At 60.4% G+C, this 56391-nt stretch carries 55 protein-coding genes and 1 pseudogene (1 of these 56 only partly in view); 39 read left to right on the top strand and 17 right to left on the bottom strand.

The features are described 5' to 3' along the window. Both C934_RS0122325 and lpxB read left to right on the top strand, forming a co-directional pair. Positions 1 to 833, top strand: the 3' portion of a protein-coding gene (locus tag C934_RS0122325; protein WP_026372002.1) for an LpxI family protein. The gene continues 49 nt to the left of window position 1, outside the view; 833 of the gene's 882 nt are visible here — the last part of the coding sequence; its start codon lies off the left edge, out of view; the stop codon is at positions 831 to 833. Then, positions 830 to 2011: a lipid-A-disaccharide synthase gene (gene lpxB / locus C934_RS0122320; RefSeq protein WP_018858814.1), complete on the top strand. Its 1182-nt coding sequence runs from the start codon at positions 830 to 832 to the stop codon at positions 2009 to 2011. Before C934_RS0122325 ends, lpxB begins: the two co-directional genes overlap by 4 nt. Before the next feature lie 29 nt (positions 2012 to 2040). Here the strand turns inward: lpxB and gltA are convergent, their stop codons facing one another. Then, positions 2041 to 3330 (bottom strand): citrate synthase, encoded by a 1290-nt coding sequence (gene gltA / locus C934_RS0122315; protein ID WP_018858813.1) that lies wholly within the window; start codon positions 3328 to 3330, stop codon positions 2041 to 2043. Positions 3331 to 4004: 674 nt separating this feature from the next. On the opposite strand from gltA, the gene C934_RS33290 reads away from it, so the two are divergent. Beyond that, positions 4005 to 4361 (top strand): ComEC/Rec2 family competence protein, encoded by a 357-nt coding sequence (locus C934_RS33290; RefSeq protein ID WP_026372001.1) that lies wholly within the window; start codon positions 4005 to 4007, stop codon positions 4359 to 4361. After that, positions 4352 to 5032, top strand: coding sequence for a hypothetical protein (locus C934_RS33285; RefSeq protein ID WP_026372000.1), 681 nt, complete (start codon positions 4352 to 4354; stop codon positions 5030 to 5032). The genes C934_RS33290 and C934_RS33285 overlap by 10 nt, the downstream gene beginning before the upstream one ends. 34 nt (positions 5033 to 5066) lie before the next feature. Here the strand turns inward: C934_RS33285 and lexA are convergent, their stop codons facing one another. Continuing rightward, complete coding sequence (lexA, locus tag C934_RS0122300; protein WP_018858812.1) at positions 5067 to 5783, bottom strand: transcriptional repressor LexA; 717 nt, start codon at positions 5781 to 5783, stop codon at positions 5067 to 5069. 199 nt (positions 5784 to 5982) lie between these two features. Between lexA and C934_RS0122295 the strand changes: the two genes are divergently transcribed. Both C934_RS0122295 and kdsA read left to right on the top strand, forming a co-directional pair. After that, positions 5983 to 6867 carry a VOC family protein gene (locus C934_RS0122295; RefSeq protein ID WP_018858811.1) on the top strand — a complete coding sequence of 295 codons (885 nt, stop codon included), beginning with the start codon at positions 5983 to 5985 and terminating at the stop codon, positions 6865 to 6867. Further along, positions 6864 to 7709, top strand: coding sequence for a 3-deoxy-8-phosphooctulonate synthase (kdsA, locus tag C934_RS0122290; protein WP_018858810.1), 846 nt, complete (start codon positions 6864 to 6866; stop codon positions 7707 to 7709). The genes C934_RS0122295 and kdsA overlap by 4 nt, the downstream gene beginning before the upstream one ends. A gap of 20 nt (positions 7710 to 7729) precedes the next feature. On the opposite strand, the gene C934_RS0122285 is transcribed toward kdsA, so the two are convergent. Then, positions 7730 to 9574: a methyl-accepting chemotaxis protein gene (locus C934_RS0122285; RefSeq protein ID WP_018858809.1), complete on the bottom strand. Its 1845-nt coding sequence runs from the start codon at positions 9572 to 9574 to the stop codon at positions 7730 to 7732. 415 nt (positions 9575 to 9989) lie between these two features. On the opposite strand from C934_RS0122285, the gene eno reads away from it, so the two are divergent. The 12 genes from eno to C934_RS0122225 all read left to right on the top strand — a co-directional run bounded on the left by eno (position 9990) and on the right by C934_RS0122225 (position 20864). Then, positions 9990 to 11264 (top strand): phosphopyruvate hydratase, encoded by a 1275-nt coding sequence (gene eno, locus C934_RS0122280; RefSeq protein ID WP_018858808.1) that lies wholly within the window; start codon positions 9990 to 9992, stop codon positions 11262 to 11264. Positions 11265 to 11409: 145 nt separating this feature from the next. Further along, complete coding sequence (locus C934_RS0122275; protein WP_007532419.1) at positions 11410 to 11730, top strand: FtsB family cell division protein; 321 nt, start codon at positions 11410 to 11412, stop codon at positions 11728 to 11730. A gap of 146 nt (positions 11731 to 11876) precedes the next feature. After that, positions 11877 to 12923, top strand: a complete 1047-nt coding sequence (gene pdhA / locus C934_RS0122270) for a pyruvate dehydrogenase (acetyl-transferring) E1 component subunit alpha (protein WP_018858807.1) — start codon at positions 11877 to 11879, stop codon at positions 12921 to 12923. A gap of 17 nt (positions 12924 to 12940) precedes the next feature. Further along, complete coding sequence (locus C934_RS0122265) at positions 12941 to 14317, top strand: pyruvate dehydrogenase complex E1 component subunit beta (RefSeq protein ID WP_018858806.1); 1377 nt, start codon at positions 12941 to 12943, stop codon at positions 14315 to 14317. A gap of 18 nt (positions 14318 to 14335) precedes the next feature. After that, positions 14336 to 15676, top strand: coding sequence for a pyruvate dehydrogenase complex dihydrolipoamide acetyltransferase (locus C934_RS0122260; protein WP_018858805.1), 1341 nt, complete (start codon positions 14336 to 14338; stop codon positions 15674 to 15676). 19 nt (positions 15677 to 15695) lie between these two features. Beyond that, on the top strand, positions 15696 to 16337 hold the full coding sequence (locus C934_RS0122255; protein WP_018858804.1) for an SGNH/GDSL hydrolase family protein: 642 nt from the start codon (positions 15696 to 15698) through the stop codon (positions 16335 to 16337). A 2-nt stretch (positions 16338 to 16339) separates the two neighbouring features. After that, positions 16340 to 16921 carry a GNAT family N-acetyltransferase gene (locus C934_RS0122250; protein ID WP_018858803.1) on the top strand — a complete coding sequence of 194 codons (582 nt, stop codon included), beginning with the start codon at positions 16340 to 16342 and terminating at the stop codon, positions 16919 to 16921. Between the two features lie 15 nt (positions 16922 to 16936). Then, positions 16937 to 18382, top strand: a complete 1446-nt coding sequence (gene lpdA / locus C934_RS0122245; RefSeq protein WP_018858802.1) for a dihydrolipoyl dehydrogenase — start codon at positions 16937 to 16939, stop codon at positions 18380 to 18382. Positions 18383 to 18503: 121 nt separating this feature from the next. Continuing rightward, entirely contained in the window at positions 18504 to 18752 is a 249-nt protein-coding gene (locus tag C934_RS0122240) for a GlsB/YeaQ/YmgE family stress response membrane protein (protein WP_018858801.1), read from the top strand. Between the two features lie 42 nt (positions 18753 to 18794). Then, positions 18795 to 19766 (top strand): lipoyl synthase, encoded by a 972-nt coding sequence (gene lipA, locus C934_RS0122235; RefSeq protein ID WP_018858800.1) that lies wholly within the window; start codon positions 18795 to 18797, stop codon positions 19764 to 19766. Positions 19767 to 19859: 93 nt separating this feature from the next. Then, a complete protein-coding gene (locus tag C934_RS0122230; protein WP_018858799.1) occupies positions 19860 to 20411 on the top strand; it encodes an ATPase AAA in 552 nt (183 codons plus the stop codon). A 9-nt stretch (positions 20412 to 20420) separates the two neighbouring features. After that, the gene (locus C934_RS0122225) at positions 20421 to 20864 is read left to right on the top strand and encodes a type II toxin-antitoxin system RatA family toxin (RefSeq protein WP_007790436.1); all 444 of its coding nucleotides are present in this window, start codon (positions 20421 to 20423) and stop codon (positions 20862 to 20864) included. Here the strand turns inward: C934_RS0122225 and C934_RS0122220 are convergent. Both C934_RS0122220 and C934_RS0122215 read right to left on the bottom strand, forming a co-directional pair. After that, on the bottom strand, positions 20855 to 21355 hold the full coding sequence (locus C934_RS0122220) for a CinA family protein (protein ID WP_018858798.1): 501 nt from the start codon (positions 21353 to 21355) through the stop codon (positions 20855 to 20857). The genes C934_RS0122225 and C934_RS0122220 overlap by 10 nt on opposite strands. Before the next feature lies 1 nt (position 21356). After that, positions 21357 to 22568 carry a bifunctional 2-C-methyl-D-erythritol 4-phosphate cytidylyltransferase/2-C-methyl-D-erythritol 2,4-cyclodiphosphate synthase gene (locus C934_RS0122215; RefSeq protein WP_018858797.1) on the bottom strand — a complete coding sequence of 404 codons (1212 nt, stop codon included), beginning with the start codon at positions 22566 to 22568 and terminating at the stop codon, positions 21357 to 21359. Positions 22569 to 22804: 236 nt separating this feature from the next. Between C934_RS0122215 and dusB the strand changes: the two genes are divergently transcribed. The 8 genes from dusB to hflX all read left to right on the top strand — a co-directional run bounded on the left by dusB (position 22805) and on the right by hflX (position 32837). Continuing rightward, on the top strand, positions 22805 to 23731 hold the full coding sequence (dusB, locus tag C934_RS0122205; RefSeq protein ID WP_018858796.1) for a tRNA dihydrouridine synthase DusB: 927 nt from the start codon (positions 22805 to 22807) through the stop codon (positions 23729 to 23731). Beyond that, complete coding sequence (locus tag C934_RS0122200; RefSeq protein WP_018858795.1) at positions 23728 to 24882, top strand: two-component system sensor histidine kinase NtrB; 1155 nt, start codon at positions 23728 to 23730, stop codon at positions 24880 to 24882. Before dusB ends, C934_RS0122200 begins: the two co-directional genes overlap by 4 nt. Next, positions 24879 to 26330: a nitrogen regulation protein NR(I) gene (gene ntrC / locus C934_RS0122195; protein ID WP_018858794.1), complete on the top strand. Its 1452-nt coding sequence runs from the start codon at positions 24879 to 24881 to the stop codon at positions 26328 to 26330. Before C934_RS0122200 ends, ntrC begins: the two co-directional genes overlap by 4 nt. A 190-nt stretch (positions 26331 to 26520) precedes the next feature. Beyond that, positions 26521 to 28791: a sensor histidine kinase NtrY-like gene (locus C934_RS0122190; protein ID WP_018858793.1), complete on the top strand. Its 2271-nt coding sequence runs from the start codon at positions 26521 to 26523 to the stop codon at positions 28789 to 28791. Beyond that, positions 28781 to 30145 (top strand): nitrogen assimilation response regulator NtrX, encoded by a 1365-nt coding sequence (ntrX, locus tag C934_RS0122185; protein ID WP_018858792.1) that lies wholly within the window; start codon positions 28781 to 28783, stop codon positions 30143 to 30145. Before C934_RS0122190 ends, ntrX begins: the two co-directional genes overlap by 11 nt. Before the next feature lie 63 nt (positions 30146 to 30208). Further along, positions 30209 to 31072 carry a D-amino-acid transaminase gene (locus C934_RS0122180; protein WP_026371997.1) on the top strand — a complete coding sequence of 288 codons (864 nt, stop codon included), beginning with the start codon at positions 30209 to 30211 and terminating at the stop codon, positions 31070 to 31072. A 110-nt stretch (positions 31073 to 31182) separates the two neighbouring features. Next, positions 31183 to 31425 carry an RNA chaperone Hfq gene (gene hfq, locus C934_RS0122175; protein WP_003539403.1) on the top strand — a complete coding sequence of 81 codons (243 nt, stop codon included), beginning with the start codon at positions 31183 to 31185 and terminating at the stop codon, positions 31423 to 31425. A gap of 77 nt (positions 31426 to 31502) precedes the next feature. Beyond that, a complete protein-coding gene (hflX, locus tag C934_RS0122170; RefSeq protein WP_018858790.1) occupies positions 31503 to 32837 on the top strand; it encodes a GTPase HflX in 1335 nt (444 codons plus the stop codon). 64 nt (positions 32838 to 32901) lie between these two features. On the opposite strand, the gene mazG is transcribed toward hflX, so the two are convergent. Together mazG and C934_RS0122160 are read right to left on the bottom strand one after the other, a co-directional pair. Then, positions 32902 to 33735 carry a nucleoside triphosphate pyrophosphohydrolase gene (gene mazG / locus C934_RS0122165; protein ID WP_018858789.1) on the bottom strand — a complete coding sequence of 278 codons (834 nt, stop codon included), beginning with the start codon at positions 33733 to 33735 and terminating at the stop codon, positions 32902 to 32904. Positions 33736 to 33741: 6 nt separating this feature from the next. Next, positions 33742 to 34329: a nucleoside deaminase gene (locus C934_RS0122160; protein WP_018858788.1), complete on the bottom strand. Its 588-nt coding sequence runs from the start codon at positions 34327 to 34329 to the stop codon at positions 33742 to 33744. A 262-nt stretch (positions 34330 to 34591) separates the two neighbouring features. Here C934_RS0122160 and cysG point away from each other — a divergent pair, with 262 nt between their 5' ends. From cysG to C934_RS0122135, 5 genes are read left to right on the top strand one after another with little or no spacing between them, the layout of a single operon-like run. Further along, positions 34592 to 36028, top strand: a complete 1437-nt coding sequence (gene cysG / locus C934_RS0122155; RefSeq protein ID WP_026371996.1) for a siroheme synthase CysG — start codon at positions 34592 to 34594, stop codon at positions 36026 to 36028. Between the two features lie 2 nt (positions 36029 to 36030). After that, positions 36031 to 36345 (top strand): DUF2849 domain-containing protein, encoded by a 315-nt coding sequence (locus C934_RS0122150; RefSeq protein WP_018858786.1) that lies wholly within the window; start codon positions 36031 to 36033, stop codon positions 36343 to 36345. Positions 36346 to 36353: 8 nt separating this feature from the next. Next, the gene (locus C934_RS0122145) at positions 36354 to 38024 is read left to right on the top strand and encodes a nitrite/sulfite reductase (protein WP_018858785.1); all 1671 of its coding nucleotides are present in this window, start codon (positions 36354 to 36356) and stop codon (positions 38022 to 38024) included. A 10-nt stretch (positions 38025 to 38034) separates the two neighbouring features. Next, positions 38035 to 38547, top strand: coding sequence for a DUF934 domain-containing protein (locus tag C934_RS0122140; protein ID WP_018858784.1), 513 nt, complete (start codon positions 38035 to 38037; stop codon positions 38545 to 38547). Between the two features lie 38 nt (positions 38548 to 38585). Further along, positions 38586 to 39797 (top strand): UbiH/UbiF family hydroxylase, encoded by a 1212-nt coding sequence (locus tag C934_RS0122135; protein WP_018858783.1) that lies wholly within the window; start codon positions 38586 to 38588, stop codon positions 39795 to 39797. Here the strand turns inward: C934_RS0122135 and C934_RS0122130 are convergent. The 5 genes from C934_RS0122130 to C934_RS0122100 form a co-directional block, all read right to left on the bottom strand. Then, positions 39777 to 40727: an AEC family transporter gene (locus C934_RS0122130; protein WP_018858782.1), complete on the bottom strand. Its 951-nt coding sequence runs from the start codon at positions 40725 to 40727 to the stop codon at positions 39777 to 39779. The genes C934_RS0122135 and C934_RS0122130 overlap by 21 nt on opposite strands. A 40-nt stretch (positions 40728 to 40767) precedes the next feature. Further along, on the bottom strand, positions 40768 to 41517 hold the full coding sequence (locus tag C934_RS0122125; protein WP_018858781.1) for a cytochrome c biogenesis CcdA family protein: 750 nt from the start codon (positions 41515 to 41517) through the stop codon (positions 40768 to 40770). 167 nt (positions 41518 to 41684) lie between these two features. Then, positions 41685 to 41969: a hypothetical protein gene (locus C934_RS0122115; RefSeq protein ID WP_018858780.1), complete on the bottom strand. Its 285-nt coding sequence runs from the start codon at positions 41967 to 41969 to the stop codon at positions 41685 to 41687. A 217-nt stretch (positions 41970 to 42186) separates the two neighbouring features. Continuing rightward, entirely contained in the window at positions 42187 to 42414 is a 228-nt protein-coding gene (locus C934_RS0122105) for a hypothetical protein (RefSeq protein WP_018858778.1), read from the bottom strand. Between the two features lie 201 nt (positions 42415 to 42615). Continuing rightward, positions 42616 to 42771 (bottom strand): hypothetical protein, encoded by a 156-nt coding sequence (locus C934_RS0122100; protein WP_018858777.1) that lies wholly within the window; start codon positions 42769 to 42771, stop codon positions 42616 to 42618. A 501-nt stretch (positions 42772 to 43272) separates the two neighbouring features. On the opposite strand from C934_RS0122100, the gene msuE reads away from it, so the two are divergent. The 8 genes from msuE (at position 43273) to C934_RS0122060 (ending at position 49047) form a co-directional block, all read left to right on the top strand. Then, complete coding sequence (gene msuE, locus C934_RS0122095) at positions 43273 to 43836, top strand: FMN reductase (protein WP_018858776.1); 564 nt, start codon at positions 43273 to 43275, stop codon at positions 43834 to 43836. A gap of 19 nt (positions 43837 to 43855) precedes the next feature. Further along, complete coding sequence (locus C934_RS35235) at positions 43856 to 44026, top strand: hypothetical protein (RefSeq protein ID WP_018858775.1); 171 nt, start codon at positions 43856 to 43858, stop codon at positions 44024 to 44026. Positions 44027 to 44046: 20 nt separating this feature from the next. After that, positions 44047 to 44205, top strand: a complete 159-nt coding sequence (locus C934_RS34795) for a hypothetical protein (protein ID WP_018858774.1) — start codon at positions 44047 to 44049, stop codon at positions 44203 to 44205. Between the two features lie 9 nt (positions 44206 to 44214). Continuing rightward, positions 44215 to 44346, top strand: a complete 132-nt coding sequence (locus C934_RS36215) for a hypothetical protein (RefSeq protein ID WP_018858773.1) — start codon at positions 44215 to 44217, stop codon at positions 44344 to 44346. Positions 44347 to 44386: 40 nt separating this feature from the next. Beyond that, a complete protein-coding gene (locus tag C934_RS0122075; RefSeq protein ID WP_026371995.1) occupies positions 44387 to 44986 on the top strand; it encodes an RBBP9/YdeN family alpha/beta hydrolase in 600 nt (199 codons plus the stop codon). A 153-nt stretch (positions 44987 to 45139) separates the two neighbouring features. Continuing rightward, entirely contained in the window at positions 45140 to 45799 is a 660-nt protein-coding gene (locus C934_RS0122070) for a peroxiredoxin (RefSeq protein ID WP_018858771.1), read from the top strand. A gap of 37 nt (positions 45800 to 45836) precedes the next feature. Beyond that, on the top strand, positions 45837 to 47168 hold the full coding sequence (locus C934_RS0122065; protein ID WP_018858770.1) for an LLM class flavin-dependent oxidoreductase: 1332 nt from the start codon (positions 45837 to 45839) through the stop codon (positions 47166 to 47168). Positions 47169 to 47397: 229 nt separating this feature from the next. Further along, positions 47398 to 49047: a Na/Pi cotransporter family protein gene (locus tag C934_RS0122060; protein WP_018858769.1), complete on the top strand. Its 1650-nt coding sequence runs from the start codon at positions 47398 to 47400 to the stop codon at positions 49045 to 49047. Between the two features lie 82 nt (positions 49048 to 49129). On the opposite strand, the gene C934_RS0122055 is transcribed toward C934_RS0122060, so the two are convergent. The 5 genes and pseudogenes from C934_RS0122055 to C934_RS0122030 all read right to left on the bottom strand — a co-directional run. Continuing rightward, positions 49130 to 50002 carry an amino acid ABC transporter substrate-binding protein gene (locus C934_RS0122055; protein ID WP_018858768.1) on the bottom strand — a complete coding sequence of 291 codons (873 nt, stop codon included), beginning with the start codon at positions 50000 to 50002 and terminating at the stop codon, positions 49130 to 49132. A gap of 300 nt (positions 50003 to 50302) precedes the next feature. Continuing rightward, positions 50303 to 51830, bottom strand: a pseudogene (locus tag C934_RS32365) (FAD-dependent oxidoreductase). 876 nt (positions 51831 to 52706) lie between these two features. Next, on the bottom strand, positions 52707 to 54620 hold the full coding sequence (locus tag C934_RS32360) for a heavy metal translocating P-type ATPase (RefSeq protein WP_018858767.1): 1914 nt from the start codon (positions 54618 to 54620) through the stop codon (positions 52707 to 52709). An 828-nt stretch (positions 54621 to 55448) separates the two neighbouring features. Further along, the gene (locus C934_RS36210; RefSeq protein WP_018858765.1) at positions 55449 to 55577 is read right to left on the bottom strand and encodes a hypothetical protein; all 129 of its coding nucleotides are present in this window, start codon (positions 55575 to 55577) and stop codon (positions 55449 to 55451) included. A gap of 383 nt (positions 55578 to 55960) precedes the next feature. Beyond that, the coding region (locus tag C934_RS0122030; RefSeq protein ID WP_018858764.1) for a DUF2950 family protein at positions 55961 to 56391 on the bottom strand (431 nt) is incomplete at its 5' end.

The following is a 56391-nucleotide window of genomic DNA, read 5'->3' as shown; positions in this document are numbered from 1 at the left end:
GTAGCGGGCTTCTGCCGTCCTATGTCGCCACCGCGGCGCGGCAAGCAGGTGAAAATCCCTTTATTATCGCTCTGAAGGACGAGGCCGATCGCTCTTGGGAAGGCTTTGACCATGCGGTTATCGGGGTCGGAGATTTTGCCGCTCTCAGTCGGATATTCGAAGGCAACGGCATCGACCGCGTCGTGATGTCTGGTGGTGTACGCCGGCGTCCGGAATGGCGCGAAGTGCGGCCGACGCTGAGGACCCTCGTGAAATTACCGTCGACAATCCGGACGCTGCTCGCTGGTGGCGACGATACCGTGTTGCGGATGGTCATCACGCTGATCGAAGAGAATGGGCGCCGGGTCGTCGGCGCGCACGAGATCGCACCGGATCTGCTGGCATCGGTCGGTCCGCTGGGCGCTGTGCGACCAAGCCTCGATAATGCGAAGGACATCGCGCGAGCCGCAGAAGCAGCGGATGCGCTCGGCAGGCTGGACGTCGGTCAAGGGTCGGTGTCGGTCGGCGGTCGCATTGTCGCGCTCGAAGGCGTGGAAGGCACGGACAGCATGCTGGAGCGTGTCGCCGAGCTGCGGTCGGCGGGGCGAATTTCTCAGCGCCGCAGCGGCGTGCTGGTGAAACTGTGCAAACCGCAGCAGGATATCCGCGCGGACCTGCCATCGATCGGCATTTCGACGATCGAGAACCTGCAGAGAGCAGGACTTGCCGGAGTGGCTGTGGAGGCGGGCCGCTCGCTCATCCTGGAGCGCGACGCCGTCATCAAGGCTGCCGATGGAGCCGGTATCTTTGTATGCGGACTGGATAGGGGATTGCCATCCTGGGGGCTGGCGTGAGCGAAGCTTCACTGAGAGTTGCCATTGTTGTTGGAGAGGTTTCGGGCGACCTCCTGGGTGCCGACCTGATCGCCGCTCTGAAACGAAAGTTTCCTGGCGACGTGGAACTCATCGGCGTTGGCGGCGAGGGGCTGGAGGCGCAGGGTCTGCGCTCGCTTTTCGATTTCGCCGACCTTCAGGTCATGGGCATCACCCAGGTGCTTTCGAAGCTGCCGCGGCTCGTTCGGCGTATCGGTGAGACGGCGTCGGCCATCATCGCCGCAAAGCCTGATGTGCTTATTATCGTCGACAGTCCTGACTTCACGCACAGGGTCGCAAAGCGTGTTCGCACGGTGCTGCCCAGCTTGCCTGTCGTCAACTACGTTTGCCCCAGCGTATGGGCGTGGAAGGAATACCGGGCGCAGCGCATGCTCGCCTATGTCGACCATGTGCTCGCTGTGTTGCCATTCGAACCGGACGTGATGCGCAAGCTGGGCGGGCCGCCGACAACTTATGTCGGCCACCGCTTGACAGCCGATCCCAACCTGTTGGATGCACGACGCCAGCGCGCGCAGACGAAGCCGCGAAACCAGGCCGACCGCAAGACAGTCATGCTTCTGCCGGGTTCGCGCTCGTCGGAGATCGCCAAGCTGCTGCCACACTTTGGCGATGCCATTAGCGAGTTGGTAGCGCGCAACGGCGAGATGCGTATTATTTTGCCGACGATGCCACGCCGCGAAGCCATGATCCGTGAGCTCGTCAAGGATTGGACGGCCAAGCCGGAGATCGTGACGGGAGCCGAGGCGAAGTGGCGAGCGTTCACGGAGGCCGATGCCGCCATGGCTGCCTCCGGCACTGTCGTGCTTGAGCTGGCTTTGACGGGCGTTCCCTGTGTTTCGGCGTACAAGACGGACTGGATCATCAGGCTCATGACCAGCAAGATCAAAACGTGGAGTGCTGCGCTTCCGAACTTGATCGCCGATTACGCTGTTGTGCCCGAGTATATCAACGACGTGGTCCGAGGCGGCAGCTTCGCTCGCTGGATGGAGAAGCTTTCAGCGGATAGCCTGCCACGGCAGGCAATGATGCAGGGCTTCGACGTTCTCTGGCAGAGAATGCAGACCGAGAAGCCGCCGGGAGAACATGCGGCAGAGATTGTTCTCGACGTTCTCCAAAAGAAAAAGCCCGGTCATTTCTGACCGGGCTTTTTGCTGTCTGTGATCGCCGATTAGCGCTTGGAAACCGGCACGTAGTCGCGCTCCGGTTCGCCGACATAAAGCTGGCGCGGGCGACCGATACGCTGCTCCGGATCTTCGATCATCTCGTTCCACTGGGCAATCCAGCCGACCGTACGGGCCAGGGCAAACAGCACGGTGAACATAGTCGTGGGGAAGCCCAGGGCTTTCAGCGTGATGCCGGAGTAGAAGTCGATGTTCGGATAGAGCTTCTTCTCGATGAAGTATTCATCGGTTAGGGCGATGCGCTCGAGTTCCATCGCAACTTCGAGCAACGGATCGTCCTTGACGCCGAGTTCGCCGAGAACCTCATGCGTCGTCTTCTGCATGATCTTGGCGCGCGGATCGTAGTTCTTGTAGACGCGGTGACCGAAGCCCATCAGGCGGAACGGATCGTTCTTGTCCTTGGCGCGGGCGATGTATTCCGGAATGCGGTCAACAGTGCCGATCTCAGTCAGCATGTTCAGCGCTGCTTCGTTGGCGCCGCCGTGTGCCGGGCCCCAGAGGCATGCAATGCCGGCTGCGATGCAGGCAAACGGGTTTGCACCCGACGAGCCGGCGAGGCGGACGGTCGAGGTCGACGCGTTCTGCTCGTGGTCGGCGTGCAGGATGAAGATGCGGTCCATGGCGCGGGCCAGAACCGGATTGACCACATATTCCTCGCAAGGAACTGCAAAGCACATGCGCAGGAAGTTCGACGCGTAGTCGAGATCGTTCTTCGGGTAAACGAAGGGCTGGCCGATGTGATACTTGTAGGCCATGGCGGCCAGCGTTGGCATCTTGGCGATCATACGCAGGCTTGCGACCATGCGCTGATGCGGATCGGTGATGTCGGTGGAGTCGTGGTAGAACGCCGACAGCGCGCCGACGCAACCGCACATGACAGCCATCGGATGTGCATCGCGGCGGAAGCCCGTGAAGAACCGGCTCATCTGCTCATGCACCATCGTGTGATGCGTCACGCGATAGTCGAAGTCCTTCTTCTGGGCTGCGGTCGGCAGTTCTCCGTAGAGAAGCAGGTAGCAGACTTCGAGGAAGTCCCCGTGCTCGGCGAGCTGCTCGATCGGATAGCCGCGATGCAGCAGTACGCCGGCGTCACCGTCGATATAGGTGATTTTCGATTCACAGGACGCGGTCGAGGTGAAACCAGGATCGTACGTGAAGGAAGCCGTGTTCTTGTACAGGGCGCCGATATCGATGACGTCAGGACCGATGGTGCCGCTCTTGACGGCGAGATCGACTGATTTGTCACCGATTTTCAGTGTTGCGCTTTGTTCCGTCATTATGATCCTCCAAACTGGCGGTTGGCGCCATAAAAGCGCCATAGGGTTAAGCGTCGTCGATGATTGCTATATGATCGCGCGCCTAATGCCAAGTTACCGTGACGCCATTTTGTGCATCGCAGTATCAACTTTTGGGCACTTCTGCGATGACCCCTGCGCATAGCAGAAGCTGATGATTATCCTTAGCTTTTCCGGCTTCCGATTTTCCTTCAGATTTCAATCGATTATTCTTGCTTGGAAGCCCGTTAGCTTTCATTCTGGTTGTACGGGCGGCTGTTTTTGGGCGCAATGCATGCCGGGGTTGAGGCCATTGGAGGTGAGGGAAGCCACACCCGGCGCGGACGCGTTTGGGCGCGCGCCACAGCCTTCTTTTCTCGTGCCACGAGTTCCTGCGGAACCTCCGCTAACTTTCCGGACGCAATCCTTCGTGCCGTGGCCGACACGGATAAGGACTGCGTCGGATCGTTGTACCGTGTGGCTTCGTCTCGCCGTGGCAACGGAGATAGAGCATGGGCGGTTCTTCCTGGTTTCGTCCGTCTTCGCTGGGGCGGGCGCGATCCTCTGGTTCGTGCTTGGAAGTGCCCCGGCCGAGCTCCGGATGTCGTTTGCGGCGACGCTTGCCCTCGTCGCCGGTTTACGCGATCTGGTCAAGAAGGCCGCCGCACGAACATCCCTTGCTGCAGGTCGCCGCAGTAACGCCCGTCGTTTTCATCATATGCTTCTTTGGTGGCATCCTGCTGACCGCGATGATCGGCGGCTTCTCGACCGCGCTTTTCGCCGTCGAGCACTTCCACCGGCTCAACGCTTATGGTCTGCCGGCAAATCTCATGGCCATGCCGGTGGTCTCTTTCGTGGTGATGCCGATGGGCATGCTCGCTATGCTGCTGACACCTTTGGGCCTCGACGTCATTCCATGGAAAATTGCCGGTTTCGGGCTCGACATCGTGATCGCCATTGCCCAGATGGTCTCGACCTGGGCGGCAATATCGATATCGGCAGATTGCCGGGTTGGTATTTTCCTGTGGCGGTAGCAGGGTTCCTCTTACTTGCCCTTCTGCGCTCCAAGATCCGCTACCTCGGCGCTGGCATTGCGGCGCTGGCAACAGTGCTTGTTGTGGTTGCGCCGAGCGAACCGCCGCCCGACATGGTCATTGCCGAAGACGGCAATCTCGTCGCGATTGTGAGAGGACAAGTCCTTGCACCGAACCGGCCGCATCCGCCTGACTTCATTTTCGACCAATGGCGAATGGCGCTCGCCGCGGAGCGAGATCAACCACCGCAATTGTTGGAGGGTGTCAACGCTATCAGGCGGCGGGACATTCAAGGCAGATCGGAAAGGTTATCTGCCGTGGAATTGCGCAATGCCCGCGATGCGTTACGTCAGGCTGCGACGAGCGCTGAGAACCGATTTGTATGCCTGAAAGGCGTCTGGTGCACAGCCACGCACGATAGCGGCTACGTCGTGACGATCGTCGAAAATCCCGCTTACTTCGGCGCTGCCTGCGATACGGCCGATATCGTCGTGACACCCGCTCGCCTCCGCACGACGCGGTGCCGGTCGGGCGCACTTTTGTTCACCGGCGAAAACTTGCGTCGCTTTGGTGCCGCTGAGGTAAGGATCGACGATCAAGGTAGCCCCGTCGTCACGACGGCCTATACGAGGCTCGACCGCCCTTGGATCCGCCATCGGGCGTATAATTAGCGAAGCGGCACCTTTGACGGCGAGCCGCTTGCCTTCAATGATAGCGGCGAATGAGGCCGACAAGCTTGCCCTGGACCTTGACACGGTCAGGCCCGAAAATGCGCGTCTCGTAAGCCGGGTTTGCCGCCTCAAGTGCGATGGAGGCGCCTTTCCGGCGGAAGCGCTTGAGCGTCGCTTCCTCATCATCGACAAGCGCAACAACGATGTCGCCGGCATTGGCGGTGCTGCCGTTGCGGATGATTACCGTGTCGCCATCAAAGATGCCGGCCTCGATCATCGAGTCGCCCTTGACCTCAAGCGCATAGTGCTCGCCTGGGCCAAGCATGTCCGCCGGAACCGTGATGTCATGGGTATTGTTCTGAATTGCCGAAATCGGTACGCCGGCAGCAATCCGTCCCATGACCGGTACAGAGGCAGGACCGCCGTTGTCAGCCTGCGGCGCTGGCTTCGGCGCCACAACTGGCTGTGGTTTGCCGAGGCTGCCTTCGATAACGCTCGGCGAAAAACCGCGGCGGGGCTGCAGGCTCGGGTTATATGCCTCGGGCAGTTTGATGACTTCCAGAGCGCGGGCTCGATTCGGCAGTCGGCGAATGAAGCCCCGTTCCTCCAGCGCGGTAATCAGCCGGTGGATGCCTGACTTCGACGCGAGGTCCAAGGCATCCTTCATTTCATCAAAAGAAGGGGGGACACCGGACTCCTTCATTCGCTCGTGAATGAAGAGAAGAAGCTCCTGTTGCTTGCGCGTCAGCATCGAAGTTGAACCCCAGAGTCGTGAAACAAAGACAGAACAGACACTATATGTTCCATATGTGTTCCGCAAGTACCTAAATTTTCGTAAAACTTGCCTGCAACTTGCTGAGTTTTTGCGTCTCATTTGACCGAAAGCGTAGAAGGGGGTTGCATTGTCCTGTTGCCCGGCGCACATCTTCGCAAATTCCGGAGAAGTTGCCATGAGCGAAGCGCATCCGCTGGACCACATCGTGCTGCCGGTTCCAAATATCAGGCTCTCGCGCGAGCGTCTCGGAAAGCTGGGATTCACCGTCGCGCCCGACGCCCGGCACCCGTTTGGGACCGAGAATGCCTGCATATTCTTCGCCGACGAAACTTATCTGGAGCCTCTCGGGGTCGCCAATGCCGAACTGCATGAAGCTTCGGCGCAGAAAGGCAATGTCTTCACCGCGCGGGACCGTGCCTTTCGATTCCGATGTGGAGACGATGGGCTGTCTGCCGTGGTCTTTGCGACGGCGGATGCCGATCGCGACCATGCCCGGTTTCTGTCCGAAAAGATCAATGGCGGCGAGATGCTGCAGTTCGAGCGGCCGATGAAGATGCCCGATGGCTCGGAGGTGACGGCTGCATTTAAGCTCGCCTTTGCAGTTGACCTGCGCGCTCCAGATTTCTTTTTCTTCACATGCCAACGTGTCAACCCGCTGCCAGCCGACCGGAAAGCCCTGCAAGTGCATGCAAATGGGGTGGTTGGGATCGCAGAGATCGTGCTTGGGGCACCCGACCCCAAGGCGTTTGGACCATTCCTGCGCGCCGCCGCCCACAGCTTGGGAACGACCAATGAGGCCTTCGGTGTGAGTGTGACAACTCCGAATGCCAGAGTGAGTGTTCTCTCCCCGGATGGACTGGACGCCTACTTCGACATCCCTGCGCCTTCCGACGATCGCGGTCTGCGTGGTGTTGCCATCGTTTTCAAAGTAGGCGATCTCGCCGTGACAGAAGCGCAATTGGCTGCTAACGGGATGACCTATACGCGCAAGAACAATCGAATTCTGGTGAAGGCCGCGCCCGGACAGGGCGCTCTCTTCGCCTTCGAGGAGAAACGATGAGCCAGACAAATTCCGAAGTCGTGGTCGGCGAAGGCGCCGGCCGCGTCACCTTTTCGAATTCCGGCAAGCTGTCGCTGATTGCCGGGCCTTGTCAGATGGAGAGCCGCGAGCATGCCTTCATGGTCGCCGGTGTGCTGAAGGAACTCTGCGACAAGCTTGGTCTCGGCCTCGTCTACAAGTCCTCCTTTGACAAGGCGAACCGGACGTCGCTGTCAGCGCAGCGCGGTATCGGCCTCGAAACGGCGCTTGAAGTGTTCGCCGATCTCAAGAGGGAATACGGCTTTCCTGTCCTGACCGACATTCATACCGAAGAGCAGTGTGCCGAGGTGTCCACCGTCGTCGACATCCTGCAGATCCCAGCTTTCCTCAGCCGTCAGACCGACCTGCTCGTTGCCGCCGCCAAGACCGGCCGCGTCATCAACGTCAAGAAGGGGCAGTTCCTCGCGCCCTGGGACATGAAGAACGTTCTCAACAAGCTGAATTCGAGCGGAAATCCGAACATCTTGCTTTGCGAACGCGGTGCTTCCTTCGGCTACAATACGCTGGTCTCCGACATGCGATCGCTGCCTGTCATGGCGGCGATGGGCGCCCCCGTGGTCTTCGACGCCACGCATTCGGTCCAGCAGCCGGGCGGGCAGGGCGGTTCGAGCGGAGGGCAGCGCGAGTTCGTGGAGACGCTCGCGCGTGCGGCGGTCGCTGTCGGCGTCGCTGGCGTATTCGTGGAAACTCACGAGGATCCTGACAATGCGCCTTCGGATGGTCCCAACATGGTCTATCTGCGGGATATGCCGCGGCTTCTCGAAAAGCTGCTGGCCTTCGATGCGATTGCCAAGGCGGGATAAATGGATGGACGTGCACGCCGTCAACCGGCGAGCGCCAACCTCGTCTTTGTGGGACATGCCGATCCTGCCGTCCTCTCCGTGCCTTCGAGAGCGAAGCGGGAGAGCAGGTGATTGAGGTGTAGCGCCTCGTTGCCAAGCTCGCGGCAGGCTGCGCTGGTTTCCTCCGCCATCGCGGCGTTTTGTTGGGTGACGCTGTCCATGGTGTTGACGGCGGCATTGACCTCGACGAGCGCGGTCGTCTGTTCAGAGGAAGAGCGCACGATCGCCTCGATCAGCGTCGTCACCTTCAGCACCTGCTGATCGATACTGTTCAAGGCTTCGCCGGTGCGGTTCACCAAGGCAACGCCGGTTGACACCTGACTGGACGAAGTCTCGACCAACTGCTTGATTTCCTTCGCCAGCTTGGCAGAGCGGCCGGCGAGGTCGCGCACTTCTTGCGCCACGACGGCAAAACCCTTTCCGGCCTCGCCGGCACGAGCGGCCTCAACACCAGCATTGAGCGCGAGCAAGTTGGTCTGGAAGGCGATCTCGTCGATGACGTTGATGATTTCGCCGATCTGCACGGATGATGCTTCGATCTTCTCCATTGCAGCTACGGCCTCGTGCACGACAGTTGCCGAATAGCTGGCGCTTTCCTTCGTCACCGTCATCATCGCGTTTGCTTCATGGGCGCGTTCCGACGAGTTTTTGACCGTAACCGTGATCTGATCTAGCGCCGAGGCTGCCTGCTCCAGCGATGCGGCCTGATGTTTCGTTCGCCGGGCCAGATCATCCGTGCTTGTTGCGATTTCGCTAGTGCCAGTCCTGACCGTAGTGGTTGCCGTCGCGATATCCCTCATTGTGCCGGAAAGCGTGCGAACGCTCGAATTGAACTGCTCGCGTAGCCTCTCGTAGTCTGGCGCGAACGCTTCGTTGAGCTGGACGGTGAGGTCGCCGCGGGAAAGACGGTCCAGGCCGCGGCTCAGGCTCACGATGATGCGTTCGCGGCCGGCATCCTCATCAGCCTTGGAGGCGGCCAGCGCCGCATCGCGCTGGGCTTGGGCCTGGCGCTCCGCATCCTGGTGTTCGCGGATTTTGTTCCGTTCTTGCGCCGATTCGCGAAGCACGGTGACGGCGCGTGCCATTTCGCCAATTTCATCGACACGGTGGCTGAAGGGGACTTCCTTGGAATAGTCGCCGCCCGCCAGGATCGCCATGTAGTCGCGCATCGCCGAAAGTGGCACGATGGCGCGCCGGCGGAAGGCGTAGAGGCCGCCAAGAAGCAGGCAAAGCGAGACCGCCGCAGATGCAACCGTGATCGCCGAGAGAATGCTTGTCTGTTCGGCCGCGTCTTTTTCAGCCTTTGCCAGGAAGGCGTTCGCCATATCAACGAGCTCGTTGACCGCCGTTTCGTGGATATGAAAATTGGTCGCAAGCTTCTCGAAGGCTGTCGGGATGACCGCAGAGTCGTCGTTAAGGATGGCGGGCGCGAGTTCGTCCTGTATCACCTTCCAGAACGCATCGCCTTTGATGAGGACGTCGTTCAGAAGTTTTTCCTTGAGGTCTGCGCTGAGCGCGGTTGCCTGCCAATACTTGCGGCGATCCTCATAGGCGGGCTTCAGGACATTTTGAATGCGGTCGATGTTCTTTCCGGCGACCTCCGGGCGCTGCACCGCCTCGAGTGCAAGCATGTAGGATTCAACGATATAGAGGGGCGGCGGCAGAATATCGGCAACGAGATCCTTGCCGTAGACGATTTGCCGGTACATCTCGCCGTTCACGCGTAGCTTATTGAAGGCGTAGTTTTGTATGCCGATCGAAGCAATGAGCCCGGTGGCGACGACCACCGCGAAGATTGCAAGGCTTCGTGCAATATTGAGTTTCATCCTATGCCCCGTAAATAGTAAATAGTGAACGACGTCGTTTCTGAAACCATTGGAAATTTTCGAGCAGCAGCTATGGATCGTGACAGGCGGCCTGGCCGCATAAGGAAGCGCATCATGCAATAACGCCTGCCGAAGAAGGTGCTATTTCCTTTCGGCCGTTAACTATAAATATGATTGGTTACTGGTCGATAAATTTACAACCAGCTTGAAAGTCAAAATTTATATTTCCAAAACTTCAGGTTTTGAAAGTTGATAAGCGTTGTCTCTAACCAACGGCCGGGCGTGCCTTCAAAGGCCTGACATATTCACCCGTTAGGGCCGTGGCATGCCATCTGTCGTCAGTGTGGCATTGTAATTTGTGTGCCTTCGATTAAACAGGCTTCCAACGTTATCACCCACCGAGCAGGAAGAACCGATGACTGCAATTACCGACATTATCGCCCGCGAGATTCTCGACAGCCGTGGCAATCCGACCGTCGAAGTCGATGTCTATCTCGAAGACGGCAGCATGGGCCGTGCGGCGGTGCCGTCGGGCGCTTCCACCGGTGCTCACGAAGCTGTTGAAGTTCGCGATGGTGGCAATCGCTATCTCGGCAAGGGTGTTGAAAAGGCTGTCGAAGCCGCCAACACCGAAATCTTTGACGCGATCGGCGGCATTGATGCCGAAAACCAGATCCAGATCGACAACATCATGATCGAACTGGACGGCACGCCGAACAAGTCGCGCCTCGGCGCCAACGCCATCCTCGGCGTATCGCTCGCGGTTGCCAAGGCTGCTGCCCAGGCTGCCGGCCTGCCGCTCTACCGTTATGTCGGTGGCGCCAGCGCCCACCTGCTGCCGGTCCCGATGATGAACATCATCAACGGTGGCGCGCATGCCGACAACCCGATCGACTTCCAGGAGTTCATGATCCTGCCGGTCGGTGCCGATTCCATCCGCGAAGCCGTTCGCATGGGCTCGGAAGTATTCCACGTCCTCAAGAAGGAGCTGTCGGCTCAGGGCCACAACACCAACGTCGGCGATGAGGGTGGTTTCGCGCCGGGCCTGAAGAGCGCCCCTGAAGCCCTCGACTTCATCATGAAGTCGATCGAGAAAGCCGGCTACAAGCCGGGCGAAGACATCTACCTCGGCCTCGACTGCGCTGCGACCGAATTCTTCAAGGACGGCAAGTACGTTCTCGAAGGCGAAGGCCGCACGCTGGAATCGGGTGCCATGGCTGAATACCTTGCCCAGCTCGCCGCCCAGTATCCGATCGTCTCCATCGAAGACGGTATGGCTGAAGACGATTGGGACGGCTGGAAGGCACTGACGGATCTGGCCGGCAAGAAGGTCCAGCTGGTCGGTGACGATCTGTTCGTCACCAACTCGGCCCGTCTGCGTGATGGTATCCGCATGGGCGTTGCCAACTCGATCCTCGTCAAGGTCAACCAGATCGGCTCGCTGACGGAAACGCTCGACGCCGTCAACACTGCGCATAAGGCTGCCTACACCGCAGTCATGTCGCACCGTTCCGGTGAAACCGAAGATTCGACGATTGCCGATCTGGCGGTCGCCACCAACTGCGGTCAGATCAAGACCGGCTCGCTGTCGCGCTCGGATCGCCTGGCCAAGTACAACCAGCTGATCCGCATCGAAGAGGGTCTCGGCCCGCAGGCCCGCTACGCCGGCCGTTCGATCATCCGCGGCTGATCAATCGCGCCTGAATTGAGCGACTTGGACCCGCGTCTACGAAAGGCGCGGGTTTTTTCGTGCCCGATTTTTCATAGTCAACGGACAGTTAATCTCTGCCCGGTAGTCTTCAGCGCATCGAGGTAATGCGTTCGAGCGTGCGTTTATGTGGACAAAGCATCACAAGAAGAAAAAGATCGGTCGTTTCGTGGTTCCCGCGATGACGGTCGCGTTTCTCTCCTACTTCGGCTATCATTGCATTCATGGTGATTACGGTCTGCGGGCAACCGAGGGGTTCGAGCGCCAGCGGATAGCGCGCGAAAGGGAGTTGGCGGTTCTGAAAGGCAAGCGCGAGCATCTTGAAAAGCAGGTCGCGCTGCTGAGCGACGGTTCGATGGACAAGGACATGCTGGACGAGAAAGCGCGTCTTCAGCTTAATGTTTCTCGCGCCGACGAGATCGTCATATTCAATCACTATTCGAATTAACCGAAATTCAGTTAATCGAAATAAAGCGTTATTTATCAGTGATTTACTGATGAATACGAGCCATGCATTTATGGCATTGCTGTGGCTAAATTTCTTCCCTATGGTGTGCGCCACCAAAGAACCGACAAACCCATAGGGAGGGTTGAATGGCGCCGCGAAAAACCGCGACCGTTTCCAGCCGTAAAACTAGCGCAAAGCCGGCAAACAAGGCCTCGAATGGTGGTCCTGTCGCTGATTTCACGCGCGACGAGGAGCTCAAGGCCTACCGCGAAATGCTGCTGATCCGCCGCTTCGAAGAGAAGGCCGGGCAGCTCTACGGCATGGGCTTCATTGGCGGTTTCTGTCACCTCTACATCGGTCAGGAAGCTGTCGTCGTCGGCATGCAGATGGCGCAGAAAGAAGGCGATCAGGTTATCACCGCCTATCGCGATCACGGCCATATGCTGGCGACCGGCATGAGCGCGCGTGGCGTCATGGCCGAACTGACCGGCCGCCGTAGCGGTTATTCGCGCGGCAAGGGCGGCTCGATGCACATGTTCTCGAAAGAGAAGCATTTTTACGGCGGTCACGGCATCGTCGGCGCCCAGGTTTCGCTTGGAACGGGTCTCGCTTTCGCCAATCGCTACCGCGGCAACGACAGCGTTTCCGTCGCTTACTTCGGTGACGGTGCTGCGAACCAGGGCCAGGTCTACGAGAGCTTCAACATGGCTGCTCTCTGGAAGCTCCCGATCATCTACATCGTCGAAAACAACCGTTACGCCATGGGCACCTCGACTGCCCGCGCGACCGCGCAGTCGAACTACTCCCTGCGTGGCTCCGGCTTCGGCATCCCCGGCATCCAGGTCGATGGCATGGATGTCCGCGCCGTAAAGGCCGCAGCCGACGAAGCCCTCGAGCATTGCCGCTCCGGCAAGGGTCCGATCATCCTCGAGATGCTGACCTACCGCTATCGCGGTCACTCGATGTCCGACCCGGCGAAGTACCGCACGAAGGAAGAAGTGCAGAAGATGCGCTCCGAGCAGGATCCGATCGAGCAGGTGCGTGCGCGCCTCCTTGAGAAGGGTTGGGCCTCGGAAGACGATCTGAAGGCGATCGACAAGGATGTCCGCGATGTCGTTGCCGACAGCGCCGACTTCGCCCAGTCCGATCCGGAGCCGGATGCATCCGAGCTCTACACTGACATTCTGCTCTAATCGGGGAGGGACGACCCATGCCAATCGATATTCTCATGCCCGCCCTCTCTCCGACGATGGAAGAAGGCACGCTTTCCAAATGGCTCAAGCAGGAAGGCGACACCGTCAAGTCTGGTGACGTGATCGCCGAAATCGAAACCGACAAGGCAACGATGGAAGTCGAAGCCGTCGATGAAGGCGTCATCGGCAAGCTCCTGGTTCCGGCCGGCACGGAAAATGTGAAGGTCAATGCCAAGATCGCGGTCCTGCTTCAGGACGGTGAATCGGCGTCCGACATCTCTGCCGCACCTGCCGCGCAGCCCGCACCTGTCGCTGCCGCTCCGCAGGCGGAAGAAAAGCCTGCTGCTGCTCCGGTTCCGGCGGAGCCGAAGGCTGCCGTGCCGAACGATCGGGAAATTCCGGCAGGTACGGAAATGGTCTCCATGACTGTTCGCGAAGCGCTTCGCGATGCCATGGCCGAAGAAATGCGCGCCGACGACAGCGTCTTCGTCATGGGCGAAGAAGTTGCCGAATACCAGGGCGCCTACAAGGTCACCCAGGGTCTTCTGCAGGAATTCGGCGCCCGCCGCGTCATCGACACCCCGATCACCGAGCACGGCTTTGCCGGCGTCGGCGTCGGTGCTGCCATGTCCGGTCTGAAGCCGATCGTCGAGTTCATGACCTTCAACTTCGCCATGCAGGCGATCGACCAGATCATCAACTCCGCCGCCAAGACGCTCTACATGTCCGGTGGCCAGATGGGTGCTCCGATCGTCTTCCGCGGCCCGAACGGTGCAGCTGCCCGCGTCGGTGCCCAGCACAGCCAGGACTACTCGGCATGGTACAGCCAGATCCCGGGCCTCAAGGTCGTCATGCCCTACACGGCATCCGACGCAAAGGGTCTGCTCAAGGCTGCCATCCGCGATCCGAACCCTGTTGTCTTCCTCGAGAACGAAATCCTCTACGGTCAGCATTTCGATGTGCCGAAGCTCGATAATTTCGTTCTCCCGATCGGCAAGGCTCGCATCCATCGTCCGGGCAGGGACGTCACGATCGTCTCCTTCGGCATCGGCATGACCTATGCCACCAAGGCCGTCGCCGAACTCGAAAAGATCGGCATCGATGCCGAGCTGATCGATCTGCGCACGCTGCGCCCGATGGACCTTCCGACCGTGATTGAATCGGTCAAGAAGACCGGCCGTCTGGTCACCGTCGAGGAAGGCTATCCGCAGAACTCGGTCGGCACCGAAATCGCTACCCGCGTCATGCAGCAGGCCTTTGACTACCTCGATGCGCCGGTTCTCACGATCGCCGGCAAGGACGTTCCGATGCCCTACGCCGCCAATCTCGAGAAGCTCGCACTGCCGAGCGTCGCCGAGGTCGTCGATGCCGTAAAGGCCGTTTGCTACAAGTAACAAGGGGAGGGTATTTCGATGCCTATCAACATCACGATGCCTGCCCTCTCTCCGACGATGGAAGAAGGCAATCTGGCCAAGTGGCTCGTCAAGGAAGGCGACACGGTCAAGTCGGGCGACATCATTGCGGAAATCGAAACCGACAAGGCAACGATGGAAGTCGAAGCCGTCGATGAGGGCACGGTTGCCAAGATCGTCGTTCCTGCCGGTACGGAAGGCGTCAAGGTCAATGCCTTGATCGCCGTGCTTGCTGCCGATGGCGAAGATGTATCCGCTGCTGCAAGCGGTGCAGGCTCTGCCGCACCGGCGCCGAAGGCTGCTGAAGCCCGGAAGGCGGAAGCAGCGCCGGCAGCACCGGCTCCGGCTGCTGCCGCACCGGTTCCGGCAGCGGCACCTGCAGCCGCTCCCGCGGGCGGAAATCGCACCTTCTCCTCGCCGCTTGCGCGTCGACTGGCCAAGGAATCCGGTATCGATCTCTCGGCCATATCAGGCTCCGGCCCTCACGGCCGCGTTGTCAAGAGCGATGTCGAAGCGGCCGTGTCAGGTGGTGGTGCAAAGGCTGCTCCGGCTGCTGCTGCTCCACAGGCTGCCGCACCGGCTCCTGCTGCAGCCCCGAAGGGCGCATCGGACGAGAGCGTTCTCAAGCTGTTCGAACCGGGCTCTTACGAGCTCGTGCCGCATGATGGCATGCGCAAGGTCATCGCCAAGCGCCTCGTCGAGTCCAAGCAGACTGTGCCCCACTTCTACGTCACCGTCGATTGCGAGCTCGATGCACTGATGTCTCTGCGTGCCCAGCTGAACGATGCCGCTCCCCGCAAGGATGGTGTGCCGTCCTACAAGTTGTCGGTCAACGATATGGTCATCAAGGCTATGGCGCTGGCTCTGCGCGATGTTCCGGATGCGAACGTCTCCTGGACCGAAGCCAACATGGTCAAGCACAAGCACGCCGATGTCGGCGTTGCCGTCTCGATCCCTGGCGGCCTGATCACCCCGATCATCCGCAAGGCCGAGGAGAAGACCCTGTCGGCCATCTCCAACGAGATGCGTGATCTCGGCAAGCGCGCCAAGGATCGCAAGCTGAAGCCCGAAGAATACCAAGGCGGAACCAGCTCGGTCTCCAACATGGGCATGATGGGCGTCAAGCAGTTCGCAGCCGTCATCAACCCGCCGCATGCGACGATCCTCGCAGTCGGCGCAGGCGAGCAGCGCCCCGTCGTCAAGAACGGCCAGCTGGCTGTCGCAACCGTGATGACGGTCACGCTGTCGACCGACCATCGCTGCGTCGACGGCGCGCTTGGTGCGGAGTTGCTGCAGGCGTTCAAGGGCTACATCGAAAATCCGATGGGTATGCTCGTCTGAGACCGGAGCGGAGGCGGAAATGACGAAGACCGTTCTTTGCTATGGTGACTCGCTGACTTGGGGCTATGACGCCGACACGATCGGACGTCATGCCTACAAGGATCGTTGGCCAAGTGCGCTTCAGGCGGCACTCGGCAACGAAGTGCGGATCATCGCCGAAGGATTGAATGGGCGAACCACCGCCTTCGACGACCATCTCGCCGACTGCGACCGGAACGGCGCACGCATCCTTCCCACGATTCTGCAGAGCCATGCGCCGCTTGATCTTGTCATTTTGCTGCTTGGCACCAACGACATGAAGCCTGTCGTGGCGGGTTCGGCCTTTGCCGCCTGCCAGGGCATTGCCCGGCTGGTGCGTCTGATCCGCAATCATGCCTGGCCCTTCGAATTCGATGGGCCGGACATTCTGATCGTCGCGCCGCCGAAGGTGCGTGAGACGGCAAACGTGCCATTTGCGGCGTCGTTCGTCGGCGCCATCGAGGAGTCGGCGAAGCTTCCGACCCTTTATCGTGATCTCGCGGACGAACTCGGCTGCGGCTTCTTTGACGGCAATTCGGTGGCGAAGACGACACCGGTCGATGGCATTCACCTTGATGCGGACAATACCCGCGCTCTTGGGCGCGGCATGGAGTCGACTGTGCGGATGATGCTGGGGCTTTGAGCATGGGATCCTTCGCTTCGCTTCGTCCCGCGACGCGGGAGGATGCGACGGAGCTGGCTTTACTCACGGACATCGCTTCCCATGGTTTCGCCTCCTGGCTCTGGCTGGTGGAGCTTGGAAACGGTGGCGGCGATACGCCGATGGAGCGTGGACGGCAGAAGCTGCGTGGCGACCAGGGGCAAGGCAACTGGAGCGACGCCGTGATTGCCGAAGCCCATGGCGAGATCGCGGGAGCCGCGATCGGCTACGGGCTTGGCGAAGGCATACGGAATATCGAGGCGGATCGCCCGGCGCTGAAGCCGGTCATCGATCTGCAGAAAATGGTGGTGGGAAGCTGGTTTGTCGGAACGCTCGGTGTCTACAGCCATCTGCGTGGCATCGGGATCGGTCGACGGCTTCTCATGGATCAGATTGAGCGTGCGGAAAATGCGCCGGTCAGCCTGATTACCGCAGGTTACAACGAGGCGGCTCTGTCGCTTTACAAGAAGAATGGATTTTCGGAGGCGGCGCGAACGAATGCCGTGGCCTTCTTCGAAAACGGCAGGAAACACGAGTGGGTGCTTCTCACCCGCGACGCCCGATAGCAAAGGCAGGGAAACATGGCTGAGAACTACGACGTCATCATCATCGGCTCCGGACCCGGGGGCTATGTCGCCGCTGTGCGCGCCACCCAGCTCGGTCTCAAGACCGCGATCGTCGAACGCGAGCATCTGGGCGGCATTTGCCTGAACTGGGGCTGCATTCCAACCAAGGCTCTGCTCCGCTCGGCCGAAATTCTCGACCATTCCAACCACCTGAAGGACTACGGTCTCGTGCTGGAAGGCAAGGTCAGCGCCGACGTGAAGGCGGTCGTTGCCCGCTCGCGCGCCGTCTCCGCACGCCTCAACGGAGGCGTCGGCTTCCTGATGAAGAAGAACAAGGTCGACGTGATCTGGGGCGAGGCCAAGATCACCAAGCCGGGTGAGATCGTCGTCGGCAAGTCGTCGAAGCCGGTCGTCGAGCCACAGCATCCCGTGCCGAAGGGCGTCAAGGGCGAGGGCACTTACACCGCCAAGCACATCATCGTTGCAACAGGTGCGCGTCCCCGCGCCCTGCCGGGCATCGAGCCGGACGGTAAGCTGATCTGGACCTATTTCGAAGCGCTGAAGCCGGATGTACTGCCGAAGTCGTTGATCGTCATGGGCTCGGGCGCGATCGGCATCGAATTCGCAAGCTTCTATCTGTCGATGGGCGTGGACGTGACGGTGGTCGAAGTCTTGCCTACCATCATGCCGGTCGAGGATGCGGAAGTTACTGCGATCGCCCGCAAGCAGATGGAAAAGCGCGGCATGAAGATCTTCACGAGCGCCAAGGTCGCGAAGGTCGAAAAATCCGCCAACAGCATCACCGCGCATGTCGAGACGTCGGATGGCAAGATACAGCAGATCACGGCGGATCGCATGATTTCGGCTGTCGGCGTGCAGGGCAACATCGAAAACCTCGGCCTTGAGGCTGTCGGCGTCAAGACGGATCGCGGCTGCGTCGTCATCGACGGTTACGGCAAGACCAATGTTCCTGGCATTTACGCGATCGGTGACGTCGCCGGCCCGCCGATGCTCGCTCACAAGGCGGAGCACGAAGGCGTCGTCTGCGTCGAGAAGATCGCCGGCCTGCCGAACGTTCATGCGACCGACAAGGGCAAGGTCCCGGGCTGCACCTACTGCAACCCGCAGGTTGCCTCCGTCGGTCTCACGGAAGCCAAGACCAAGGAATTGGGCCGCGACATCCGTGTCGGTCGCTTCTCCTTTGCCGCCAACGGCAAGGCGATCGCGCTTGGCGAAGATCAGGGTCTCTGCAAGGTCATCTTCGACAGGAAGACCGGCGAGCTGCTCGGCGCCCACATGGTTGGCGCGGAGGTCACCGAGCTCATCCAGGGCTTTGTCGTCGCAATGAACCTAGAGACCACGGAAGAGGAACTGATGCACACGATCTTCCCGCATCCGACGGTTTCCGAAACGATGAAGGAAGCGGTTCTGGATGCTTATGGTCGTGTCCTGAACGCTTGATCGTTTCTTCCCTATTGTCGAAGGTGGAAAAAGCAAAAGTCGATCATCATGTTTATGGTGTGTCGGCGCCATCATCGTGGTTCTGATCGCAAGGGCGATATCGTAAAGAGGCGAGGGCAGGATGGAAGGCGTAGGCTGGATCGCAGCGATCATCATCGGCGGCTTTGCGGGGTGGCTCGCTGGCAAGCTGATGGAGGTTCGCTACGGAGTATTGCTCAATATCGTGCTCGGCATCGTCGGCTCGGTGGTCGCAACCGCGATTCTGGCGCAATTTCATATAGAGGTGGCCGGCGGCAGGCTCGGTTACTTCGTCACGGGTTTTCTTGGTGCCTGCTTGCTGATATTCGTCGCGCGGCTCGTCCGCCGATAGATAGGGCTTTTGCCGCATGGAGCGGCGGAGATTTGAACTGCCATGGTAACCATTCTCGATACGATCAATCCTGATACCAAGCGTGTGCGGCATCCCGAAAAGGCTCATCGGCCTGACCAGGAGGTCCTGCGCAAGCCGGATTGGATCCGCGTCAAGGCGCCAACCTCCAAGGGATACGCAGAGACGCGCTCGATCGTGAAGGAGCACAAGCTCGTCACCGTCTGCGAAGAGGCTGGTTGCCCCAATATCGGCGAGTGCTGGGACAAGAAGCACGCGACCTTCATGATCATGGGCGAGATCTGTACCCGCGCTTGCGCCTTCTGCAACGTTGCGACCGGCAAGCCGAATGCGCTTGACATGGCCGAGCCGGAGAATGTCGCCAAGGCGGTGAAGGAGATGGGGCTCTCCCACGTCGTCATCACTTCGGTCGACCGCGATGATCTCGAAGACGGCGGCGCCGAGCATTTCGAGAAGGTGATCTGGGCGATCCGTGTTGCCTCGCCGACGACGACCATCGAAATCCTGACGCCCGACTTCCTGAAGAAGCCCGGTGCCCTGGAGCGCGTCGTTGCCGCAAAGCCCGACGTCTTCAATCACAACATGGAAACGGTTGCCGGCAACTACCTGACGGTTCGTCCGGGAGCTCGTTACTTCCACTCCATCCGCCTGCTGCAGCGCGTGAAGGAACTGGACCCCACCATGTTCACCAAATCGGGCATCATGGTCGGTCTCGGCGAGGAACGAAACGAAGTGCTGCAGCTGATGGACGACTTGCGGACCGCAGAGGTCGACTTCCTGACCATCGGCCAGTACCTGCAGCCAACCCGCAAGCACCACGCGGTGATGAGCTTTGTTACGCCTGACGAATTCAAGTCCTACGAGACGGTCGCCTATACCAAGGGCTTCCTGATGGTGGCTTCGAGCCCGCTGACGCGTTCGTCGCACCATGCCGGCGACGACTTCGCACGCCTGAAGGCCGCACGCGAGAAAAAGCTGCTGATCGCAGCGGAATAATCAACGATCGCTTGCATTTTTCAAAAGCGGCGGCGATCTTCCCGCGGCTTTTTGTTTGCGGAGGCGACGAGAATACCGGCTTATATCGACGATATGCGCAAGGTTGCCGCACTGCTGCGCCAGTCCGAGCGCATCATGGTCATCGGCTGCTCCGGCGGCGGCAAGAGCACCTTGTCGCTAAAACTCAGCAGCAAGCTCGATCTTCCTTATTTTTCCATGGATAAAGAGTTCTTCTGGCTGCCGGGCTGGGTCAAGCGCCCGAAAGAGGAAGAGCGCCATCTGATCGGTAACGTCGTCGCCGGCGAACGGTGGCTCATGGACGGAACCGGCCCATCCACCTTCGATATTCGTGTCGCCCGCACGGAACTGGTCGTCTGGGTACGTATGCCGCGCTGGCTTTGTCTGTGGGGAATCTGCAAACGCGCGTTCCTCCATCTCGGAAGGACTCGGCCAGACATGGCGCCCGGATGCCTGGAGCGAGTGCCGGATCGGGAGTTTCTCACTTACATCTGGACGTTCGAGAAGCGGTTCGCGCCCCTGGTGATTGCTGCGCTCGACAAGCATGGCCCGAATGTTCCGGTTTTTCAGCTGAAAAGCCGGCGGGAGGTGAACCACCTTCTTGATCTTCTCGGCGCTCCTACTTAACTGCCGATCATGCCTCAGTTCGAAACGCATCACTCCGTCCCGCATTCCGCCGATCAGATGTTCGATCTCGTCGCCGACGTCGAGCATTATCCTCAGTTTCTTCCGCTCTGCGAGGCGCTGAGCATTCGCAGCCGCAAGGAGCGTGACGGCAAGGTTCTGCTGATCGCCGATATGACCGTCGGTTACAAGGCGATCCGCGAAACCTTCACGACGCAGGTGCTGTTGAACCGGGCCGAGCGCCTCATCGAGGTCAAGTATATTGATGGACCATTCCGCTATCTCGACAACCGCTGGCGTTTCGAGGAGACGGCAACAGGCTCCAACATCCACTTCTTCATCGACTACGAGTTCAAGAGCCGCATCCTGGGGGCGGTCATGGGGTCGATGTTCGATCGCGCCTTCCGCATGTTCTCGGAAGCCTTCGAAACGCGGGCGACGAAGATTTACGGCTGAGCCAATTCCTGGATCATACCAAGCGCGGTCCTGACCGTCGCAAGCCGCACCTCACTGCGACCGATGTCGCCGTAGAGCATCTTCCGATGAATAAGCCCGCCAGAGCGCGACTTGGCCGCGAGGTGGACGAGGCCGACCGGCTTCTCCACCGATCCGCCGCCTGGCCCGGCAACGCCCGTCACGGCGACGGCAATGGCGGCGCGGGAGCGGAAGAGGGCGCCGTGCACCATCTGCCGCGCCGTCTCCTCGGAGACCGCGCCGAAGCGGATCAGCGTTTCCTCCTGCACGCCAAGCATCTCCATTTTGGCGGTATTGGTGTAGGTGACGAAGCCTCTGTCCACGACAGAGGACGATCCTGAGATTTCCGTGAGCGCGCCAGCGACCAGTCCGCCGGTGCAGGATTCCGCGGTCGAAACCATCAGCCCAGCTGCCGTGAAATCGCGAATGATCGCTTCTGCTTGCACGATGATGTCGTTCGGGAAGGTGCTCATCTCATGTGCTCCGATAGACGACGGTTGCCGTGGCGATCGCGGCGATGCCCTCGCGCCGGCCGACAAAGCCGATCTTCTCGTTGGTCGTCGCCTTGACTGAGCAGCGGTCGATCGAGATGCCCAGGAACTCGGACAGATTGGCGCGCATCTCGTCGCGATGCGGCCCGACTTTCGGTGCTTCGGCGATCAGCGACACGTCGGCGTTCATGATGGCGCCGCCACGCTCGCGCACGATCTTTGCCGCATGTTCGATGAAGATGCGCGACGGCGCGCCCTTCCACTGCGGATCAGATGGCGGAAAATGATCGCCGATGTCGCCCGCTCCACAGGTCGCAAGCAGTGCGTCAGTCAACGCGTGGAGCGCTACGTCCGCGTCGGAGTGACCCTTGAGCTTCTGGTCATGCGGTATGAAGACGCCGCAGAGCGTTACGCCGTCGCCCGGCTCGAGCTGATGGACGTCGTAGCCGTTGCCGGTGCGCACATCGGGGAGCGCCTGTACTGAAAGTCTGCTGTCTGCCATTGCGATGTCCCGTTTGACCGTCAGTTTTACATTGTCCGCCACACCCTCGACGATCCGCACCGGAATACCGGCCCATTCGGCAATGGCGGCGTCGTCGGTGAAATCGGTGAGATTTGCCACAACCGCCTTTTCGTGGGCGGCAAGGATGGGCTCGAAGGCGAAAGACTGCGGCGTTTGCGCTGCGTAGAGATGATCGCGGGAAACGGTGTCGAGGACCGTTCCATCATGATCTGCTCGCTTCAGCGTGTCGGCGACGGGCATGGCGGGGAGAATTGCCGGCACGCCCTCCGAGAGCAGGCCAGCGATGCGATCGAGAAGCGCATGATCGAAGAAGGGCCGCACTGCGTCGTGGATCAGAACATGCGAGATATTCTTGCCGCGCAAATGGCGTAGTCCCGCTAAGACGGATTGTTGGCGCGTAGCGCCGCCGTGAGCCGCATCGATCGGCGTGCCGGACTGGACCTGCCCGGCAGCCTTAGCAAACAGCGCCTCGTCGTCGGGGTGAATGACCACGACGATGTGGCGGGCAAGCTCCCAGCTGGCGAACTTCTCCAGTGTGTGAGTGATAACAGGCCTGCCGCCAATCGCCCGATACTGCTTCGGTCCCTCTTCGGAGGCGCCCGCGCGTTCGCCGCGGCCGGCCGCGACGACGACGATACCTATTGCTGGTTGCTTTTGATGCATTTGCGGCATAAATCCTCAAAGCGCGATTTTTACACCGGTGCTTAGCGGCTTGGCGCATCGAATTCCAGCATTTGCTCGAAAAATGTCAATTCGCGCACTGCCCTCTTGGCAAGCCATTCAAACCTGTCTAAAAATAGTGCACGCATTTCGCGTGCCTGAAAGATAATCAATTGTTGAGCTTCGACCTCGCATCACCTTTGCGGATTGGACCTGTGGAAGTCAGGAACCGTGTTGTGCTGGCGCCTATGTCTGGCGTGACGGACATGCCGTTCCGGCAACTGGCGTGGCGTCATGGCGCAGGGCTTGTGGTCACCGAGATGGTAGCAAGCCGCGAACTGGTCAACAGCACTGCCGAATCATGGGCACGCCTCGAAAGCGCGGGATTTGAGCCCCACATGGTTCAGCTCGCTGGCCGTGAAGCCCATTGGATGGCGGAGGCCGCGAAGATCGCTGCCGACCATGGCGCCGACATCATCGATATCAACATGGGATGCCCCGCCAAGAAAGTGATTGGCGGTTACTCCGGCTCCGCCTTGATGCGCGATCCCGATCACGCCCTCAGCCTCATCGAGGCGACAGTCAAGGCCGTCAGCGTTCCCGTGACCCTGAAGATGCGGCTCGGTTGGGACGAGAATTCGATCAACGCGCCCGAGATCGCGCGCCGCGCCGAACAGGCTGGCGTTCAGCTTATTACGATCCATGGCCGCACGCGCATGCAGTTTTACGAGGGTCGGGCAGACTGGGATGCGATCCGCGCGGTTCGCGATGCCATTACCGTGCCCTTGGTTGCAAACGGCGATGTCGAAACCGTCGAGGATGCACATGAGATTCTGCGTCGCTCGGGAGCCGATGCCGTCATGATCGGTAGGGGCTGCCAGGGCAGGCCGTGGCACGCCGGCGTATTGGCTGGGCAACCGGCGCCCGAAGTGTGGGAAGTCCCCGACATTGCGACCGAGCACTACAGAATGATGCTCGAATTTTACGGTGAGGCAGTCGCCGTTCGCCACGCAAGGAAGCACCTTGGCTGGTATCTCGACCGTTTTGCGCCTGGTCTTGCAGCGCAGGAAAAGGCCGCGATCATGACGGCGCGGGAGCCCGACGACGTAGCTGCAAGGTTTTATAATGCATTTATGGCTGCGGCATCGAACACGCAGACCCGGGAGGCTGCATGACGAATGACGTGCCATCGTCGATCGACAACGGCGGTAGCGCAGTTGCGATCGCTGTGCTCAACGCGATCCAGAATCCGGTCGTGATGGTCAACGAGGCTGGCCTCGTCGCCTTCGCAAATTGGGAAGCGGAAGCCTTCTTCGGTGCCAGCGCAGCCCACCTCGCGCGGTACAAGATCTCGACCTTTATCCCATTTGGCAGTCCGCTGCTGGCCTTGATCGACCAGGTTCGTGAACGGCGAGCACCGATCAACGAGTATCGCGTCGACTTGAGCTCGCCGCGCCTCGGACAGGACAAGCTTGTCGACTTGTATGTTGCCCCTGTCGTCAGCGATCCAGGCTCCGTCGTGATCGTGTTCCAAGAGCGGTCGATGGCGGACAAGATCGACCGGCAGCTGACGCATCGTGCGGCGGCCCGCTCGGTCACGGGGCTTGCCTCCATGCTGGCGCATGAGATCAAGAATCCGCTTTCCGGTATTCGCGGTGCAGCGCAGCTGCTAGAGCAATCGGTCGTCGACGACGACCGCGCATTGACGCGGCTGATCTGCGACGAAACGGACCGCATCGTCTCGCTCGTGGACCGCATGGAAGTCTTCTCGGACGAACGCCCCGTTGATCGGATGCCGGTCAATATCCACTCCGTTCTCGATCACGTGAAGGCCGTGGCGAAGGCGGGATTTGCGCGGCACCTCCGGATCACCGAGAACTACGACCCGTCGTTGCCGTCTGTCTACGCGAACCGCGATCAGCTTGTTCAGGTGTTCCTCAATCTCGTAAAGAATGCCGCCGAAGCCGTCGGCGATCGCCCGGATGGCGAGATCGTTTTGACGACGGCTTACCGCTCCGGCATTCGTCTGTCGGTCGCCGGCACGCGCGAAAAGATTTCGCTGCCGCTGGAATTTTGTGTTCAGGACAACGGTCCGGGCGTGCCGGCGGACCTTCTGCCGCATCTGTTTGATCCGTTCATTACGACCAAGACGAACGGCAGCGGCCTTGGCCTCGCGCTCGTCGCTAAGATTATTGGGGACCACGGCGGCATTATTGAATGCGACAGCCAGACCAACCGCACGACATTCCGCGTCTTGATGCCGGCCTCCAAGGACGCATCGGTGGACGACGCAACGACCATAACTCCCACAGGACCTACTCGATGACAGCAACGATCCTCGTCGCGGATGATGATGCGGCAATTCGTACCGTGCTTAATCAGGCTCTGAGCCGCGCCGGCTATGACGTGCGAATTACCTCCAACGCCGCCACGCTCTGGCGTTGGGTGTCGGCAGGCGAGGGCGATCTTGTCGTAACCGATGTCGTGATGCCGGATGAAAATGCGTTCGATCTCCTGCCGCGCATCAAGAAGGCCCGCCCGGATCTCCCCGTGCTTGTCATGAGCGCCCAGAACACCTTCATGACGGCGATCAAGGCTTCCGAAAAGGGCGCCTACGATTACCTGCCAAAACCATTCGACTTGACGGAACTGATCGGCATCATCGGCCGTGCGCTGGCCGAGCCGAAGCGCAGGCCAGCCAAGCTTGACGAGGACATGCAGGACGGAATGCCGCTTGTCGGCCGTTCGGCCGCGATGCAGGAAATCTATCGCGTCCTTGCGCGCCTGATGCAGACCGATCTGACGCTGATGATCACCGGCGAGTCCGGTACCGGCAAGGAACTGGTGGCGAGGGCGCTCCATGACTACGGCAAGCGCCGCAACGGGCCGTTTGTCGCGATCAACATGGCGGCGATCCCGCGCGATCTGATCGAATCCGAGCTCTTCGGCCACGAGAAGGGTGCGTTCACCGGCGCCCAGACGCGTTCGACCGGTCGCTTCGAGCAGGCCGAAGGCGGCACGCTTTTCCTCGACGAAATTGGTGATATGCCGATGGATGCCCAGACGCGCCTCCTGCGCGTCCTGCAGCAAGGCGAGTACACCACTGTCGGCGGCCGCACACCGATCCGCACCGACGTTCGGATCGTCGCGGCGACCAACAAGGATCTGAAGCAGGCGATCAATCAGGGACTTTTCCGCGAGGATCTCTACTATCGTCTAAACGTCGTTCCGCTGCGTCTGCCGCCGTTGCGTGATCGTGCGGAGGATATCCCGGATCTTGTGCGCCACTTCGTCCAGCAGGCGGAAAAGGAAGGCCTTGGCTCCAAGCGCTTCGATCAGGAGGCGCTCGATCTGATGAAAGCCTACGCCTGGCCGGGCAACGTGCGCGAGCTCGAGAACCTCATTCGCCGGTTGATGGCACTTTATCCACAGGATGTGATCACCCGCGAAATCATCGAAGCCGAGCTTCGGTCCGATGTGCCGGACAGCCCGATCGACAAGGGGCCGATCCGTAACGGCAACATGACTATCGCCCAGGCTGTCGAAGAAAACATGCGGACATACTTCGCCGGTTTCGGCGACGGCCTGCCGCCACCCGGGCTTTACGATCGTGTATTGACGGAAATGGAGTATCCGCTGATTCTAGCCGCGCTGACGGCGACGCGCGGCAACCAGATCAAGGCGGCTGACCTTTTGGGGTTGAACCGCAATACGCTGCGCAAGAAGATCAGAGAGCTTGGCGTATCGGTGTACAGAAGCTCCCGCACTGCTTGACAATGTGACTGGCGACGTTGCATTTTCGCCACAATGCGTTGCTTAGAAGTCACGCATGGGGTTCGGGTTTTCGGAGCTGTCTAAGAGAGCAGCGGCACTTGCCGTTGCGTTGCGGAGGCAGGCTGGCGGCTTCCGCCCTGGTCCGCGGGAGCGGCGGAGGCGATTGCCTGCCGCCAGGAGAAATAAGCGAATGGAACAGGATGCAATGCCGCCTGCGGCGGAAGGCGAAGCTGTCACGGCCGTGACCGATCGCCGTGCCCTGTTTGCGCTGCCGGGCCTGATCCTTGCCGGTGGTGCGCTTCTCTGTGCCACGCTGACGCTCTTCGTTCTGCTCGGGCTGACCCCGATCGCGCCGACTTACCATGTCGTTGTCACCTCGGTTGTCGTGAACTCGTTTTTCGTGTTGGGTCTGATGGCCCTCATCGCACGTGAGGTCTCCCGCCTGCTCAAGGCGCGGAAACGCGGGCGAGCGGCGGCGCGCCTTCATATCCGCATCGTTGTGCTCTTCTCAATCGTCGCGATCACCCCCGCGATCCTTGTTGCGATTTTCGCCAGTATTACGCTGAATGCCGGCCTCGACCGGTGGTTTGCGCTCCGCACGCAATCGATCGTCAGTTCCTCCCGAAACATCGGGCAGGCCTACATGATGGAGAATGCGAGCTACCTGCAGGGCCAGACTGTCTCGATGGCGAATGACCTCGAGCGCAACAGGGCTCTGTTCAATCTCGATCGCACCGGCTTTTCCGATTTGATGACGCGGCAGGCGCGGGGCCGCGGGCTGCTCGGTGCTTTCCTTGTCCAGTCTGACGGCTCGGTGATCACCCAGGCTGATATCAAGACCGAGAAGCCGTTGCCGGCAATTCCCCAGGATGCGTTGAACAAGGCCGCGGCCGGCCAGCCGACCTTGATTCCGCCGGGCATAACCAACCTGGTGGGCGCCATCATCAAGCTCGATGCGATTGACGGCGCGTTCCTCTACACGGTCCGCGCGGTCGATCCCAAGGTCATGGGCGCAATGCGTCTCATGGAGGAGAACGCCACAGAATACAAATCCATGGAGGCAGGGCGTTTCTCGCTGCAGATCGCCTTCGCGGTTCTCTACATCGGCTTTGCCCTTATCGTTTTGCTGGCCGCCATCTGGACGGCAATTGCCGTGGCTGACCGTATCGTGCGTCCGATCCGTCTGCTGATTACGGCGGCGGACAGCGTGGCCTCCGGCAACATGGATATTGTCGTGCCTGTCCATTCCGTGGACGGCGATGTTGCCAACCTCTCGCGGACCTTCAACAAGATGATCTCGGAAATTCGCACGCAGCGCGACGAGATCCTGGAGGCCAAGGATGAGGTGGACGACCGCCGTCGTTTCATTGAAGCGGTTCTATCCGGTGTGACCGCCGCGGTCATCGGTGTCGAGCACGATCGCAGGGTCACCATCGTCAACAGTTCCGCAGAAGCGCTTATGGCATTGCCGGCGTCGGACATGCTCGGCAAGCAACTCTCCGAGATCGCGCCCGAAGTCGACCAGGTCCTGACGGAAGCCGCCTCCCGCTATCGCGGCGATTTCCGCAAGCAGATTGCCCTCGTGCGAGCTGGCACCGTGCGGACGCTGAGCGTCCAGGTGACGCGCGAGGAAGTACGCGACATGAGCGAATCCTATGTCATCACGCTCGACGACATCACCGACCTCGTTATCGCACAGCGCTCGACGGCATGGGGCGACGTCGCCCGCCGCATCGCTCATGAAATCAAGAATCCGTTGACGCCGATTCAGTTGTCGGCAGAACGCATTCAGCGCCGCTACGGCAAACAGATCAACCAGGATGACCGCAGCGTCTTCGACCAGTGCACCGAGACCATCATCCGGCAAGTGGGTGACATTGGCCGCATGGTGGATGAGTTCTCGTCGTTTGCCCGGATGCCGAAGCCGATCAAGGAGCCGAGCGATCTCCGCAAGATCCTGCATGATGCGGTGTTCCTGCGCGAGATGGGCAACAGCCACGTGAGCTTCCAGCAGGAACTGGGCGACCAGCCGCTGGAAGGGCTGTTCGACAGCCGCATGCTCGGTCAGGCATTCGGCAATCTGATCAAGAATTCCGTGGAGGCGATTGAAGCCGTGCCGAGCGGAGAGCGCGACGAGCGCAAGATCCTCGTTCGTGCCTCGCTCGATCCGGCGCGGGATCGCTTCACCGTCGATGTGATCGACAACGGTCGCGGCCTGCCGGTCGAAAACCGCCACAGCATTCTGGAACCCTATACGACGATGCGCGAGAAGGGCACCGGACTTGGCCTGGCGATCGTAAAGAAGATTATTGAGGAACATGGTGGGCAGCTCGAATTGCATGATGCGCCCGCTGATTTCGACCAGGGAAGAGGGGCCATGATCCGCGTGCATCTGCCACGTCTGGAAACTGCGCCTTCTGCTCCGGCCGCAAGTGACAAGGAAAGTGTTTATGGCCTCTGATATTCTGGTCGTCGACGACGAGCACGACATCCGCGAGATCGTCTCCGGTATCCTGTCTGACGAAGGACATGAGACCCGTACGGCACATGACAGCGACAGTGCGCTGGCTGCGATCTCCGATCGTGCGCCGCGGCTGATCTTCCTCGACATCTGGATGCAGGGCAGCAAGCTCGACGGTCTGTCGCTTCTGGACGAGATCAAGACGCGCCACCCGGACATCCCTGTCGTCATGATCTCGGGTCACGGCAACGTCGAGACGGCTGTTTCCGCCATCAAGCGGGGCGCGTTCGACTTCATCGAAAAGCCATTTAAGGCCGATCGACTGATCCTGATCGCGGAGCGCGCGCTAGAGAATTCGAAGCTGAAGCGCGAAGTATCCGAACTCAAGCGCAAGGCTGGCGATCCGGTCGAACTTATCGGTACCTCCGTTGCCGTCTCGCAGCTCCGCCAGACGATCGAGAAGGTATCGCCGACCAACAGCCGCATCATGATCTTTGGTTCGTCAGGTTCCGGCAAGGAGCTTGTGGCCCGTATGATCCACAAGAAGTCGACGCGCGCGAATGGTCCCTTCGTGGCACTGAATGCCGCCAATATCACCCCTGATCGCATGGAGATTGCGCTGTTCGGTACGGAAGGGTCGCCTGGCCAGGCGCGCAAGATCGGCGCACTGGAAGAGGCACACCGTGGCATTCTCTACCTCGACGAAGTCGGCGAAATGCCGCGCGAGACGCAGAACAAGATCCTCCGCGTTCTTGTCGATCAGCAGTTCGAGCGCGTGGGGGGCTCCAAGCGGGTGAAGGTCGATGTGCGCATCATCTCGTCGACGGCCTACAATCTCGAGACCCGCATCGCCGAGGGTTGGTTCCGCGAAGATCTCTATCATCGCCTTGCCGTGGTGCCCGTGCGCGTACCGGCACTCGCCGAACGGCGCGAAGACATTCCGTTCCTGGTCGATCAGCTGATGCGGCAGATTTCCGAACAGGCCGGCATCCGTCCCCGCCGCATTGGCGACGACGCGATGGCCGTGCTACAGGCCCATGATTGGCCGGGCAATATCCGCCAACTGCGCAACAACATCGAGCGGCTGATGATCCTTGCCCGTTCCGACGGTCCGGATGCGCCGATCACTGCCGAGATGCTGCCGACTGACCTTGGCGACATGTTGCCAAAGGTTTCGGCCAAGAACGACTATCACATCATGACGCTGCCGCTTCGCGAGGCACGAGAGATGTTCGAGAAGGACTACCTGATCGCGCAGATCAATCGCTTTGGCGGCAATATCTCGCGCACCGCGGAGTTTGTCGGCATGGAGCGCTCGGCGCTTCACCGCAAGTTGAAGTCGCTCGGCGTCTGAGACACGGGCGGCGCTGCGGCGCCGTCCTAATTCTCTCTGCTATAACTCCCGCACAGGTTCACCATGCCCAGAATAGCCTATGTGAACGGCCGCTATGTCACGCACTCGAATGCAATGGTCCATATCGAGGATAGAGGCTATCAGTTCGCGGATGGCGTCTATGAAGTCTGTGAAATCAGGCATGGCTATATCGTTGATCTTACACGCCATCTGAACAGGCTGGACCGATCGCTTGGTGAGTTGCGTATTGCCTGGCCAATGAGCCGCAACGCGCTGACCCGTGTTATTCGCGAAACGCTGCGGCGCAATCGCGTCCGCAACGGTCTCTTTTACCTGCAAATCACCCGTGGGGTTGCACGGCGCGATCATGTGTTTCCCGCAGAAGGAACGCTGCCCTCGCTGGTCATCACCGCCAAGAGCACCGATCCTTCGATCATCGCGAGGAAGAACGCGACAGGCATCAAGGCGATCACCGTGCCCGACAATCGCTGGGACCGTGTCGATATCAAGTCCGTCGGTCTCTTGCCGAACGCCATGGCGCGCCAGCACGCGAAGGAAGCCGGTGCGCAGGAGGCGATCTTTGTGGACCCCGATGGGATGGTGAAAGAGGGAGCTGCGACCAATGTCTGGATCGTCGATCGCGACGGCACTCTCATTACGCGTCCGGCTGAACACGGCATTCTGCGCGGCATTACCCGCACGACGCTGATCGATGTCGGCGCCAAGCTGGGCCTGAAGATCGAGGAGCGGAAATTCTCGGTCGCGGAGATGCTTGCGGCGCGTGAGGTGTTCATCACGGCGGCCACGAGCATCTGCTTTCCGGTTGTGTCGATCGATGGCCAGCCGATCGCAAATGGCCATCCAGGCAGCGTCTCCCAGAAAATTAGGGAGGCCTTTTTCGACGTTGCGGAAAAGATTGCGATTTGATACCAAGACTTTCTGGGCAGATGGGATGAGGGTTGTCGGCTGCCTGCAGGCGAGGTTGATTAGTATTTCACCGGCGGAATGAAGCCGGCAATAAAGAAAGAAGCGGCGCGATGGCGGAACGTTCTCAGAATCTGCAGGACTTATTTCTCAATACTGTACGCAAACAAAAGATTTCACTGACAATCTTCTTGATCAATGGCGTGAAGCTGACCGGAGTTGTCACCTCGTTCGACAATTTTTGCGTTCTGCTTCGCCGTGACGGCCATTCGCAACTCGTGTATAAACACGCAATCTCGACCATCATGCCCGGCCAGCCGATGCAGATGTTCGAAAGCGAAGAAGCTGCTTCCTAACGGGACCTGCAATTATCTCGACACGCGATACCAAAAACGATTCGATCATCCCGGAAGCAGCCAAGCACCGGGATGATATGCGCGCGACCGTCGTCGTGCCCCTGCTCAAGCAGGGGCGCGCCGGACGCAGTGCGGGCGATGCTGCGCCTGTGGTCACCCGCACGCCCGAGAGCCGCCTGGAAGAGGCGACCGGTCTTGCGCAGGCGATCGACCTCGATGTGGTGAATGGCACGATCGTCACCGTCAGCGATCCGCGACCCGCAACATTGATGGGCACGGGCAAGATCGAAGAGATCAAGGCGACGTTGGATGCGAATGATTCCGGTCTCGTGATCGTCGACCATCCGCTGACACCGGTACAGCAGCGCAATCTCGAGAAGGAATGGAACGCCAAGGTCATCGACCGCACTGGCCTCATCCTCGAGATCTTCGGCCGTCGCGCTTCCACTAAGGAAGGCACGCTGCAGGTCGATCTAGCTCATCTGAACTATCAGAAGGGCCGTCTGGTTCGCAGCTGGACCCACCTTGAGCGTCAGCGCGGCGGTGGCGGCTTCATGGGTGGTCCTGGTGAAACCCAGATCGAAGCCGACCGTCGCTTGCTGCAGGACCGCATCGTCAAGCTCGAGCGTGAGCTGGAACAGGTGGTCCGCACCCGCCAGCTGCATCGCGCCAAGCGCAAGAAGGTGCCGCATCCGATCGTGGCGCTCGTCGGCTATACCAACGCCGGCAAGTCGACACTGTTCAACCGGATCACCGGGGCAGGCGTGCTGGCCGAAGATATGCTGTTCGCAACGCTCGATCCGACGCTGCGCCGAATGAAGTTGCCACATGGCCGCACGGTGATCCTCTCCGACACCGTCGGTTTCATCTCGGACCTTCCGACCCACCTCGTCGCCGCTTTCCGCGCTACGCTGGAAGAAGTGCTGGAAGCCGACTTGATCCTTCATGTCCGCGATATGTCCGACGTCGACAATCAGGCGCAGAGTGCCGACGTGCTCCGCATCCTGAAGGACCTCGGCATCGACGAGGAAGAGGGCGACAAGCGCATCATCGAAGTCTGGAACAAGATCGATCGCCTTGAGCCGGAAGCGCACGATGCCATCGTCCAGAAGGCGAGTGGTGCCGAGAACGTCGTCGCCCTATCCGCAATCAGCGGCGAGGGTATCGATACGCTGATGGGAGAGATCAGCCGCAGACTGTCAGGCGTGCTGACCGAAGCGACTGTGCGCTTGCCTGTCGACAAGTTGGCGCTGCTGCCTTGGCTCTACGATCATGCGATCGTCGATAACCGCGAGGACAACGAGGACGGGTCGATCACGCTCGATGTACGTCTCTCGGAAACCGAAGCGGTCGAACTGGAGCGCCGCCTGGGCAACGGGCCGAAAGTCGCGAAAGAGGATTGGGAACGCTAGAGCTCCCTGCAGCGGGCTTTGCATTACGCCCGGACTGGGCCTCATGCAAGGTAAGGATGTCGGCTCAGCCCAGTTGCCGCTCGATAGCCTTCGCCGCCTGCCAGATTTCTTCCATCCGCTCCAGACTCGCCGCGTCCAAAGTTTCGCCTTCCGCGTCAAGAACGGCTTCGATATGACTGAAACGTCTACGAAATTTTGTATTCGTTCCGCGCAAGGAATCTTCCGGGTCAGCCTTTACATGCCTGCCGATATTGACCACGGCGAAGATGAGGTCGCCGAGCTCATCACTGACCTTTGCTTGATCGCCTTCCGCTAAGGCGACACGCAACTCGCCGATTTCCTCCTCGATTTTGTCGAGGATCGGTTCGGGCGCTGACCAATCGAAGCCCACCTTTGCAGCGCGTTCCTGCAGCTTCAGCGCCTCTGTCAGGGCAGGGAAGCTCCGCTGGACCGATCCGAGGAACCCCGCCTTGAAATCCTCGCTGACGCCGCGCTTGGCTCGCCGTTCGGCGCGCTCGCGCTTTTCTGCCTGCTTGATGTCGTCCCACTGCTTCTTCACCGCATCGGGCGTGTCGGCATCAGAACGGGCGAAGACATGCGGATGGCGGCGGATCATCTTGCGGGTGATTGCCTCAACGACGTCGCCAAAGGAGAATTCTCCCGCTTCCTCGGCCATGCGCGCATGAAACACGACCTGCAGCAGCAGGTCGCCCAACTCCTCGCAGAGGTCGTCCATGTCATTGCGCTCGATTGCGTCGGAGACTTCATAGGCCTCCTCGATCGTGTAGGGCTTTATCGTCTCGAACGTTTGGACGATGTCCCAGGGGCAGCCGGTTGCCGGATTGCGCAGCGCGGCCATGATCTCGATCAGGCGCGAAATGTCTTTTGAGGCTTCCATGGTCACTCAGTTCAGTGGAATATCGTTGTCGCTCTTCGACGCCTGGTAGCTTTCCGAGAGCGCATCGTACCGCGCCTTGATGCGCGCAGTCTGTGTTTTCAGTTCGGCCTTCAAATGCTCTTCTTCGGTCTCGACGAGATCGGCAATGGCAAAGCTGTTCCAGAACGCATTGCTGCGCCTGTAGCCACCCGGTTCCAGACCGAAAACCTCCTTCAGGATCTTCAGGTCGTGAGGAATGGCGAAGGCGTCGCGCGAATCCTCGTGGCTGAAGAAATAGTAGAAATTGTCGAACCCGGCCCAGGTGATCGCCGACATGCACATGGTGCAGGGTTCGTGCGTCGACAGAAAGATGAGATCCTTGGTGGCTGGCTTCTCGCCCAGTTCGTACAAGCGCTTCAGCGTGTGCACCTCGCCATGCCACAGCGGATTTTCAAGCTCGTTGTTGGTCTCGGCGATGACGAGCGAGAGGTCGGACTTGCGCAGGATCGCAGCGCCGAACACCTTGTTGCCGGCAGCGACGCCGCGTTCGGTCATCGGCAGGATGTCCTGTTCCATGACGTTGAGCAGGCGGGCGGCGATGGTCTGGTCGGACATGGCTTTCTCCTTGGTGGCCGCACTCTACCGGTAGCGGCAGGCGAGGCAAATGCCGATTTCGACGGGGAGCGGGATTTGTCACAGCCTTTCTGCTGCGCTGCGGCAGACGCAGGTGTGTCCGCTGCGCCGCACCGGTGACTTTTACTCAAATCATTGAGAGAGCGAGTAAAAGAATACGTGCGCGCGCGGGCATTGGAATTTCTGTTTCTTCATTTGCCTGGGCAGAGAGTGCATATTCCGGCAACTTCGAAATGGATTGATGATGTCTCCCAAGACTGAACAACTGTCGGTATTCCCTGCCTTCTTTCGCGTCGAGGGCAGGATCGCGGCCGTCTTCGGCAATGGCGACGAGGCTTTCGCCAAGGTTCGCTTGCTGCTGAACACGCAGGCACGGGTTGTTGCCTATACCGATCATCCTGAGGCCGATTACCACGCCTATCTGATCGCCAATCGGATTGAGACGGTGCGCGCAGTTTTTGTGGACGAGCAAGTCCGTGGGGCAACACTCGTCTTTGCTGCGACCGGAGACGCGGCGCAGGATCGCGCCATCGTTGAGGCCGCGCGCGCCGAAAAGGTGCCCGCCAACGCCGTCGATCAGTCTGACTACTGCGATTTCTTCACGCCTGCTCTTGTCAATCGCGCGCCGGTCGCTGTCGCTATCGGCACCGAAGGCGCGGGACCGGTGCTCGCACAGATGATCCGTGCACAGGTCGATCAACTTCTTGCACCATCACTTGGGCGGCTGGCCGATCTTGCCATCGGCTATCGAAAGACCGTCGAGCATCTCGTCCCGAAGGGCGCTGCGCGCCGCCTGTTCTGGCGCCGCTTCTTCTCCGGCGCGGTCGCCGATGCTGTCGCCAGCGAGAACCTGCCGCAGGCTCGCCGTGCAGCCAACGGCCTGTTTCGGTCCGCTGAGAAGGTCGAGGGGCACATCTGGCTCGTCGGCGCCGGGCCGGGTGCTGCGGACCTGCTGACGCTGCGCGCCCAGCGCGTGATGATGGAGGCCGATGTCATCGTCTATGATGCCCTCGTGCCGCAGGAAATCGTCGACATGGGCCGCCGCGACGCCGAGCGCCTGTCGGTCGGCAAGCGCAAGGGATGCCATTCGAAGTCGCAGGAAGAGATCAACGATCTGCTGGTATATCTCGGTCGCGAAGGCAAGCGCGTGGTTCGCCTGAAGTCCGGCGATCCGCTGGTCTACGGCCGGGCAGGTGAGGAAATGGCAGCGCTGCGGGCTACGGGCATTTCCTATGAAGTGGTCCCCGGCATCACCTCGGCCTTCGCCGCCGCCGCCGATTTCGAGTTGCCGCTGACGTTGCGTGGCGTGGCATCCTCGCTGGTCTTCACGACCGGCCACGATCTGACGGGTGATGTCCTGCCGGATTGGGCAAGCCTCGCCGTCTCAGGCGCAACGATCGCCGTCTATATGGGGCGCACCGTCGCCGCTTCCGTCGCCGAGCGCCTGATGCAGGCTGGCCTTCCGGCAGAAACCACTGTCGCCGTCATCGAGAATGCCAGCCGTCCCAATCGCCGGCTGTTGCATGGGATTCTGCGGGATCTTCCTGATCTGCAGCACCGTGACGAGTTGACCGGCCCGGTTATGGTCATTATCGGCGATGCTGTAGCAGGCGCCAATTTCGAACTGTCGGAACCGCTCGTGCGCGAACGCGCCCGGTCCGAGGAATTTGCAAGGAGCTGAACATGGTGGACAAGGTCCTGACTGCCAACCGACTGACGGATGGCATCGCCGTCTGGCTGAACGCCAACGGCCAATGGGTGACCTCGCTGCAGGAAGCCCTTGTTGCTCGCCATACAGAAGCCGTCGATGCGCTGGAAGCAATTGGCAAGAAGTCCTATGCCGACAATCAGGTCGTGGACGTAGCCGTCGTCGAGGTTCAGGAGAGCAACGGCGTGCTGTGGCCGCTGCGCTTGCGCGAACGCATTCGTGCCCAGGGCCCAACCATGGAATACGCGCCGGGCTACAAGCCCGCCGACCCCGCATTCATCGCAGTCTGAGGAAGCAGATGTATCGTTACGACGAATTTGACCACGCTTTTGTCGCCGAGCGCGTCGAGCAGTTCCGCGACCAGGTGCAGCGCCGCCTTTCCGGTGAGCTTGCCGAAGACGCGTTCAAGCCGCTGCGCCTGATGAACGGCGTCTATCTGCAGCTTCACGCCTACATGCTGCGTATCGCCATTCCTTACGGGACGCTGAGCTCGCGCCAGGTGCGGATGCTCGCTCATATCGCGCGCAAGTACGACCGCGGCTACGGCCACTTCACGACCCGCCAGAACCTGCAGTTCAACTGGCCGAAGCTCTCCGAAATCCCGGATGCGCTGTCCGAGCTGGCATCCGTTGAGATGCACGCTCTGCAGACGTCGGGAAATTGCATTCGCAATGTTACTGCCGACCATTTTGCAGGTGCAGCCGCCGACGAAATCGCGGATCCGCGCCCCTACGCCGAGATCCTGCGCCAGTGGTCCTCGGTGCATCCGGAATTCTCGTTCCTGCCGCGCAAGTTCAAGATTGCCGTCACCGGTGCCGAACGTGACCGCGCCGCGATCCAGGTCCACGACATCGGCCTGCATCTGAAGAAGAACGAGAAGGGTGAAATCGGCTTTGCCGTATATGTCGGTGGGGGCCAGGGCCGCACGCCGATGATCGCCAAGCTGATCCGCGACTTCCTTCCGGAAGAGGACCTGCTGTCCTATACGACAGCCATCGTGCGCGTTTACAACCTGCATGGCCGTCGCGACAACAAATACAAGGCTCGCATCAAGATCCTCGTGCACGAAACAGGCGCGGAAGAGTTGGCGCGTCAGGTCGAGGGAGAGTTCGCGGAACTCAAGGAATCCGAGCTGAAGTTGCCGGAAGCTGATGTCGAAGCCATCGCCGCCTATTTTGCGCCGCCGGCCCTGCAGGATCGCGCCGAAGGCTGGGAAAATCTCGCTCGCTGGAAGAAGGCCGATCCGGCTTTCTCTCGCTGGGTGCAGCAGAACGTGCAGCCGCACAAGCATCCCGACTACGGCATGGTGACGATCTCCCTGAAGCCGATCGGCGGCATTCCGGGCGATGCTTCGGATAGCCAGATGGATGCCATTGCCGATATCGCTGAGGAATATGCCTTCGACGAAATCCGCGTCAGCCACGAGCAGAACCTGATCCTGCCGCATGTGGCGCTCGCCGATCTCGAAGCGGTCTATCGCGGTCTCGTCGCCATCGGCCTCGCCGAGGCCAATGCCGGTCTGATCACCGATATCATTGCCTGTCCGGGGTTGGACTACTGCGCGCTCGCCAATGCGCGCTCCATTCCTGTTGCGCAGGAAATCTCCCGGCGCTTTGGCGATCCGGATCGGCAGGCTGAGATCGGCGAGCTGAAGATCAAGATCTCCGGCTGCATCAATGCCTGCGGCCATCACCATGTCGGCCATATCGGCCTGCTGGGCGTGGAGAAGAAGGGCGCTGAGCTCTACCAGATCACGCTTGGCGGTTCGGGCGACGAGCATACGTCGATCGGCGAGATCATCGGCCGCGGCTTCGAGCCCGACAAGGTGACCGACGCGATCGAAACGATCGTCAACACCTATCTGACAATCCGCAAGGAGCCGTCTGAGATCTTCCTCGAAACCTATCGCCGCGTTGGTCCTCAGCCGTTCAAGGACGCGCTGTATGGTTCGGCGGCAGAAGCGGCGTAAGGAGGGGACGATGACCAAGATCTGGAGAGAAACCGGCTTCGTAGAGAACGATCCCTGGGTGATCGAGACTGAAGAGGTGAAGGCAGGCGAGGGGCAGAAGCCCCTTCTCGGCCTGGACGAGCTGATCGCCAGGGCCGACGAGAGCAACGAGGTCGGCTTCGGCGTGCTGATCAAGCCGGCGGACGATATTCGCAAGCTCGAGCCCTACCTCTATCGGCTTGAGATCGTCGCTGTCGCCTTCCCGGCGTTCAACGATGGCCGGGCCTTCAGCCATGCATCCCTCCTGCGCGACCGCCTTGGATACACCAACGAACTGCGCGCCGTCGGCGACGTGCTGATCGACCAGATTCCGCTGATGCAGCGGGTCGGCATCGACAGCTTCGCTGTCACCAACGAGACTGCGATAAAGCGCCTCACGGAACATCGCCTGCCGGGAATTCCGCATCATTATCAACCGGCTGTGCGTGACGCGGACGCTGGCAAGGGCTATAGTTGGCGCCGTCAGGCGAAGCCGGCTGCATAAGCACCGGATCGCCGTCAAAGAATTGACGGAACGGTGCAATGAAGACTTTTGAAATCGCGGTGATCGGTGGCGGGCTTGCTGGCATGATCGCCGCCATCGCCTTGGCTCGCGGCGGACGCAACGTGGCTCTCGTTGCCCCGCCATCGCCGAGCCAGGACCGGCGCACGACCGCGCTCATGGATCAATCGATCCGTTTCCTCGACAGGTTGACGTTGTGGGAAAAGTTGCGGCCAGCGGCCGCGCCGCTTTCCACCATGCGCATCATCGACGGCACGAATCGCCTGCTGCGGGCGCCGATCACCACATTCCGTTCGGTCGAACTCGATCTTGAGGCCTTCGGCTACAATTTCCCGAACAAAGCCTTGATGGGGGTGCTGGAGGCCGCGATCGCCGGTGAGGGGAACATCACGCGCTTTACGTCGTTTGCCGGCGTGATCGATATCGGCACCGAATCGGTGACGGTCACGCTTGCCGATGGCGAAATCCTGTCGGCGACGTTCGCGGTTGGCGCTGATGGGCGCAAGTCGAAGCTGCGCGAAACCGCCGGCATCGACGTTCGCACCTGGTCTTATCGGCAGTCGGCCATGGTGCTGAACTTCGAACACTCGCTGCCGCATGAGAATATCTCGACGGAGTTCCATACGGAAAGCGGACCCTTCACTCAGGTGCCGCTGCCCGCCAATCGCTCCAGCCTCGTTTGGGTCCAGAACCCATCGGATGCCGTCGCCCGCAATGAACTCTCGCTCGTTGAACTGAGCAATGTCGTCGAGGAGCGCATGCAGTCACTGCTCGGTAAGGTGACCGTCGAGGAAGGTGTGCAGCTCTGGCCTCTATCAGGCATGATGGCCCATCGCTTCGGCAAGGGGCGGATTGCCCTCATTGGCGAGGCATCGCATGTCTTCCCGCCGATCGGCGCGCAGGGGCTGAACCTCAGCCTGCGCGATGTCATGGCGCTTCAGGACATTCTTTGCACGCGACCCGAACTGCCGATCGCGGCTGATGCCGGCGACCGTTTCGATCGGAAGCGTCGCGCCGATATCATGAGCCGCACCGCGAGCGTCGATCTTCTTAATCGCTCGCTATTGTCCGATTTCCTGCCTGTTCAGATGATGCGCGCTGCCGGCCTGCACATTCTGTCGGCACTCGCCCCACTGCGCAGCATTGTCATGCGTGAGGGCATCGAGCCTGGTCGTTCGTTCCGCGATATTCCCGGCGCGATCAACGAAAAGCTAAGCCGGAAGAAAGCCTGATTTGATCGCAATCAGGAAGAGCGAGACGGTCACGACGGAAAGCGCCGTCGTGATCAGGATCGTTGCCGAAGCGCGTTCCTTCCAGACGCCATATTGCTGCCCGATGACGAAGACGTTGGTTGCCGTCGGCAGGGCGGCAAGCAGTACCGCGGCATATATCCAGACCGGCTCGAAGCCACCGATGGCGGTCAGCGCGAGATAGACGACAATCGGGTGCACGATGAGCTTCGCCAGAACGATATAGCCGATTTCGGCCGGTATGCGCCTCACCGGCCGAAGCGCCAGCGTGACGCCCATGGCAAACAAAGCGCAGGGGGCGGCAGCTTGCGCGAGATAGTCGACGAAATGCTGGAATGCGGCCGGCTGATCGATGTGAAAGCCGGCAGCAACGAAGCCGAACGCCGTCGACAGGATAAAGGGGTGGAAGGCCACTTTCCGAGTAATGTCGATCGCCAGCCGTCCCGCGGAACGCCGGTCATCGCCTGCCGCTGCCATCAGCGCCGGCGCGACGATAAAGTGCAGCGCGTTCTCGAGGCAGACGATCAGCGCGACCGGTATGGCCGCTGCTTGGCCGAGCGCCAGCAGAGCGAGGCCAGGCCCCATATAGCCGATGTTGCCGTAGGCGCCGGCAAACGACTGGATCGTGCAGTCGGCGAGCGAATTACCCCGGATCCAGCGACCGATCGCGAACAGTGCAATGAAGATCGAATAGGTTGCCGCGAGATCGGTGGCGATGAAGTCGATCCTTGTCAGATCTTCGAAGGGCGTGCGTGAGACGAGCTTGAAGAACAACGCCGGCAGCGCTGCATAGATGATGAAGGTGTTCATCCAGCCGAGCGCGTCGGCCGGCTGCTTCGTCACCTTGCCTGCGATATAGCCAATGAGGATCAGGCCGAAGAACGGCAGGAGCAGACTGACAATATCGAACAACGGCTATTCCAAATGCAACTTTCTTCGGGGTGATTTCGGCTTAGCCGATTTTCATCAGGATTGGAAAGGTCTGCTGGAACCAGATTGCGACGTCACTGACGAAACCGAACATGAAGGCGAGGCCGGTCAGGACGAGGAATACGCCCATGACTTTCTCGACCGTTCCGAGATGCCGGCGAAAGCGCGTCAGGAAGTTCATGAAGGCGCCGGAAAAGCCAGCGGCGATCCAGAACGGGATGGCAAGGCCGAGGGAATAGACGGCCAGCAGCCCAGCACCTGAGCCAACCGTCTCCCGCGAGGCCGCAACGCCAAGGATCGCACCGAGTACCGGACCGATGCAGGGTGTCCAGCCAAAAGCGAAAGCCAGGCCCATGATATAGGCACCGGTCAGCGTCGCGGGCTTGCCGCTGCCCTGGAAGCGCACCTCGCGGGCCAGAATTCCAATCCGGAAGACTCCGAGGAAATTCAAACCCATGACGATGATGATCAGGCCGCCGATCTTTGCCAGGAGATCGAGATGCTGGCGAAGCGCCATGCCGATGCTGGATGCACCAGCGCCGAGCGCCACAAAAACGGTCGCGAAGCCGAGTGTGAAGAAAAGCGCCGAAAACAGCACGCCCCGCCGCGCGTCCGGGGCAACGGCAACGGCGCTGCCACCGCGAAACTGCTCGACGGAAATGCCGGCCATATAGCAGAGATAGGGGGGAACGAGAGGCAGGACGCAGGGCGACACGAACGACAGCGCGCCGGCAAAAAGGGCGCTCAACAAGGAAATATCGGCAATCGACACTTAGGCACTCCGGCGGCAGGCAATGATGCGCGAAGTCCTATCGCAACCTAACCATCCGGGCCAATCACCTTTTTGCGCTTTCGTTGAAAAAGGAAGGGAGGACGCAGGATGCGGAACCGGTGATCGTGCGCCGCCGGGCGCACCATCATTGCCTTCCGCACTGCATGTTAGCGATCGCGGCAGACTGTCCTGTATTTGGTGATGTAGTGGTGATGGCTCTTTTTCTGGTAGGGCTGGTCCCAGCACACCTGTCGCGCATAACGCGGGCGATAATAATCATCGCCATCATCGTCGTACGCATAGCGCGGGCCGTGCCTATAGTAGCGCGGCGGAGGCGGATCGTCATAATAGCGTGGGCCGGAGCCGAACTCGAAGTATACGCCGTCCGCGAAAGCCGGTGAGGCTACGAGCAGCGTCGCTAGTCCGGCGGCTGCAACAACTAGCTTTCTCATGATCGGTCTCCATCTGTATCTGTTAACGCAACGCCTTCGGAGCGCTGATGGTTGGGCAGATTAGATGTGGCGAATGAATGCGCACTGAAACCGGCGTTCATGTCCCAGTCATGCGGATGATCGCGCCGAATCATGATTCGGTTGAGTTTGGTCGGCGGCAGACGCAGCGAAAGCACCTGGAGTCAGCGGCGCGCCATTTCTGTCGTGCCGTCACCGCTCAGTGATCCGTATCCGAGATATGGGGAATGTGCAGTACCTGCCCATCGAGCAGGAGCAGAAAATGATCTTCATCGAGTCGATTCACGATCTCGCCTTCCTCGGTCATATAGTCGGTCTTGGGCGAAGGCGCGTTTTGGCCAGAAATCCTGATCTGCTGAATGACGACATAGGTTTTCCCTCTGTCGTCCTGACACCGAAACCGCCTTTCCTCTTTATAGTTCGACATGGCTAGGCCTCCATCGCATCCAGACGAATCTTTGCTTCGATCGATGCGATTTCAAGGCCCGCCGGCTATTTCCGTCGATTAACGCGAAGAGATTGAAACGCTCCTTTCGAACGCGCTCAGGCTGTCCACCAAAAAACGCGTCTCGGCGGTTTCAGACCGGAAGCATGCTCCCGGTTGTTGGCGGCGAAGCCATCAACGAGATTAGCGGGACGCAGCATTCGCTACACGATTGCCGGCGTTCTGGGTCGCATTGACGGTATTGGCCGTATCGCGCCCAATGCCCTTGATCGTGTTTGCGCAAGAACTCAGTGCCATGAGCATGCATAGGGCGGCGGCAACTTTGGCGGTGATCGTCATTGGGTTGTTTCCTGGTTGCTGACGATAGTTAATGCTCGAGACCGCAAGTTGTTCAAAACGAACGACAATCGAAGGAGAAAAAGCGGGGGAAGGGACCAAGAAAAGCCCGGCGGGATAGAAACCACCGGGCCTTTTTGACGAACCTACATATGCGATGCTGGTCCGGCAGCGCGGATTTCAAACGCTGCAATCAAAAAAACGAGCGGCGCGGCCAAAGGTTCCAAGAAAAACGCGTATGCCCAGACAGAAAGCTTGCGGCACGCCTTGGAACTTTTGAACGGCCGGGCCGTAGCAGGCGCACGCGATTACACGGTCTGGCCGTCGCTCTCTGCCGCCTCGTAGGTTTGCTGTTCAACAGCTTAGGAGAGTTGCAGAAGCCGCTGCGTGACGGCGCGCCCGAGGGCATCGAATTTCACGGTTCTCCTAGATAACGGAACGTCATTTCTTTTGTTCATAAAATTTATAGACAATATTCGGTCTAACAACAAAGGAGAGAGATCTATGTCGCTGCGATTGGTGGGTATTGCCGGTAGCTTTAACCGTCCGTCCAAGACCTATGCCCTGGTCGAGCATATTGCGGGGCTTGCTGCTGAAAACTACGGCTTTTCAAGCAAGATCTACGATCTGAAGGACGTCGGTCCGTCGCTGGGCACTGCGCTCTGGCGTCGCGACCTGGATGAACAGGCCAGCCAGGTTCTTGATGATATCGTCAAGGCGGATGTCCTGGTCATCGGCTCGCCGACCTACAAGGGCTCGTATCCCGGCCTGTTCAAGCACTTGATCGATCTAATCGAGCCGAGCGAACTGCGCTCGAAGCCCATCATCATTTCTGCCACCGGAGGCGGAGACCGCCATGCCCTGATTGTCGAGCATCAGCTGCGGCCGTTGTTCGGATTCTTCATGGCCCACACGTTGCCGACGGCCGTCTATGCCGCTGACCGCGATTTCGTCGACTACAAAATCGCTTCGGAGGCGCTGTCTGGCCGTATCGGTTCTGTCGTCGACGAACTGGCAGCCTTCTCTTTCGTCCCGTCGGCAAGGACCTCGCTTCAGGCGGCCGAATGAGATTTGGAGGAATGGTGGCATGGACAGTGCGGAGAAACGGGCGATGGGGAGCGAGCTTTGGAGCGTCTTCGACTTTGCGCGTCGCTATCGGCTGACGATGCGCGAGCAAAATCGACTGCTGATGCTGTTCGGCCCCGTCGCCAGCGCCGCGGACCTGCTTTCGAATGCGAGGCGCAACCAGCTGATCTGAGGTGCGGCAAGGAGAAAACGATGATGCAGTCTCTTCTTCTTTGGTTCCGGTCGATGGTCCTCATCGGTCCTTCCCAACCGGCAGCCGCGCCACGGTGCGAGCCGCATGGCGACCGCGAACTGACGGCACGCGACTATGAAATCTACTATTGGAGCTCGTCTCCGGCGCCTTGGTACTGAGGGATCGTCATGGCCGTTTTCGATGCTCGCCATATTGCTCCGCGTAGCCGGCGTGCCGATGCCGCGGCGGATGTGGCCGCTTCCGCGGCGACGGTGTTCGCCTTCGGGTTCCTCTTCGCAATCACCCTCGGCGTTCTCTAGGAACAGATACTCCTTCACACGATGCGGATAAGGATTGATGATGGCGCCAGTACTAATTCTTCCCGGGCTCTTCGGATCAGAAGATGCGCACTGGCAAACCGCATGGCTGCGGGATCATCCCGAAAGTCGCCTCGTCCAGCAGGACAATTGGGATCATCCGCACCTCAGCGTCTGGCGGGTGAGGCTCGAGGCCGTGCTCGAAGATGCCGGTGAAGCATATATCGTTGCTCACAGTCTTGGATGTCTGCTTGCGGCAAGCCTTGCCGGGCGGCCTTCTGCGGCGCGGGTGAGGGGAGCGCTGCTGGTGGCGCCGTGCGACCTGCTGGTGACCGAGAAGCTGCATCCCGGGCAGATTGCGTTTGGTACGATGCCGACGGCCGAGCTGCCGTTTCCGAGTATCGTCGTCGGCAGTCTGAACGATCACTATATGTCGCTCGATCGCCTGACACTGTTTGCCCGTCTCTGGGGCAGCGAGCTTCGCAATGCCGGTCTGGCCGGGCACGTCAATGTCGCCAGCGGCTATGGCCGGTGGCCGGGGGGCTACCGTGCCTTTGAAACCCTGAAAGCCAGAACGCGGCATCTTGATAAGATACCGCCGAAAAAGCCGTCTCTTGGTAAAGAGGCCTCGTCCGCGTGGTAGTCGATGTCATCGACGATGCCAACTGGTCGGCACGCGAACTTTGCGGCCATTAATCACCGGCATCGTGGCACAAGTGCTTGAACAGCGCCAGAAAACGACTACAGAATCGCCGGTCATTGAACACCAGCGCCATTTCCAACAAGGTCACGACTCATGAGCCTCCGCATCAACGATATTGCCCCTGATTTCACCGCCGACACCACGCAGGGTCCCATTCAGTTCCACGACTGGATTGGTGACGGCTGGGCGGTGCTCTTCTCGCATCCGAAGAACTTCACGCCGGTTTGCACGACCGAGCTTGGGGCGATGGCAGGGCTGGAGCCCGAATTCCGCAGCCGCGGCGCCAAGATCATCGGCATCTCTGTCGATCCGGTGGAAAGCCACAGCAAGTGGAAGAGCGATATCAAGACGGCGACCGGCTTCGATGTCGACTATCCATTGATCGGCGACAAGGACCTGAAGGTTGCCAAGCTCTACGACATGCTGCCGGCTGGAGCCGGAGAAACGTCGGAAGGCCGCACGCCAGCTGACAACGCAACCGTTCGTTCCGTCTTCATCATCGGCCCGGACAAGAAAATCAAGCTGATCCTCACCTACCCGATGACGACGGGGAGAAACTTCAACGAGATCCTCCGCGCGATCGACTCCATTCAGTTGACGGCAAAGCATCAGGTCGCGACGCCGGCGAACTGGCAGCAGGGCGATGACGTCATCATCACGGCTGCCGTCTCCAACGAGGACGCGGTAACGCGCTTCGGATCGTTTGACACGGTGCTGCCGTACCTGCGCAAGACCAAGCAGCCGCAGGCGTAGCCGGCGGGCACGGGCAGGCATAAGGCGGGACGACTTGATGGCACACGAGCGACAATTGCATCTCGGCGCCTTCATGCGCCCCGTCAGTCTGCATACCGGAGCCTGGCGCTATCCCGGCGCCTACCCGGACGCGAACTTCAACTTCAAGCACTTAAAGGAGTTTGCGCAAAGGCTGGAGGCGGCGAAGTTCGATGCCTTCTTCATGGCTGATCATCTGGCCGTGCTCAACATGCCTGTGGAGGCACTGAAGAGGAGCCAGACGGTAACCTCCTTCGAGCCGTTCACACTGCTGTCGGCGCTTGCCGCCGTCACCGATCGGATCGGGCTCGTTGCGACAGCCTCGACGACCTTCGACGAGCCCTATCACGTTGCGCGCCGCTTCGCCTCGCTTGACCATATCAGCGCCGGGCGCGCGGGCTGGAACATTGTGACGACGGCTAATCCCGACGCCGCGCTGAATTTTGGCCTCGATGAACATGTCGAACACGGCGAACGGTATCGCCACGCCCGCGAGTTTTACGACGTCGTCACCGGCCTCTGGGACAGTTTCGCCGACGACGCATTTACGCGCGACGTGGAAAGTGGCCAGTTTTTCGACCCGACCAAAATGCATGTCCTCAATCACAAGGGCGAGGAGCTCAGCGTGCGCGGTCCGCTCAATATTGCCCGCCCGCCTCAGGGATGGCCGGTGATCGTGCAGGCGGGGCAGTCAGAGCCGGGCCGCCAGCTTGCCGCCGAGACAGCCGAAGTCGTCTTCTGCTCGCCGCGCGATCTCCCGGCGGCGCAATCACTCTATGCCGATATCAAGGGGCGGATGGCCGCCGTCGGCCGCGATCCTGATAGCCTCAAGATCCTGCCGGCCGCCTTCATCGTCATTGGCGACAGCATTGAGGAGGCGCGCGCGAAACGGGCGCTGCTCGACAGCCTCGTTCACTATGACAGCGCCGTCGCTTCGCTCTCGATCGCCCTTGGTCATGATGCTTCCGGCTTCGATCCGGACGGGCCGCTGCCTGAGATACCCGAGACGAACGCCAGCAAGACCGGCCGCGCGCAAGTGCTGAAGTTCACCCAGGAAGAGCAGTTGACCGTTCGGCAGCTCGCGCAGCGCTATGGGGGCTACGCGGGCCTTGCGTTCGTAGGAACGCCGGAAACGATCGCCGATGAGATGGCGCAATGGCTGACGGCACGCGGCAGCGACGGTTTCAACATCGTCTTCCCCTACCTTCCCCAAGGTCTCGACGATGTCGTTGATCGGCTTGTACCCGAGCTGCAGCGACGAGGCATTTTCAAGAGGGATTACGAGGGTGCGACGCTACGTGAACACCTTGGCCTATCTCGGCCCGCCAACAGGTTTTTTGCAAGCCGCTGAGTCGCAACAACTGGCGGAGAAGCATCCTCTTACGGCAAGGAGAGGCAAGGGGGAGGCCGGCCGCCGCGGATCAGATCCGGAAAAGATAAGCACCGAATCGAAGGCCGCGCGTTGGCTTTCCCGTGTGCTCACTCACCCAAAGGAAGGGCATTCCAAGCCCGCTTGCACGGCGAGGTTGGTCCTATTAGCTTGAAGAGATAAAGAGCGAAGCGAAGGGAGCCAAACGCCGATGTCGACAGCGGTTGCCATTCTCGGTGGAATTGGGCTCTTTCTCCTCGGCATGACCGTCATGACCGACGGCCTCAAGGCATTGGCGGGATCGGCGTTACGGACCGCCTTGGGCGCGGCAGTCGCCACGCCGCTCTCCGGCGCTTTCTGGGGCGCTGTCGTCACCTTGCTCGTCCAGTCGTCGAGCGCGGTGACGATGACGACGATCGGTCTCGTCAACGCCGGGCTCTTGACCTTCCCGCAGGGGCTTGGGCTCGTTTTCGGCGCCAATGTCGGCACAACGGGAACGGGATGGCTGGTTGCGCTGATCGGCGTGAGAGTCTCGCTCTCAGCCTACGCGCTGCCGATGATATTCATCGGAGCGCTGGCCAAGCTACTGAGCGGCGGGAGGATCGCGGCGGGGGGCAGTGCGCTTGCGGGTTTCGCGCTCATTCTTTACGGGCTGACGACGCTGCAGCAGGGCATGGGGGGGCTGGCGGAGACGCTGCATCCGTCCGATCTGCCCTCGGTGCTTGGTTCTCCGGGAGTTAGCTGGGGTGCGGGTTTGGCTGGCCTCATGATGCTGATCGGCGTTGGCTTGGCGATGACGGCGGTCATGCAGTCCTCGACGGCGGCGATCGCCGTGACCATTTCCGCCTTCTACGCCGGGGCAGTGAGCCTGGAGCAAGGCGCAGCACTGATCATCGGCCAGAATATCGGGACGGCGACGAGTTCCGCCTTAGCCGCGATCGGCGCCAGCACGACGGCCAAGCGCCTCGCCCTGGCCTATGTGCTGTTCAAGATGATCGCGGCGCTTATCGCGATCATCGCCTTTCCGTTCACGACTGTACTGATGAAACGCTTTTCCGCGTCGGTCGACGGGATGACGCAGCTTGCTGCCTATCACACGGCCTATAACGTCGTAGGGGTTGCGGTGCTGCTTCCGGTGACGCAATGGTTTACCCGCGTTGTCGAGCGTATGTTGCCGTCGAGGCAGACAGCCGTTCAGCGCGCGCTTGATCCAAGCGCCCTTGCCAGTCCGGTCATCGCGATCGAGACGGTCAGGCGCGTCCTGGCGGACGTCCTCGCGATGAACACTGCCTCGGTTTCTGCTGCGCTCTCAGGCCCGACGAGGCTTGCGACCGGAGGCGTTTCGACCGGCATTGTGCTGTCGGAGATACGGGATTTTCTCTCCGAATTGAAGGAGCCGCCCGAGACTGAGGATGAGCGGTTGCGCATGACGAGCATGCTGCACGCGCTCGATCACGCTTCGCGCCTTGCGGACGTCCTGGAGGAGGGGGAACTCCCCGGCCGGCCGGTCGAAGCCGTTCTCGAACGCCGCGCGACCGAGCTATGCGCACGTGTGACGATCGCGGCCGAAGCGATTGGTCGCTCGATCACTTCTGAAACCGCCCTCAGCGCGCAGGCCGCGGCTATCGGTTGGAGCGTGTCACCCGAGGTCGCCGCGACGCTTTCGGACGCCGAACGGGCGGCAAAAGAACTCAGCGCGCTGAAGCAGGACCATCGCGCGACAACTCTTGCCTCGGTTGCACTGGGAGAGCTGGTAGCTGCAAGTGCCTTCGCGCGGATCGACGCCGCTCGACGACTCGAGCGAATCGCGCATCACACCTGGCGGTTGGCTGCCCATCTTCTCGGGCGCGGCGGGCATTAGCCATCAGGATACCCCTTTGCGGTCGGTCGTTCCGCAAGGCGGTGCAGCTGCTTGTGTAATCCCTTGATTGAGGTGATTAAAATCAATCGGGAACATGCTCCATGATGATTTGCGTGTGCAGCATCGGCGCCTCGGATCCGAAATAGCCTTCCAGCAGCGGCAGAAAATCGTCCGACAGATAGAATGCCGTCAACGCACGGTCGGCCAGCAGGCGGAAGTCGGCGTCGTCGCGACGCAGCGCTATTGCATAGGGTTCATGCGTAAAGAGCCGATCACCGATCTCGAGCGACGATGAATCGCGTGCCCTCTTGGCCAGGCTGATGAGTAGCACCTGATCGGCGATATAGGCGTCGATCTTGTGATCCTCCAGCGCCTTAAGCCCGTCCTCGTGCGTTTCGAAATCGGAAAGCTTCGTCTTCGAGGCTTGGATGGCCAACGCCTCGCGCAGGGTCGTTCCAGTTGTTGTGCTTGCCCGCACCCCGATTACGCGTGTGGAGGGGACACGCTGGCTGACCGGGCGAACAGCGGGCTTCTCGAGAAAAAGAGTCTGCAGATAGTTAGGCGAATCTTTGCGGAGCAACGCGGTCGCCCCCGTCAGAAAGATTGGCTGTGAGAAGTCAACGATTTCTCGCCTCTTCAAATTGACGGTGATCGCGCCGCAAAGCAGGTCGATCTGTCCGTTTTTCACTGCATCGAAGCCGTTGGCGAGCGTCATTTCAACGTATTCGCGCTTCAGTTGCGGAACCCGATACTCTATTTCGTCGGCGATCTTGCCACACAGGTCGATGGCATATCCCGTCGGATCGGCGCCCGATTTGACGGAGGAAAAGGGCGCCTCGTCGGTAATGTAGCCGATACGCACACTGCCGCGCTGGGTGACCGTATCGAGCGTCGCAGCGCCGGCCGCGATCGCGGAAAGCCACAGGGCAACATTCGCCAGCAGAAATCGTCTCATGCACTTTGCCATGGGCATGAACCTCACCACGAAAAAAACGGCGAACTAAAAGGCGTACGCGCAGATTATGGGCAGTCAGCCATTTGTCAACTCAGGGCACCTCGCTGTCGCGGGACGGAAAAGCCCCATCTTGCACTGCAGGTCGGGCGCCTGGATCAACATGTGAAGCCGTTGGCAGCCATTACAGCGGCGCGCGTGACGCCCACGTCGGCAGCCCACACGGTGCTGCTTTATGGATCAACTCCACGGCGCTATTTTGCGACAGGAGAGATCCGGGTTGGCATAGAACAATTACGCGCGTTATGCCTTGTTGTGTTCCATCGCCAGTTCTGCCTCGAGGCTTTCCGCATCGCGGAAGATCGTGACAACCGCCAGAACGCGTCCGCCGTGCGTGAAGCGCAGGAGGCAGTCCTTCGCAGCAATGGCGCCCTCGATCTCGATCGCGTCCCATCTCTCGGCGTGTCCGACATAATTGATCGGGATGTCGTAATGCTGGCTCCAGAAAAACGGCACATCCGTGAACTCCTTCCGGCGTCCGAGCATGTTCAGCGCAGCGGTAGCACCCTGCCGCTCGGCCACGACCCAATGCTCAACTCTGATGTTCTCGCCGCTGTGGGGGTCGGGCCACCGCGCGATATCGCCGGCCGCATATATCCCCGGCGCGCTGGTCTCCAGATAGGCATCGACCAGGACACCTCGATCGATGGTAAGCCCCGCTCTTTCGGCGAGATCGACCCGCGGGCGCACGCCGATGCCGGAAACGACCAGGTCGGCAGTCAGCGTGCTGCCGCTCGTCAGCAAAACCTCGCTGGCGCCGATGCTCGCAGCGGTATCTTTCAAATGGAAGACGACACCATGTTCATCATGCAGGGCGCGGATGAAGTCGCCCATCTGGGGACCTAGCACCCGTTCCATCGGCCGTTCCTCAGGCGCCACGACATGCACTTCGACACCGCGGGTCCGAAGCGCGGCAGCGACCTCGAGGCCGATGAAGCTGGCGCCCAGCACGACAGCGCGCCGCGCCGCTCTGCGCGATGATCGCGCGACTGTCGGCAAGCGAGCGCAGTGTGTGGACATGAGGTTGGTCGGCACCCGGTATGCTGAGGCGCACCGGTTCGGCGCCGGTCGCTAGCAGCAATTTGTCGAAGGCGACCCGGCCGCCATCGGCGAGCACGACCTCTCTGGCGCGGACATCAATGTCGGCAACCTTCGTTCCGAGGCGTACCTCGATGCCGTTCTTGGCATAAAAGCCTTCCGTGCGCAGTGGGATCCAGTCTTCGGGAGCCTTGCCCGCAAGATAGTCCTTCGAGAGGTTGGGGCGGTCGACCGGCAACGCCTCGTCGTCGCTGATCATGACGATGGCGCCCTGATATTGTTCGCGCCGCAGTCTTTCGGCTGCGGCAAAAGCCGCCGCGCCACCGCCGACGATGACGATTCTTTCCGGCAAGACCTCGGCATTGCTATCGCGCGAGGCTTGCGACGATTTCTTGCGTTTATCGCCAACGAAAATTCTATCGCCGCGCTGCTCGACCGACCAGCACGTGAGCGGCGACAGGGCCGGTGCGCGCAGGGCCTCTCCGGTTCGCAGGTCGAAGCAGGCATGATGCCAGGGGCAACGAACACTGTCGTCGACAACCAGGCCGTCGACCAGCGGTCCGCCATAGTGCGAACAGGTGGCGGCAACGGCAAATATCTCTGCTCTACGACGCACGAGAAGCACGGGCTCGCCGTCTTTGTGACCAACCAGCTTGCCTCCATCGGGAAGGTTGTCGAGTGCTATTCCGAGGGCGAGATCGGGTCCCTTCGGATCTGAGCGGCTATCGGTCATTTTCTCCTCCGTCAAAAGGCAGCTGCCGGTATCGCCTGCTGCGAGGAGGTTGCCCAGGCAGCTCCCTTAAATTCTCGGGCTATTCTGCCCTTTAGGTAAGTGAATATGGCTCGAAGTAAACGTCGCCAAATACATCTGGAGTCGCTTTCGCTGTTTCCAATGATGCCGCGTTCGGAACAGGTGGCCCGCTTGTTTCGCACCTTGACCCAGCGCAAGCTTGAGGACCCCAGGGAGGGCAGCGATTATCTACAAAGCTGTCCAGCGCGACATGGCGGTGGAGTTTTCGGACTCGCCATCAAATCGCTGCGCAGTGGGCGCCGCGCCAGTTCGTCGCGCGAGGGTGCAGCGAATTTCCTCGGATTGTGCTTGTCGAGCTTAAAATGAGGTTGTCTGGATAGAACGCAACCGCCTCGGGCAACGCTCTCCTTGTGACAGTCTAGGGGCGTCCAATACGATGCAAGTCACTGCGCTGCAGCGTTGTGGTGCAAAAGCGCGGAGCCTTCCATAATGAGATATCTACAGGAAAAACTGACATCCAAACGAAACCACGGCAATGGCCAATGGCATCGTTAGCATGGCGATGCTTTGCCAGTCGGTTTGATGTCCATAGTCTCGCGCTTCCGAGTTCATTCCAGCTACCCCCTCATGGAAGCAGCCTACCCGACTTAGTGGCCGTGTCGTCTCAAAATAAGTTTCTGGTTGTAATATTCGCGGCAGATCGAGACCGCGTTCGGCGCTCAGCCTAAACCTTTCTGACATCTTGCAATTTGAGGCTTTCAATGACGGGCTTCCGGTCCCTCAAAGGTATTGCCGCGTGCATCGCCGATGCAGATCGGCGTCGAGACACCATATGCGTCTCAGCTAGGGAGAGGCTAGTCATTGAGAGGCACCGTAGCGTTCTGCCTGGGATTGGAGCTCGACAGGGTTAACCCGTGTGCCCACTGCCGACACGTTTCTTGGTGTTATTCGCAGCGCGCGCAAGGCGTTCAGGATGACCGCAACATCGATTGCCTCCTGAAGGAGCGCGCCCTGGACTGGCGCGAGGTAGCCAAGGGCTGCGGCAACCATTCCGGCCATGGAAAGACCGATGCCCGCGAAGACGCTTTCGAGCGCGATCCCGCGTGATCGCTTAGCCACTTCTAGCCCCGAAACGAGCCGACCGAGGTCGTCAACCAGCAGAACAACGCTAGCAGCCTCGGCGGAGGCGGCCGCCCCCCGTGCTCCCATTGCTACGCCGATATCGGCGGCCGCCAATGCGGGAGCGTCGTTGACGCCGTCGCCCACCATCATCACCGGCCCGTTCTTGCGTTCGGTCAGCACCAGAAGAACTTTCTGGTCGGGCGTCAGGTCGGCGCGGACGGCATCAAGCCCGAGCCCTTCAGTAACGGCCTCGGCGACGGCGTGACGGTCGCCTGTGGCAAGCACAATCCGTCTAATGCCACTGCGGCGGATGCCGGAAAGGAAGCCTGCCGTTTCCCGGCGCAACGGGTCGGACAGGACCAGATTTCCCGCGAGCTGGCCGTCCACCGCGACCGCGACCAGCACAGAGCCCGCTTCGGATTCCTGATCCGGAGCCCGCGATCTGCCAATCTTGCTGATCACGAAATCTGTCCCGCCCACGACGACGGATCGGCCGTCCACCTGAGCCGCGACCCCGTCTCCTGGAACTTCCTCGATATGCGTCGGTATTGGCAGGGGCATGCCCTGCGCGCGTGCCGAGGCAACGATCGCCTGTGCCATGGGGTGCTTCGATGCCTGATCGGCTGCCGCAGCCAAGCGAAGCACTTCACCCGGCTGCAAGTCGGCATAAGTGTCGACCGACACAATCTGCGGACGGCCGTCCGTCAGTGTGCCGGTCTTGTCGAGGATCAATGTTTGGGCCTGCGTGAGCGCCTCGAGGGCCCTCGCGCCCTTGATCAGCACGCCAAAGTGCGTTGCCCTCGATAGGCCCGCGACCAGCGCGACCGGCACCGCAAGGATCAAAGGGCAGGGTGTGGCTACGACCAGCACGGCTACGGCCCGGATTGGGTCATCGGTCATCCACCACGCGGCAGCGGCAAGCGTGACCGTAACGACGAGGAACAGGATCGAATAGCGATCTGCCAGTCGAGACATCGGCGCCTTCGACCGCTGCGCCTCCTCGACCAGACGGACGATTCCTGCATAGGTGCTCTCCGCAGCGCGGCGGCTTGCGCGCAGATCGAAGGCATCACCCACATTGGTCGAGCCGCTCATCGCCTCTTGCCCGTGCATCAGTCTCACAGGCATCGATTCACCTGTCATGGCTGACTGGTCGACGACCGCGCGCGCGCTCTCGACAGTTCCGTCGACAGGCGCGACGTCCCCTTGCCGAATGAGGAGAAGGTCGCCGGGCGCGATTTGGTTGAGCAACACCTCTTCCAACGCGCCGTCGCGGTATCGGGCGGCGGTGCGTGGAATGCGTGAGAGGAGGTCTTGCATGTTACGGCGGGCACGGCCTTCGGCAAAGCTCTCGAGGAATGTGCCTCCAGTGTACATCAGCGCGACGACGGCCGCGGCGAGCGTCTCACCGAAGACAAGCGCGGCCGACATGGACAGAGCCGCCACGATGTCGAGGCCGACCTCGCCTCTCCAGAGGCTTCGGACAATCTCGATGATTAGGACGGCAAGGACAGGAACGACCCCCGCGACCCAGACCATCTCGGCGAGATCAACATTTCCGGCAAGCCTCAGGCTGGCCCCAACCGTAAGGCCGGTAAGGGCAACAGCCAGAATGGCAATCTTGAACCTGTCCCTGCCTTGCCCGCTCATCTCGCCTTCGGTTCACTGGTTTATGTTACCCCGGCTCAGGGCGCCCGGAATTGTGCCCGAGCGTTTGTCGCAGTTCTCATCGCCGTTGATGAGGAGTGCGTCCAGGCCGACTTTAGGGGGCATTGAGGCGCCCTCCAAGTGTTCTTGACCACCAGCACACTCACTCGTCCAAGCATCATCCAGCCTGCTGTCACCACGGTCATGCCGACGAGGCATTCAGCGGCCGCGACGCGCCGAGGAGGCCATCTGTATGCGAGAGCCCCCAGATCGACAGTCGCCGGAGGTCACATAGCGGCTTCGACGTGCAGCCAAATGACACGCGGATGTAACCGAACTACAGAGGCTTCAAGCACATGTCGATCGCGGGTCGGGAGCAGCCGAAATCGAAGCCCTCCTGAAAATGCCGAGGCCGCGGCTATTGTCGCGGCCTGGCTGTAGAACAGAGAAGCGCAAGGCTCGACGGGGTTCTGAGGGGCCCTGAGTTAACCCTGCTCACAGAGGGACTGCGAACAAGTTTCAGAATAACCTATTGGGGCGAAGGGCAGGATGCCTCCGTTTGAGGGGGAGGGCTAGTCATTCGGTGGGAGGCGCAAAGGATGAGGCCCGCAGGGGTGTGCACGGACCTCGGAACACTATCACAGGAAGTGGCCGCATTTTCTGGCCGGGGTCATAAAAGCACAGCCGACCATCGATCGCACGTACGCCAATGTTGGTAACTGGCGCTACAGCTGGTAGGAACTGTTTCGAGAGTTCTGAGAGGCGTAGGCGTTGCGGCCGAGTTCACCCCTTGGGTGTCTCCCGATCAGGCAAGATCTTCGTCTGACAAGACTAGAAAGTGGTTTCCTGCACCAACCACCAGACAGGAAGAAATGCCAACGCGATCGCTGCCAGCCAGACCGAGGCGAACTTGATCAGGTACTGCCGTCTCGCTTTGGCTTCGTTCCACTCGTAGTACATCGCCAACTCCCAACTTTAGCCTGTTGTTACTGGAGCATTGCTTTAACGGCGAGTCGAGTGCGGAACTGCAACACTCGTGATCTCGCTTGGGGGGCGGTTTCCAAAATCGGGTCCGTGAACCCTATTCCTGACGCCGCGAGGTGGTTCGTCGCGCCTGGCGGCTACGGAATTTGCAGCAGTGGCGAACATCGCCCAGATGTCGTCTGAGAAGTCTCAATTTAGGCGCCAATCGCAGCGCCGCTCGCGCCTGGCAACTCGTAGCCATAGACGGACGAAAGGAATGCAGGCTTGTCTTTCCCAGTCACAGGCGGCAAAGGACGCATCGCATTCGAATTTTGTCCGAACGTTGCGAAATGACTCCCATCGGCGGGGCGGTGCCAAAATCAGTTGGGTACGATGTCCCATTTTTCGTCAGGGTTGAAGCGCGTCATTTTCGCGACCGCCGCGGCGGTGTTGGTGCCGAGATCGCGTTCGTAGACGACGCCCTTCTCGCTCACCAGGAACGTCTTCACTCCCGTCTCACCGTATTTGACGGGCCATCCGACGAGCGCGAACCCGACGATCATGTTGCCGTTGATTATGTAGCTGTAGTCGCCACCGGCTATGTTGGCGCCCTGGCCCTTCAGGATCCGAAAACGGTAGCCGAAATAGCCGTCCCCGGCCTTCGCACGCTCGAGAGCGGCCTGTTCGACGAAGGCTCCGGCGGGACTGTCTTGATCTCCCTGGTTGGGGGGCCAGTAAAGGCCGTCTGTCTTGCCAGGGCTACTTATAAGGTTCTGTGCATATTCGAGAACGCCGTCGCCGTCGTGATCGG

This window comes from Rhizobium sp. 42MFCr.1 (genome assembly GCF_000377185.1).
Classification (GTDB): domain Bacteria; phylum Pseudomonadota; class Alphaproteobacteria; order Rhizobiales; family Rhizobiaceae; genus Rhizobium; species Rhizobium altiplani.
This window is presented reverse-complemented; position numbering and strand designations above follow the sequence as displayed.

What these genes read in the sequence shown, in the direction of transcription:
- C934_RS0122275 (WP_007532419.1), top strand. Translation starts at nt 11,410, where the DNA reads ATGTGGACAAAGCATCACAAGAAGAAAAAGATCGGTCGTTTCGTGGTT.
- C934_RS0122255 (WP_018858804.1), top strand. Translation starts at nt 15,696, where the DNA reads ATGACGAAGACCGTTCTTTGCTATGGTGACTCGCTGACTTGGGGCTAT.
- C934_RS0122225 (WP_007790436.1), top strand. Translation starts at nt 20,421, where the DNA reads ATGCCTCAGTTCGAAACGCATCACTCCGTCCCGCATTCCGCCGATCAG.
- C934_RS0122140 (WP_018858784.1), top strand. Translation starts at nt 38,035, where the DNA reads ATGACCAAGATCTGGAGAGAAACCGGCTTCGTAGAGAACGATCCCTGG.
- kdsA (WP_018858810.1), top strand. Translation starts at nt 6,864, where the DNA reads ATGAGCCAGACAAATTCCGAAGTCGTGGTCGGCGAAGGCGCCGGCCGC.
- C934_RS32360 (WP_018858767.1), bottom strand. Translation starts at nt 54,620, where the DNA reads ATGAGCGGGCAAGGCAGGGACAGGTTCAAGATTGCCATTCTGGCTGTT.
- C934_RS0122200 (WP_018858795.1), top strand. Translation starts at nt 23,728, where the DNA reads ATGACGAATGACGTGCCATCGTCGATCGACAACGGCGGTAGCGCAGTT.
- C934_RS0122075 (WP_026371995.1), top strand. Translation starts at nt 44,387, where the DNA reads ATGGCGCCAGTACTAATTCTTCCCGGGCTCTTCGGATCAGAAGATGCG.
- C934_RS0122190 (WP_018858793.1), top strand. Translation starts at nt 26,521, where the DNA reads ATGGAACAGGATGCAATGCCGCCTGCGGCGGAAGGCGAAGCTGTCACG.
- cysG (WP_026371996.1), top strand. Translation starts at nt 34,592, where the DNA reads ATGTCTCCCAAGACTGAACAACTGTCGGTATTCCCTGCCTTCTTTCGC.
- C934_RS0122115 (WP_018858780.1), bottom strand. Translation starts at nt 41,969, where the DNA reads ATGAGAAAGCTAGTTGTTGCAGCCGCCGGACTAGCGACGCTGCTCGTA.
- C934_RS0122265 (WP_018858806.1), top strand. Translation starts at nt 12,941, where the DNA reads ATGCCAATCGATATTCTCATGCCCGCCCTCTCTCCGACGATGGAAGAA.
- C934_RS0122145 (WP_018858785.1), top strand. Translation starts at nt 36,354, where the DNA reads ATGTATCGTTACGACGAATTTGACCACGCTTTTGTCGCCGAGCGCGTC.
- C934_RS0122180 (WP_026371997.1), top strand. Translation starts at nt 30,209, where the DNA reads ATGCCCAGAATAGCCTATGTGAACGGCCGCTATGTCACGCACTCGAAT.
- C934_RS0122240 (WP_018858801.1), top strand. Translation starts at nt 18,504, where the DNA reads ATGGAAGGCGTAGGCTGGATCGCAGCGATCATCATCGGCGGCTTTGCG.
- msuE (WP_018858776.1), top strand. Translation starts at nt 43,273, where the DNA reads ATGTCGCTGCGATTGGTGGGTATTGCCGGTAGCTTTAACCGTCCGTCC.
- gltA (WP_018858813.1), bottom strand. Translation starts at nt 3,330, where the DNA reads ATGACGGAACAAAGCGCAACACTGAAAATCGGTGACAAATCAGTCGAT.
- C934_RS0122150 (WP_018858786.1), top strand. Translation starts at nt 36,031, where the DNA reads ATGGTGGACAAGGTCCTGACTGCCAACCGACTGACGGATGGCATCGCC.
- C934_RS0122250 (WP_018858803.1), top strand. Translation starts at nt 16,340, where the DNA reads ATGGGATCCTTCGCTTCGCTTCGTCCCGCGACGCGGGAGGATGCGACG.
- eno (WP_018858808.1), top strand. Translation starts at nt 9,990, where the DNA reads ATGACTGCAATTACCGACATTATCGCCCGCGAGATTCTCGACAGCCGT.
- C934_RS0122230 (WP_018858799.1), top strand. Translation starts at nt 19,860, where the DNA reads ATGCGCAAGGTTGCCGCACTGCTGCGCCAGTCCGAGCGCATCATGGTC.
- C934_RS0122215 (WP_018858797.1), bottom strand. Translation starts at nt 22,568, where the DNA reads ATGCCGCAAATGCATCAAAAGCAACCAGCAATAGGTATCGTCGTCGTC.
- pdhA (WP_018858807.1), top strand. Translation starts at nt 11,877, where the DNA reads ATGGCGCCGCGAAAAACCGCGACCGTTTCCAGCCGTAAAACTAGCGCA.
- C934_RS36210 (WP_018858765.1), bottom strand. Translation starts at nt 55,577, where the DNA reads ATGTACTACGAGTGGAACGAAGCCAAAGCGAGACGGCAGTACCTGATC.
- C934_RS36215 (WP_018858773.1), top strand. Translation starts at nt 44,215, where the DNA reads ATGGCCGTTTTCGATGCTCGCCATATTGCTCCGCGTAGCCGGCGTGCC.
- hfq (WP_003539403.1), top strand. Translation starts at nt 31,183, where the DNA reads ATGGCGGAACGTTCTCAGAATCTGCAGGACTTATTTCTCAATACTGTA.
- lpdA (WP_018858802.1), top strand. Translation starts at nt 16,937, where the DNA reads ATGGCTGAGAACTACGACGTCATCATCATCGGCTCCGGACCCGGGGGC.
- C934_RS0122065 (WP_018858770.1), top strand. Translation starts at nt 45,837, where the DNA reads ATGGCACACGAGCGACAATTGCATCTCGGCGCCTTCATGCGCCCCGTC.
- mazG (WP_018858789.1), bottom strand. Translation starts at nt 33,735, where the DNA reads ATGGAAGCCTCAAAAGACATTTCGCGCCTGATCGAGATCATGGCCGCG.
- C934_RS0122285 (WP_018858809.1), bottom strand. Translation starts at nt 9,574, where the DNA reads ATGAAACTCAATATTGCACGAAGCCTTGCAATCTTCGCGGTGGTCGTC.
- C934_RS34795 (WP_018858774.1), top strand. Translation starts at nt 44,047, where the DNA reads ATGATGCAGTCTCTTCTTCTTTGGTTCCGGTCGATGGTCCTCATCGGT.
- C934_RS35235 (WP_018858775.1), top strand. Translation starts at nt 43,856, where the DNA reads ATGGACAGTGCGGAGAAACGGGCGATGGGGAGCGAGCTTTGGAGCGTC.
- ntrX (WP_018858792.1), top strand. Translation starts at nt 28,781, where the DNA reads ATGGCCTCTGATATTCTGGTCGTCGACGACGAGCACGACATCCGCGAG.
- C934_RS0122070 (WP_018858771.1), top strand. Translation starts at nt 45,140, where the DNA reads ATGAGCCTCCGCATCAACGATATTGCCCCTGATTTCACCGCCGACACC.
- lexA (WP_018858812.1), bottom strand. Translation starts at nt 5,783, where the DNA reads ATGCTGACGCGCAAGCAACAGGAGCTTCTTCTCTTCATTCACGAGCGA.
- C934_RS0122135 (WP_018858783.1), top strand. Translation starts at nt 38,586, where the DNA reads ATGAAGACTTTTGAAATCGCGGTGATCGGTGGCGGGCTTGCTGGCATG.
- C934_RS0122100 (WP_018858777.1), bottom strand. Translation starts at nt 42,771, where the DNA reads ATGACGATCACCGCCAAAGTTGCCGCCGCCCTATGCATGCTCATGGCA.
- C934_RS0122060 (WP_018858769.1), top strand. Translation starts at nt 47,398, where the DNA reads ATGTCGACAGCGGTTGCCATTCTCGGTGGAATTGGGCTCTTTCTCCTC.
- C934_RS0122160 (WP_018858788.1), bottom strand. Translation starts at nt 34,329, where the DNA reads ATGTCCGACCAGACCATCGCCGCCCGCCTGCTCAACGTCATGGAACAG.
- hflX (WP_018858790.1), top strand. Translation starts at nt 31,503, where the DNA reads ATGCGCGCGACCGTCGTCGTGCCCCTGCTCAAGCAGGGGCGCGCCGGA.
- ntrC (WP_018858794.1), top strand. Translation starts at nt 24,879, where the DNA reads ATGACAGCAACGATCCTCGTCGCGGATGATGATGCGGCAATTCGTACC.
- C934_RS0122260 (WP_018858805.1), top strand. Translation starts at nt 14,336, where the DNA reads ATGCCTATCAACATCACGATGCCTGCCCTCTCTCCGACGATGGAAGAA.
- lipA (WP_018858800.1), top strand. Translation starts at nt 18,795, where the DNA reads ATGGTAACCATTCTCGATACGATCAATCCTGATACCAAGCGTGTGCGG.
- C934_RS0122295 (WP_018858811.1), top strand. Translation starts at nt 5,983, where the DNA reads ATGAGCGAAGCGCATCCGCTGGACCACATCGTGCTGCCGGTTCCAAAT.
- C934_RS0122220 (WP_018858798.1), bottom strand. Translation starts at nt 21,355, where the DNA reads ATGAGCACCTTCCCGAACGACATCATCGTGCAAGCAGAAGCGATCATT.
- dusB (WP_018858796.1), top strand. Translation starts at nt 22,805, where the DNA reads ATGTCTGGCGTGACGGACATGCCGTTCCGGCAACTGGCGTGGCGTCAT.
- C934_RS0122105 (WP_018858778.1), bottom strand. Translation starts at nt 42,414, where the DNA reads ATGTCGAACTATAAAGAGGAAAGGCGGTTTCGGTGTCAGGACGACAGA.
- C934_RS0122055 (WP_018858768.1), bottom strand. Translation starts at nt 50,002, where the DNA reads ATGAGACGATTTCTGCTGGCGAATGTTGCCCTGTGGCTTTCCGCGATC.